Source organism: Streptomyces sp. NPDC026092 (assembly GCF_040638605.1).
Taxonomy (GTDB): domain Bacteria; phylum Actinomycetota; class Actinomycetes; order Streptomycetales; family Streptomycetaceae; genus Streptomyces.
This window is the reverse complement of sequence record NZ_JBEZYN010000016.1, coordinates 168,710-209,215: the sequence shown is the minus strand read 5'-3', so window position 1 is coordinate 209,215 and position 40,506 is coordinate 168,710. Positions and strand designations below refer to the sequence as shown.

At 70.8% G+C, this 40,506-nt stretch carries 36 protein-coding genes and 1 pseudogene (1 of these 37 running past the window's edge); 10 read left to right on the top strand and 27 right to left on the bottom strand.

The features are described 5' to 3' along the window. Positions 1–1,852, top strand: a pseudogene (locus AB0F56_RS25490) (AfsR family transcriptional regulator); the annotation flags it as partial. A 28-nt stretch (positions 1,853–1,880) separates the two neighbouring features. Here the strand turns inward: AB0F56_RS25490 and AB0F56_RS25485 are convergent. The 3 genes from AB0F56_RS25485 to panB all read right to left on the bottom strand — a co-directional run bounded on the left by AB0F56_RS25485 (position 1,881) and on the right by panB (position 4,686). Beyond that, positions 1,881–2,735, bottom strand: coding sequence for an ABC transporter permease (locus AB0F56_RS25485; RefSeq protein ID WP_362013605.1), 855 nt, complete (start codon positions 2,733–2,735; stop codon positions 1,881–1,883). Beyond that, positions 2,732–3,724 carry an ATP-binding cassette domain-containing protein gene (locus AB0F56_RS25480; protein ID WP_362013604.1) on the bottom strand — a complete coding sequence of 331 codons (993 nt, stop codon included), beginning with the start codon at positions 3,722–3,724 and terminating at the stop codon, positions 2,732–2,734. The genes AB0F56_RS25485 and AB0F56_RS25480 overlap by 4 nt, the downstream gene beginning before the upstream one ends. A 98-nt stretch (positions 3,725–3,822) precedes the next feature. Then, the gene (gene panB, locus AB0F56_RS25475; RefSeq protein ID WP_362013602.1) at positions 3,823–4,686 is read right to left on the bottom strand and encodes a 3-methyl-2-oxobutanoate hydroxymethyltransferase; all 864 of its coding nucleotides are present in this window, start codon (positions 4,684–4,686) and stop codon (positions 3,823–3,825) included. 311 nt (positions 4,687–4,997) lie between these two features. On the opposite strand from panB, the gene AB0F56_RS25470 reads away from it, so the two are divergent. Next, positions 4,998–6,020, top strand: a complete 1,023-nt coding sequence (locus tag AB0F56_RS25470; RefSeq protein WP_362013600.1) for an endonuclease/exonuclease/phosphatase family protein — start codon at positions 4,998–5,000, stop codon at positions 6,018–6,020. A gap of 147 nt (positions 6,021–6,167) precedes the next feature. Continuing rightward, positions 6,168–7,424, top strand: coding sequence for an MFS transporter (locus tag AB0F56_RS25465; RefSeq protein WP_362013598.1), 1,257 nt, complete (start codon positions 6,168–6,170; stop codon positions 7,422–7,424). Here AB0F56_RS25465 and AB0F56_RS25460 read toward each other — a convergent pair. Continuing rightward, positions 7,390–9,156 (bottom strand): NAD+ synthase, encoded by a 1,767-nt coding sequence (locus tag AB0F56_RS25460; protein WP_362013597.1) that lies wholly within the window; start codon positions 9,154–9,156, stop codon positions 7,390–7,392. The genes AB0F56_RS25465 and AB0F56_RS25460 overlap by 35 nt on opposite strands. A 74-nt stretch (positions 9,157–9,230) precedes the next feature. After that, positions 9,231–10,151: a DUF4190 domain-containing protein gene (locus AB0F56_RS25455; RefSeq protein ID WP_362013595.1), complete on the bottom strand. Its 921-nt coding sequence runs from the start codon at positions 10,149–10,151 to the stop codon at positions 9,231–9,233. A gap of 162 nt (positions 10,152–10,313) precedes the next feature. On the opposite strand from AB0F56_RS25455, the gene AB0F56_RS25450 reads away from it, so the two are divergent. The 3 genes from AB0F56_RS25450 to AB0F56_RS25440 are packed head-to-tail and all read left to right on the top strand — an operon-like array spanning position 10,314 to position 13,433. After that, positions 10,314–11,825, top strand: a complete 1,512-nt coding sequence (locus AB0F56_RS25450; RefSeq protein ID WP_362013593.1) for an APC family permease — start codon at positions 10,314–10,316, stop codon at positions 11,823–11,825. Between the two features lie 13 nt (positions 11,826–11,838). Beyond that, positions 11,839–12,567 carry a DUF998 domain-containing protein gene (locus AB0F56_RS25445; RefSeq protein WP_362013592.1) on the top strand — a complete coding sequence of 243 codons (729 nt, stop codon included), beginning with the start codon at positions 11,839–11,841 and terminating at the stop codon, positions 12,565–12,567. Continuing rightward, positions 12,564–13,433: an alpha/beta hydrolase gene (locus tag AB0F56_RS25440; RefSeq protein WP_362013591.1), complete on the top strand. Its 870-nt coding sequence runs from the start codon at positions 12,564–12,566 to the stop codon at positions 13,431–13,433. Before AB0F56_RS25445 ends, AB0F56_RS25440 begins: the two co-directional genes overlap by 4 nt. Here the strand turns inward: AB0F56_RS25440 and AB0F56_RS25435 are convergent. From AB0F56_RS25435 to AB0F56_RS25420, 4 genes are all read right to left on the bottom strand, one after another. Beyond that, positions 13,418–13,837 carry a CBS domain-containing protein gene (locus AB0F56_RS25435; protein WP_362013590.1) on the bottom strand — a complete coding sequence of 140 codons (420 nt, stop codon included), beginning with the start codon at positions 13,835–13,837 and terminating at the stop codon, positions 13,418–13,420. The two genes, AB0F56_RS25440 and AB0F56_RS25435, sit on opposite strands and share 16 nt — an antisense overlap. A 111-nt stretch (positions 13,838–13,948) precedes the next feature. Then, positions 13,949–14,587: a DUF305 domain-containing protein gene (locus AB0F56_RS25430; RefSeq protein WP_362013618.1), complete on the bottom strand. Its 639-nt coding sequence runs from the start codon at positions 14,585–14,587 to the stop codon at positions 13,949–13,951. A gap of 2 nt (positions 14,588–14,589) precedes the next feature. Next, positions 14,590–15,243, bottom strand: coding sequence for a DUF3105 domain-containing protein (locus AB0F56_RS25425; RefSeq protein WP_362013588.1), 654 nt, complete (start codon positions 15,241–15,243; stop codon positions 14,590–14,592). A gap of 82 nt (positions 15,244–15,325) precedes the next feature. Continuing rightward, positions 15,326–15,733, bottom strand: coding sequence for a hypothetical protein (locus AB0F56_RS25420; protein ID WP_362013587.1), 408 nt, complete (start codon positions 15,731–15,733; stop codon positions 15,326–15,328). Positions 15,734–15,958: 225 nt separating this feature from the next. On the opposite strand from AB0F56_RS25420, the gene AB0F56_RS25415 reads away from it, so the two are divergent. Then, the gene (locus AB0F56_RS25415; protein ID WP_362013585.1) at positions 15,959–17,320 is read left to right on the top strand and encodes a glutamine synthetase family protein; all 1,362 of its coding nucleotides are present in this window, start codon (positions 15,959–15,961) and stop codon (positions 17,318–17,320) included. Between the two features lie 75 nt (positions 17,321–17,395). On the opposite strand, the gene AB0F56_RS25410 is transcribed toward AB0F56_RS25415, so the two are convergent. The 12 genes from AB0F56_RS25410 to AB0F56_RS25355 all read right to left on the bottom strand — a co-directional run bounded on the left by AB0F56_RS25410 (position 17,396) and on the right by AB0F56_RS25355 (position 28,653). Then, positions 17,396–18,661, bottom strand: coding sequence for a site-specific integrase (locus tag AB0F56_RS25410; protein ID WP_362013583.1), 1,266 nt, complete (start codon positions 18,659–18,661; stop codon positions 17,396–17,398). A gap of 76 nt (positions 18,662–18,737) precedes the next feature. Next, the gene (locus AB0F56_RS25405; RefSeq protein ID WP_362013581.1) at positions 18,738–18,962 is read right to left on the bottom strand and encodes a helix-turn-helix domain-containing protein; all 225 of its coding nucleotides are present in this window, start codon (positions 18,960–18,962) and stop codon (positions 18,738–18,740) included. A 297-nt stretch (positions 18,963–19,259) separates the two neighbouring features. Then, positions 19,260–20,804 (bottom strand): YfjI family protein, encoded by a 1,545-nt coding sequence (locus tag AB0F56_RS25400; RefSeq protein ID WP_362013579.1) that lies wholly within the window; start codon positions 20,802–20,804, stop codon positions 19,260–19,262. 286 nt (positions 20,805–21,090) lie between these two features. Further along, entirely contained in the window at positions 21,091–21,996 is a 906-nt protein-coding gene (locus AB0F56_RS25395; RefSeq protein ID WP_362013577.1) for a bifunctional DNA primase/polymerase, read from the bottom strand. Positions 21,997–22,077: 81 nt separating this feature from the next. Further along, on the bottom strand, positions 22,078–22,575 hold the full coding sequence (locus AB0F56_RS25390) for a hypothetical protein (RefSeq protein ID WP_362013575.1): 498 nt from the start codon (positions 22,573–22,575) through the stop codon (positions 22,078–22,080). A gap of 220 nt (positions 22,576–22,795) precedes the next feature. Then, complete coding sequence (locus AB0F56_RS25385; RefSeq protein ID WP_362013573.1) at positions 22,796–24,868, bottom strand: hypothetical protein; 2,073 nt, start codon at positions 24,866–24,868, stop codon at positions 22,796–22,798. A 2-nt stretch (positions 24,869–24,870) separates the two neighbouring features. Further along, entirely contained in the window at positions 24,871–26,442 is a 1,572-nt protein-coding gene (locus AB0F56_RS25380; protein WP_362013571.1) for a hypothetical protein, read from the bottom strand. Positions 26,443–26,536: 94 nt separating this feature from the next. Then, positions 26,537–26,776: a hypothetical protein gene (locus tag AB0F56_RS25375; protein ID WP_362013569.1), complete on the bottom strand. Its 240-nt coding sequence runs from the start codon at positions 26,774–26,776 to the stop codon at positions 26,537–26,539. Between the two features lie 20 nt (positions 26,777–26,796). Further along, positions 26,797–27,117 (bottom strand): RRQRL motif-containing zinc-binding protein, encoded by a 321-nt coding sequence (locus AB0F56_RS25370; protein WP_362013567.1) that lies wholly within the window; start codon positions 27,115–27,117, stop codon positions 26,797–26,799. After that, positions 27,114–28,118: a DUF2637 domain-containing protein gene (locus AB0F56_RS25365; RefSeq protein WP_362013566.1), complete on the bottom strand. Its 1,005-nt coding sequence runs from the start codon at positions 28,116–28,118 to the stop codon at positions 27,114–27,116. The genes AB0F56_RS25370 and AB0F56_RS25365 overlap by 4 nt, the downstream gene beginning before the upstream one ends. After that, a complete protein-coding gene (locus AB0F56_RS25360) occupies positions 28,115–28,390 on the bottom strand; it encodes a DUF6303 family protein (protein WP_362013565.1) in 276 nt (91 codons plus the stop codon). The genes AB0F56_RS25365 and AB0F56_RS25360 overlap by 4 nt, the downstream gene beginning before the upstream one ends. Beyond that, positions 28,390–28,653 (bottom strand): DUF6284 family protein, encoded by a 264-nt coding sequence (locus AB0F56_RS25355; protein WP_362013563.1) that lies wholly within the window; start codon positions 28,651–28,653, stop codon positions 28,390–28,392. Before AB0F56_RS25355 ends, AB0F56_RS25360 begins: the two co-directional genes overlap by 1 nt. A 618-nt stretch (positions 28,654–29,271) precedes the next feature. On the opposite strand from AB0F56_RS25355, the gene AB0F56_RS25350 reads away from it, so the two are divergent. Then, on the top strand, positions 29,272–30,405 hold the full coding sequence (locus AB0F56_RS25350) for a helix-turn-helix transcriptional regulator (protein WP_362013562.1): 1,134 nt from the start codon (positions 29,272–29,274) through the stop codon (positions 30,403–30,405). On the opposite strand, the gene AB0F56_RS25345 is transcribed toward AB0F56_RS25350, so the two are convergent. The 3 genes from AB0F56_RS25345 to AB0F56_RS25335 form a co-directional block, all read right to left on the bottom strand. After that, positions 30,389–31,165: an NUDIX domain-containing protein gene (locus AB0F56_RS25345; RefSeq protein ID WP_362013561.1), complete on the bottom strand. Its 777-nt coding sequence runs from the start codon at positions 31,163–31,165 to the stop codon at positions 30,389–30,391. The two genes, AB0F56_RS25350 and AB0F56_RS25345, sit on opposite strands and share 17 nt — an antisense overlap. Before the next feature lie 136 nt (positions 31,166–31,301). Then, positions 31,302–32,594, bottom strand: coding sequence for a hypothetical protein (locus AB0F56_RS25340; RefSeq protein ID WP_362013560.1), 1,293 nt, complete (start codon positions 32,592–32,594; stop codon positions 31,302–31,304). A 495-nt stretch (positions 32,595–33,089) separates the two neighbouring features. After that, positions 33,090–33,362 (bottom strand): SH3 domain-containing protein, encoded by a 273-nt coding sequence (locus tag AB0F56_RS25335; RefSeq protein WP_362013558.1) that lies wholly within the window; start codon positions 33,360–33,362, stop codon positions 33,090–33,092. 199 nt (positions 33,363–33,561) lie between these two features. On the opposite strand from AB0F56_RS25335, the gene AB0F56_RS25330 reads away from it, so the two are divergent. Then, positions 33,562–34,062 carry a GNAT family N-acetyltransferase gene (locus AB0F56_RS25330; RefSeq protein ID WP_362013556.1) on the top strand — a complete coding sequence of 167 codons (501 nt, stop codon included), beginning with the start codon at positions 33,562–33,564 and terminating at the stop codon, positions 34,060–34,062. 23 nt (positions 34,063–34,085) lie between these two features. Here AB0F56_RS25330 and AB0F56_RS25325 read toward each other — a convergent pair whose 3' ends face one another. The 3 genes from AB0F56_RS25325 to AB0F56_RS25315 form a co-directional block, all read right to left on the bottom strand. Then, the gene (locus AB0F56_RS25325; RefSeq protein ID WP_362013554.1) at positions 34,086–34,517 is read right to left on the bottom strand and encodes a VOC family protein; all 432 of its coding nucleotides are present in this window, start codon (positions 34,515–34,517) and stop codon (positions 34,086–34,088) included. Positions 34,518–34,528: 11 nt separating this feature from the next. Further along, a complete protein-coding gene (locus AB0F56_RS25320) occupies positions 34,529–35,029 on the bottom strand; it encodes a pyridoxamine 5'-phosphate oxidase family protein (RefSeq protein WP_362013552.1) in 501 nt (166 codons plus the stop codon). Between the two features lie 79 nt (positions 35,030–35,108). Then, positions 35,109–37,568: a PIG-L family deacetylase gene (locus AB0F56_RS25315; RefSeq protein WP_362013551.1), complete on the bottom strand. Its 2,460-nt coding sequence runs from the start codon at positions 37,566–37,568 to the stop codon at positions 35,109–35,111. 374 nt (positions 37,569–37,942) lie between these two features. On the opposite strand from AB0F56_RS25315, the gene AB0F56_RS25310 reads away from it, so the two are divergent. Continuing rightward, on the top strand, positions 37,943–40,506 hold the 5' portion of the coding sequence (locus AB0F56_RS25310) for a bifunctional [glutamine synthetase] adenylyltransferase/[glutamine synthetase]-adenylyl-L-tyrosine phosphorylase (RefSeq protein WP_362013549.1). Its footprint extends 427 nt past the window's final position; 2,564 of the gene's 2,991 nt are visible here — the first part of the coding sequence; the start codon lies at positions 37,943–37,945; its stop codon lies beyond the right edge, outside the window.

Below are 40,506 nucleotides of genomic sequence, written 5' to 3'. Positions count from 1 at the left end.
CCGGCTCGACGACCGGTTCCGGTTGCTGACCTCGGGGGCGCGGACGGTTCTGCCGCGTCAGCAGACGTTGCGGGCGGTGGTCGACTGGTCGTGGGACCTGCTGTCCGAGCCCGAACGGGCGGTGCTGCGGCGGCTCTCGGTGTTCTCGGGCGGGTGTGACCTGGAGGCGGCGGAGGCGGTGTGTGTGCCGGGTTCCGGGGCGGACACCCTCGACGTTCTGGGTTCCCTTGTCGACAAGTCGCTGGTGGTCGCGGCGCCCGGTGACGACGGGGGCATGCGGTACCGGCTGTTGGAGACGGTCGCGGAGTACGCGGGGGAGCGGCTTGACGAGGCCGGGGACCGGGCGGAGGCCGAGCGCCGGCATCTGGTCCACTATCGCGAGCTCGCCCGGCACGCCGACCCCGCGCTCCGCGGCGACGGCCAGGTCCGGGCGATGGCCTGGTTCCGTACCGAGTACGAGAACCTGCGCACCGCCCTGCGCCGCGCCGTCGCCGCCCGGGACGAGCAGGAGGCGCTCCTGCTGGTCCACTGCCTCCTCTGGTACTGGCAGATGCGCGACCTGCGCGCCGACGCCCTGCACTGGTCCGAGGCCGCCGCCGCCCTCGGCCCCGACCCCTTCGAGCCGCCCAGCGCCCCCGTCGTTCCCCTCCACGAGCCGTGCACGGCCACGCCCCCGCCGCTGAGCGAGGAGCAGCTGTGGGAGGCCCGGCGCGGGGTGCGGCTGATCGGGCTCCTCAACATGGACCACATGACGGGCGACTGGACCAGGCCCGAGGGGATCGAACGGCTCAGGCGGATCACCGCCGTCTACCGGCCCGGACTCCCGCAGACCTGTCGACTGCCCGGCACCTTCGCCGTCTTCGCCGTCATCATCATCGGCGAGGCGGGCCGGATGCGGGAGCTGCTGGACGCCACCGTCGACGCCTGCCGCCGCTTCGGCTACGAGTGGGAGCTCGCCAACGCGCTCACGCTCCGCGCCAACATGCTGGCCAACCGCGTGGACTGGGCCGGCGACGCGTCCGACGACGCCGACGAGGGCCTGGAGATCTTCGTCCGCCTCGGCGACTCCTGGGGAGCGGCCGAGGCCCTCTCCGCGCGCGGGGAGGCCCGCGAGCGGCGGCTCCGCTTCGAGGGCGCGGCCGAGGACTTCGTCGCCGCGATGGGGTACGCCGAGCGGATCGGCGCCCAGTCCCAGATGGCGCTGTTGCGCGCCCGGTACGCCGACATGCTCTCGATGACCGGTCGCGCCGAGGAGGCGGAGGAGATCCTGCGCGAGGTCGTGGGCGCCGAGGAGAACCGCGGACACGAACCGACGCTGGCCGCCCGGCTGTTCCTGGCCATGCTGCTCGGCCGGACCGGGCGCACCGCCGAGGCCCGCGAGCACCTGACCGCGCTCCTGGACGACTTCAGCTCCGCGACGCTGTCGATCTTCGGCGGGTTCACCCTCGGCGGCCTCGGCTGGCTGGACAACCTCGACGGTCGGTACGCCTCCGGCCTCGCCTATGCCAAGGAGGCCCTCGAACGGTCCCTGGGCACCCTGTCGATGATCGTCGCCCCGCAGATGCCCGCCATCCACCTGGTCACCGCCGCCTGGGCCCTGGGCGGGCTCGGCGGCCCCGGCGCGGTGGTCGGCGCCCAGTTCCTCGGCGCGCACGAGGGCCTGCTCCCGGAGGCCCATCTCCTCACCCCGCCCGAGCACGACAACCTGGAGCGGGCCACCAAGCTGGTCCGCTCGGTCCTCGGCGACGAGGCCTTCGAGGCCGCTTACGCCGAGGGCGACGGCCTCTCCTTGGAGGAGGCCGCCGCCCTGCTCGAACGCGCCGACGCGATCCAGGGGCGCGTCGAGTCCTGATCCCCGTAGACCTGAATCCCTGTGCCGGTCAGGTCTTCTTGCGGAACTTGGCCACCGCGAGCGGCGCCGTGACGGCCGTGATCACCACGGCCCAGCCGAGCGTCATCCAGACCGAGTCGCCCACCGGTGTGCCGTTGATCATGGCGCGGGCGGCGTCGGCGAGGTTCGACAGCGGGTTGTAGTCCGTGAAGGTCTCCAGCCAGCCGGGCATCGACGAGGTCGGGGCGAAGATCGAGGAGCCGAACTGGAGCGGCATCAGGACGAGCATCGCCATGCCCTGGACGGCCTGGGCGGTCTTCATCGTCAGACCGAGCAGGATGAAGATCCACATCAGCGAGGCGCCGAAGACCATCGAGAGACCGATGGCACCGAAGAGGTCGAGGACCGAGGTCTTGATCTCCAGGCCGAGGATGAAGCCCATGCCGAGCAGGATCGCGGTGGCGATCAGCATCCGGCCGATCTCGACGACGATCTTCGCTATGAGGACCGAGGACCGGGCGATCGGCATCGTGCGGAACCGGTCCATCACCCCCTTCTTGAAGTCGTCGTTGACACCCGTGCCGACGGCCATGGCGATGTTCATGCCCATCATCGCCATCAGTCCGGGCACCACGTAGTTCACGTACGCGTCGTTGTTGCCCTTGCCGGAGATCGCGCCGCCGAAGACGTACACGAACAGCAGGACGAAGATGATCGGCATCAGGACCGCGTCGAACATCGACTCCGGGTCCTGCTTGATCTGCAGCGCGTTGCGCCGCACCAGGGCGCCGATGTGGCGGAGATTGGCCCGCAGGCCGATCCGGCCCTCGTCGACGGGCGTCCGCTGCACCGGGGAAGGGGCGTCGACGGGAGGCTTGGTGACCGTGGTCGTGGTCGTGCTCATGCGGCGACCTCCTCGGAAATCGTGTCGGAAGCGGACGACTTCTCGCCCGTGATGGCCAGGAACACCTCGTCCAGGCTGGGCAGGTGGGTGCCGATGTGCGCGATGCCGAAGCCGCGCGCGCCGAGCAGGCCCACGACGGCCGTCAGCTGCTCGTCGCTGAGGATCGGCACGTACAGCGCGTCCTCGTCGGGGACGATCGTCGAGCCGGCGATGCCGTCGAGACCGGACTCGCGCAGCGCGGCGGACATGGCGGGCAGCTCCGTCGGGTCCACGGGGCGGACCTTCAGGGTGCGGCCGCCGACCCGGGCCTTCAGCTCGTCGACCTTGCCGTTGGCGATGACCTTGCCCCGGTCGATGACCGTCAGCTCGCTCGCGAGCTGCTCGGCCTCCTCCATGTACTGGGTGGTGAGCAGGACGGTCACGCCGTCGGCGACCATGCTCTGCACCTCGTCCCAGACCTCGTTGCGGGTGCGCGGGTCGAGGCCGGTGGTGGGCTCGTCCAAGTACAGGACGGCCGGGCGGCCGATCATCGACGCCGCGAGGTCGAGCCGGCGGCGCATACCGCCGGAGTACTGCATGGCGGGCCGCTTGGCGGCCTCGGTGAGCGAGAACCGCTCCAGGAGCTCGTCGGCACGGCGCCGGGCGTCCGCGCGGGAGAGGTCGAGCAGCCGCCCGATCATGTACAGGTTCTCCCAGCCGGACAGCTTCTCGTCGACCGAGGCGTACTGGCCGGTCAGGCCTATGGTGCGGCGGAGCTGGCGGGGCTGCTTCACCACGTCGAACCCGGCGACCGTGGCGGTCCCGGAGTCCGGGACGATCAGGGTGGACAGGCAGCGGACGAGGGTGGTCTTGCCGGCGCCGTTCGGGCCGAGCACGCCGAGGACCGTGCCCTCCCGGACGTCGAGGTCGACCCCGTCGAGGGCCTTCGTCTCGCCGTAGTGCTTCACGAGGCCTCGTACCTCGACGGCGTTGTGTGTGGATCGCGTCATGGACCCCACTACATCAGGCACCACCGACAACGTACCGACAGACGACCGACAGCCCGCCGATGGGGGAAGTCGGCGGGCTGCGGTCCGTGCCACGGTGGCTAGTGGAAGGTGTGCTCCTCGGCGGGGAACGCCCCGCCGGTGACGTCCTCCGCGAAGGCCCTGGCGGCGTCGCCGAGGGTCGCGCGGAGGTTCGCGTACTGCTTGGTGAAGCGCGGCACCTTGCCGCCGGTGAGACCGGCCATGTCGGTCCAGACGAGGACCTGGGCGTCGGTGTCGGGTCCCGCGCCGATGCCGATGGTCGGGATGTGCAGGGAGCGGGTGACCTCGGCGGCCAGCTCGGCCGGGACGAGCTCCAGGACGACGGCGAAGGCGCCCGCGTCCTGCGCCGCCTTGGCGTCGCTCAGCAGCCGGTGCGCGGCCTCGTCGCTGCGGCCCTGCACGCGGTAGCCCATGGTGTTCACGGACTGCGGGGTCAGGCCCAGGTGGGACATGACCGGGATGCCGGCCTGGACCAGCAGCTCGGTCTGCGGCAGCGAACGCTCGCCGCCCTCCAGCTTGATCGCCCCGACGCCCGCGTCCTTGACGAGCCGGGTCGCGTTGCGCAGGGCCTGGACCGGCCCTTCCTGGTACGAGCCGAAGGGGAGGTCGCCGACGACGAGGGCGCGCTTGGTGCCCCGTACGACGGCGGCGGACAGAAGGGTCATCTCGTCCATCGTGACGGGCACGGTGGTGTCGTACCCGAGATGGCAGTTGCCCATGGAGTCGCCGACGAGCACGACGGGGATCCCGGCCTCGTCGAAGACGGACGCGGTCATCGCGTCGTAGGCGGTCAGCATGGGCCACTTCTCACCGCGGGCCTTGGCGGCGGCGATGTCGTGGACGGTGATACGTCGCGTGCCCTTGCCTCCGTACAGCGCCTTGCTGCTGTCGGGGGACTGCTTCTGGGCAGCCTGAAGCGTCATGGTGAACGGCTCCTTCGTCATCTCGAGGCGCCCTGACGGCGTCCCCGGACCACATCCATGGTGGCACTTCGCGCGGGGACGGGGGAAGTGGGGCGAGGTGGCGCTGTTCACACCGCCGACACGGAAGAATTTCGGGACGAACGTACGAATGTGCGCGTTCTGTCACAGCCACCCCACCGCACGGAGACCGCCGGAACCCGCCGCGCGGCCCCGTCGTCCCACGTGGCAGTACGACGGGCCCGGCATCACCTAGTGTCGACGTCGGGTCACGGGGCAAGGCAGCACGACGGCAAGGCAGTGAGGACTGAGTGATGGCGCGGGTGGACATGGCGGAGACCGAGAACGGCGGCGCCCGGAACGAGCGCTCCGGATCCCGGTTCCGAGCGGCGCTCGACCGTCTGCGCGGGGACCGGGGCATCTGGCGCCGCGGCATCCTGCTCGCCGTCTGCGCGGTCCTGCTCACCCTGCTCATGGTCTTCCACGCCGAGATCCCCAACCGGATCGGCAACCTGGGCAGCCTCACCGAGACCTTCCTGCCCTGGCTGGGCGTCCTCGTGCCGGTCCTGCTGGTCCTCGCCGTGCTGCGGCGCTCCGCGACCGCGCTGATCGCCCTGCTCCTGCCGGCCCTGGTCTGGCTGAACCTCTTCGGCGGCCTGATCACCGACAAGTCGGAGGCGGGCGGCGACCTCACCTTCGCCACCCACAACGTGAACGCCGACAACCCCGACCCCGAGGGCACCGCCCGGCAGATCGCCGGGTCCGGCGCGGACGTGGTGGCCCTGGAGGAGCTCAAGGGCGACATGGTCCCGGTCTACGAGAAGGGCCTGGCCGACACGTACAAGTACCACTCGGTGCAGGGCACGGTCGGCGTCTGGAGCAAGTACCCGCTGCACGGCGCGGCCCCCGTCGACATCGGCATGGGCTGGACCCGGGCGATGCGCGCCACCGTCTCCACCCCCAAGGCCGAGGTCGCGGTCTACGTCGCCCACCTCCCGTCCGTACGGGTCCGGATGGACGCGGGCTTCACCGCCAACCAGCGCGACAACAGCGCGAACCTGCTCGGCGAGGCGATCGCGGCCGAGTCGCACGAGCGGATCGTCCTGCTCGGCGACCTCAACGGCACGATGAACGACCGCGCGCTCAACGCCGTGACCGCGCAGATGCGCTCGACCCAGGGCGCCTCGGGCGACGGCTTCGGCTTCAGCTGGCCGGCCTCGTTCCCGATGGCGCGGATCGACCAGATCCTGGTGAAGGGCGTCGAGCCGGTGTCCTCGTGGGCGCTCCCGGCGACGAAGAGCGACCACCTGCCGATCGCGGCCCGCGTCACCCTCTGATCAGGGGCGCGCCGCTGTCACGGGCGCGCCGCCGTCACAGGCGCTCCGGCCCGAAACCTTCTCTTCACCGGGCCGAAGCCGAGGGGAACATTTCGCCTGAGAGTATTTGTTCAGTCGAAGAACTATTCGTCTGGAAAGGCTCTCCCCATGCCCCTGGCGCTGCTCGCGCTCGCCGTCTCCGCCTTCGGCATCGGCACCACCGAGTTCGTGATGATGGGCCTGCTGCCCAACGTCGCCGACGACCTCGGCACCTCCGTCCCCACCGCGGGACACCTCGTCTCGGCGTACGCGATAGGCGTCGTCGTCGGCGCCCCGCTGCTGACCGCCCTCGGCTCGCGCGTGCCGCGCAAGAAGATGCTGCTCCTGCTGATGGCGCTGTTCGTCGTCGGCAACCTGGCCTCCGCGCTCGCCCCCGGCTTCGGCTGGCTGGTCGCGGGCCGGGTGCTCGCCGGGCTGCCGCACGGCGCGTTCTTCGGCGTCGGGGCGGTCGTCGCCGCGCGCCTGGTGGTGGAGGGCCGGCAGGCGCGGGCGGTCGCCACGATGTTCCTCGGGCTCACGGTCGCCAACATCCTCGGCGTACCGGCGGCGACCCTGCTCGGCCAGCAACTCGGCTGGCGCTCCACCTTCCTCGTGGTCACCGTCATCGGCCTGCTGGCCATGGCCGCGCTCGCCCGGCTCGTGCCGGACGTCCCCGTCGACGAGCGGCAGAGCCTGGGCCGCGAGGTCCGTGCGCTCGGCAGGACGCAGGTGCTGCTCGGTCTGCTCACCGCCGTCTTCGGCTTCGCGGGCGTCTTCGCCGTCTACTCCTACCTCGCCTCGATGACCACCGAGGTGATGGGCTTCGGGGAGTCCTCCGTCACCCTGGTCCTCGCCCTCTTCGGCATAGGCATGACCGCCGGCGCCCTCGCCGCGGGCCCGCTCACCGACCGGGCGCTGCGCCCGACCCTCTACGGCTCCCTCGGCGCCCTGGCGCTCGTCCTGGTCGCCTTCCGCTTCACGATCCACGTGCCGTGGCTGGCCCTGGTGACGGTCGTCGTCCTCGGCGCCGTCGGCTTCATGACCACGACCCCGCTCCAGATGCTGGTCATGAACAAGGCCAAGGACGCCCCGACCCTGGCCTCCGCCTCCAACCACTCCGCCTTCAACCTGGCCAACGCGGGCGGCGCCTGGGCGGGCGGCGCGGCCGTCGCCACCGGCTGGGGCTGGACCTCCCCGACCCTGGTCGGCGCGGGCCTGGCGGTGGTCGGCCTGGCGATCGCCGTGGTGGCGGGCCTGCTGGACCGTACGCGTACGAGTGCGGGTACGACGGAGGGCGCCTCCCGCGTCGTCGCGGGAAGCGCCCCGGTCGCCGAGGAGCCGACGCACGCCGTCAGTGGCTCGGGGACTCCCGCCAGCGGTTCGTGATCGGGAGGCGGCGGTCCTTGCCGAAGCCCTTCGCCGAGATCTTGGTGCCCGGCGGGTACTGGCGCCGCTTGTACTCCGCCGTGTCCACCATCCGCAGCGTCCGCGTCACCAGCTCCTCGTCGAAGCCGGCCGCGACGATGGCGTCCCGGCCCTGGTCGCGGTCGACGTACAGGGCCAGGACCGCGTCCAGGACGTCGTAGTCCGGCAGCGAGTCCGTGTCGACCTGGTCCGGGCGCAGCTCGGCGCTCGGCGGCTTGGTGATCGAGCTCTCCGGGATCGGCGGGGTCATGCCGCGCTCCTCGGCCGCCCGGTTGCGCCAGCGCGCGAGCCGGAACACGGTCGACTTGTAGACGTCCTTGATGGGCCCGTACGCGCCCACCGAGTCGCCGTACAGCGTTGAATACCCCACCGCAAGCTCGGACTTGTTGCCCGGAGCGAGGACGAGATGGCCCTCCTGGTTGGAGATCGCCATCAGCATCGTGCCGCGCAGCCGGGACTGGAGGTTCTCCTCCGCGAGGCCCGTGAGACCGAGCGCGCCCATGTACGCGTCGAACATCGGCTCGATCGACACCGTACGGAAGTTGAGGCCGGTGCGCCGGGCCAGGTCGGCGGCGTCGCCGCGCGAGTGGTCCGAGGAGTACTTCGAGGGCATCGAGACGCCGTACACGTTCCGCGCGCCGACCGCGTCGCAGGCGATCGAGGCGACCAGCGCCGAGTCGATGCCGCCCGACAGGCCGATGAGCACCGAACGGAAGCCGTTCTTGGCGATGTACGCGCGCAGGCCCACGACCAGCGCCGAGTACACCTCCTCGTCGTCGTCGAGCCGGTCCGCGTAACCGCCCGTCAACTCCGGCTCGTACGCGGGCAGCGGGTCCTCGGAGAGGACCACCCGGTCGATCCGCAGCCCGTCGTCCACGACGCCCGTCGGCGCGTCGGAGAGGGGCGCGGCGGCCGGCAGGTCGAGGTCCACGATCACCGTGCCCTCGGAGAACTGCGGGGCGCGGGCCACGACCTCGCCGTGCGCGTCGACCACGATCGAGTCGCCGTCGAAGACCAGCTCGTCCTGACCGCCGATCATCGCGACGTACGCGGTGGTGCAGCCGGCCTCCTGGGCGCGCTTGCGGACCAGTTCGAGCCGGGTGTCGTCCTTCTCCCGCTCGTACGGCGAGGCGTTGATCGAGACGAGCAGCCCGGCACCGGCGCTGCGGGCGGCCGGCACCCGGCCGCCGTCCTGCCACAGGTCCTCGCAGATCGCGAGGGCAACGTCGACGCCGTGGACCCGGACGACGGGCATGGTGTCGCCCTGGACGAAGTAGCGGAACTCGTCGAAGACCCCGTAGTTGGGCAGGTGGTGCTTGGCGAACCGGAGCACCACCTCGCCCCGGTGCAGCACGGCTGCCGCGTTCTCCGGGGAACCGGCGGGCCGGCCGAGCCGGGGCTCGGCGCGGTCCGAACGGTCGAGGTAGCCGACGATCACGGGCAGCTCCCCGAGACCCTCGGCGTCGAGGCGCCGGGCGAGCGCCCGCAGGGCGGCCCGGGACGCCTCGACGAAGGACGAGCGCAGCGCGAGGTCCTCGACGGGGTAGCCGGTCAGGACCATCTCGGGGAACGCGGCCAGATGCGCGCCCTGCTCGGCGCAGTGCCGGGTCCAGCGGACGACCGCCTCGGTGTTGGCGGTGAGATCGCCGACGGTCGAGTCGATCTGATTCAGAGCGAGGCGTAGTTGAGGCACCCGCCCAGTGTAATCGTCAGACCGACGCTATGTCCTGCGTACGCCGACGCCAGGTCCTGCGTACGCCGACGTGACTACTTCGTCGGGCCGGTCCAGATCGCCTCGTCGTGCTCGAGGATCGTCGGGGCCAGCTCGATCTGCATCTCGCCGGCCGCGGCGGCGGGGAGCGAGAAGGCGAAGTCGCCCTTGGCCTGCTTGCCGGGGAGCACGTTGCCCCGGAACATCGTCGTCGCGTCGCTGCCGTCGAAGATCGCGTCGGCCTGCGCGCCCTCCGCGTCGCTGGCGTCCACCAGGGCGCCGGTGACGTCGAGGGTCTCCTTGCTGCCGTTGACGATCGTGACGGTCACCTGGAAGGCCTTGTTGCCCTTGGTGTGTCCGGCGGCGAACTGGTCGGGCTGGTACGCGCGCGGCTTGGAGACGGTCACCTTGATGCCGTCCTCGTACGTGAAGGTCTGACCGAACTTCAGCGCGGCGGGGGCGGTCTCGGTCGGCTCCGGCTCGGGCTCGCTCGTCGCGCCGGGCGTGGTGGGGGCCGAGGAGGCCTTGTCCTGCTTGGCGATCTCCTCGTCGATGTCGTTCTTGACGTCGTTCACCGCCACGACCACGACGAGCAGCCACGCGATCGAGGCGACGATCGCGACCGCGCCGAGGATGATCCCGGAGAGGGCCATGCCCTTGTTCGTGGCCTCGCCCCGACGGGCCTTGCCGTGGCCGATGATGCCGAAGATCAGGGCCATGATGCCCAGGATCGCGCCGAGCCAGAACGTGAACGGGAAGACCCCGAAGAGCAGACCGACGAGGCCCAGGACCAGGGCGGTCACCCCGAGCCCGTTCTTCGGCTCCTGGTACGGGGGCGGCATCCCCGGTATGCCGGTCGGGGGCATGCCGTACGGGGGCAGGCCCGGCAGCGTCGCACCGGCCGGAGGCGGGCCGGGCGGCGTCGAGGACGGAGGACCCCAGGGGTTCTTCTCGGGGTTCTGGTGGGGCGTGGTCATGCGGGCGTCCTCCGGGGATCGCTGAGATTGCAGGAGCCTGACGTTAGGCCAGCTGATTATGGAGGAGCGAGGGATTTTGTGATCGACCGGTGTCCGTGAAGGTGTCCTGAAGACGCTCGCCGTCGACATGCGGGGCCGCCGGGTCCCGTTGATCATGAGCCCATGACGACCACTGACGACCCCGCGGAGTCGGAGCGGAACGCCGCCGAAGTCATCGAGGCGGTCCCTCAGGACGACGGCACGAAACGCCAGGGGGCCCGGGGGCGTCCCCCGGGAATGAACAGCATCTCCTGGGTCACCCTCGCGCTGATGACCACGGCGTCCGTCGCCTCCCTGCGGCCCTCCCCGGCCATGGCCATCTACGGACTCGCCGCGATCTTCCTCTATCTCCTCCCCGCCGTCGTGTTCCTCCTCCCGACCGCCCTCGTCGGCGCCGAACTCGCCTCCGGCTGGACGGGCGGCATCTACCGCTGGGTCAGCGAGGCCCTCGGCAAGCCGCTCGGCTTCCTCGCCGTCTGGTGCCAGTTCGCCATGACGATCGCGTACTACCCGAGCCTGCTCGCGTACGTCGCCTCCACCTTCGCGTACGTCATCGACCCCTCCCTCGCCGAGAACGGCCTCTACGTCGCGATCGTCATCATCGTCGTCTACTGGACCGGCGTCTGGATCTCCTCGCGCGGTACGAAGACGGTCGCCGGGCTCTCCTCCTTCGGCCTGGTCATCGGCACGCTGATCCCGGGCGTCCTGCTCGTCGTCCTCGGCATCGTCTTCCTCGGCCAGGGCAACCCCTCCGCGCAGCCCATGAGCCCCGACCACTGGCTGCCGCCGTGGACGGGCCTCGCCAGCCTCGTCCTCATCGTCAACAACTTCCTGTCCTACGCGGGCATGGAGATGAACGGCGTCCACGTCTCCTCGCTGAAGCACCCCAAGCGCGAGTACCCGAAGTCGATGTTCCTGGCGACCGGCCTCGTCCTGTTGATCTTCATCCTTCCGGCCCTGGCCATCGCCTGGGTCATGCCGTCGAAGGAACTCAGCCTCACCGCCGGTCTCATGCAGGCGTTCCAGGCCTTCTTCGACCACTTCCACATCGGCTGGATGACCAAGGTCGTCGGCATCATGCTCGTCATGGCCGCCCTCGGCGGCATGCTCACCTGGCTCGCCGGACCCGCCAAGGGCCTCGTCCTGCTCTCCCGTCAGGAGGGGTATCTGCCGCCCGCGCTCCAGCGGTTCAACCGGTACGGCACCCCGCAGAACATCATGATCGCCCAGGGTGTGATCACCACCCTCATCGGCGTCCTCTACGCCTTCAGCGACGACGTCTCCAGCGCGTACTGGATGTTCTCCGTCATCACCGTGCAGATCTATCTCATCGCGTACCTGCTGATGTTCGTCGCCGTCGTCAAGCTGCGGAAGACCCAGCCGGAGGTCGAGCGCGGCTTCCGCGTGCCCGCCGTGGCGTGGGTGGCCGGGATCGGCTTCGTCGCCTCCGTGGTGGCGCTCGTCATCGGCTTCGTACCGCCCGACCAGTTCGGCAACCAGCCGCTCTGGCGCTATCTGCTGATCGTCGGCGGCGGGCTGCTGTTCCTGGGCCTCGCGATCCCGGCGGCGCTCCTGAAGTACCGCAAGCCCAGCTGGGTCCACCCCGACCACCGGGACACCGCCGTGCCCGAATAGCATCCGTACCACTATGTCCTTGCCCCGGCCCGCCTCGTCCGGGCCCGCCCCGGCCCGGCCCGACGGTGCCGCGCGAGCCACCGCCGTCCTGCTCGTCCTCGGCGCGCTCACCTACAGCGCGTGGATTCTCGAAGCCGTCGTCCGGACCGGGCTCGACCCGGTCCGGTCGTACGTCTCCGAGCTCATGGCCACCGACCAGCCGCACGGCGACTTCTTCCGCGCGAGCGACCTCACCTCCGGCCTCCTGATCCTCGCGGCGGCGCTGACGGCGCTGTGGAGCGGCCGACGGGCCCGCCCCGGCAGGCTCGTGCGCGCCGGCTGGGTCGCCCTCGCGCTGTTCGGGGCCGCCACCGTCGCCGACTCGCGGCTGCCGCTCAGCTGCACGCCCACCGCCGACCCGGCCTGCGCGGCCCGGGAGGACGCAGGCCTTGTCCCGTTCACCCATGCGGCCCACGCGGTCAGCTCCAGCCTCGCCATGGCGGCGGCCATCGCCGGCATGCTCCTGCTGACCTACGCCGCCCGCCGCCACGGCGTGTGGCGGCCGCTGGCCCGGTTCGGCCCCGCCCTCGTCGCCGTCGAACTGGCCGCCACCGTCTGGACGCTGGCCGCCGTCGCCGCCTTCGAGGCGGGCCACGACACCTGGGCGCTCGGGGCCGGACAGCGGCTCCAGGTCCTCCTCGTCGCGGTCTGGCTCGTCGTCCTCGCCGTCTCCGTGGCCAGGGAGCGAGGGGAGCGACCGTGAGCGAGTTCGTACGGGTCGGGGGAGTGGCCCACCACGTCGTCGTCGAGGGCACCGGACCCGTCTGCGTGCTCAGCGCCGGCCTCGGGATGAGCTGGTTCGACTGGGACCCGGTCGTCCCGCTGCTCGCCCCGCACCGCACGGTCGTCCGCTTCGACCGCCCCGGCCACGGCCTCTCCGCCCCCGCCGCCGTCCCGCCCTCGGCCACCGGCGAGGCCCACCGCATCGCCGGCCTCCTCGACGCGCTGCCCCTGCCCGCGGGGCCTGTCACCGTCGTCGGGCACTCCATCGCCGGGTTCCACGCGGAGGCCTTCGCCCGGCTGCACCCGGCCCGCACCGCCGGGCTCGTCCTCGTCGACGCGTCCGTCGAGGAGCAGGCCCGTACGCCCGCCGCCCCCGCCCTGCGCACCGCCGCCGCCCGCGGCCTCGGCACCCTGATTTCGGCCGCCGGAGCCCCGGCCGCCCTCGGCCCGGCCGTCCGCCGCGCCACCGTACGGCTCTCCCGGGCGTCGGGCGGCGACCCGGCGCCCACCGACCTCGTACGCCGCTGCTACCGCACCTCACGCGTGCTGCGGGGCACGCTCCTGGAGAACGCCCACTACCGCGCGGTCGCCGCCGAACTCCTCGCGCTGCGCGAGGAGCGGCCGCTGCCGCCCGGCGTCCCCGTCACCGTCCTCGCGGCCCCCGACGGCTCCGCCCGCTGGGCCCGCCGCCAACGCGAGCTGGCCCAACGGCTCGACGCCCGCTACGAGGCGGTCGAGCCGTCGGGCCACCTGATGATGCTGGACCGCCCGGACGTGGTCGCCGGGGCGGTACTGCACCCCGGCGGAACCCCCGTCCTGGGACTCGGGCCTCAGGAAGCGGCGTAGACGCTCTCGCAGAACGCCTTGATCTGTTCGTCCGTCAGATGCTGGGCCAGATCGGCCTCGCTGATCATGCCGACGAGCTTCTTGTTCTCGATGACGGGGAGGCGGCGGATCTGATGACTCTGCATCTCCTCCAGGACCGCGCCCACGTCCGAGCCGGCGTCGATCCAGCGGGGGGTGCCGTTGGCCATCTCGCCACAGGTGACCTTCGCCGGGTCGTGACCCATGGCCACACAGCCGACCACGATGTCGCGGTCCGTGATGATGCCGCACAGCCGCTCGTTCTCGTCGGCGATCGGCAGGGCGCCCACGTTGAGGTCGCGCATCAGCTGGGCCGCGCGGTCGAGCGTTTCGTGCCGGGGAATCCACTGGGCCCCGGGGTGCATGATGTCCTTCGCCGTGGTCATGGGGTGCGTACCTCCGTAGTCACGTCGTCGTACGTCCCCGAGCGTCAACCATTGTCCGCGTACGCGACGGCCCCCGCGACCGCTGGGGTCACGGGGGCCGGGGTGCGGGGCTCAGCCGCGAGGCTTGGCTCCACGCTGCTCCAGCAGCATGGTCATCAGCCCGATCTCGGACTCCTGGGCCTCGACCATGCCCTGCGCGAGGTTCTTCTCGACCTCCACGGAGCACTTGTCCACACAGCCCTGGGCCATGTGCACACCACCCTTGTGGTGGTCGATCATCAGCTGGAGGTAGAGGATCTCCGCCTCCTTGCCGCTCGCCTTCCGCAGGCGGTCCAGCTCGGTGTCGGTCGCCATCCCCGGCATCAGCGCCCCGTCGAGGGGACCGGTGTCACCGTGCCCGCCCATGCCCATCCAGGCCATCGGCTCGGTGCCCGACTCGACCTTCGGCAGCCCCCACATGTCCAGCCAGCCCAGCATCATGCCGCGCTGGTTGGCCTGCGTGTTGGCGATGTCGTACGCGAGCCGGCGCACGTCCGCGTCCTCGGTCCGGTCCCGGACGATGAACGACATCTCGACGGCCTGCTGGTGGTGGACGGACATGTCACGGGCGAAGCCCGCGTCCGCCGACACCGAGGCGGGGGAGGCCGCAGCCGCGCCCTCGTCCTCTCCGGAGGCGACCGTGACGGCACCCCCGGCGAAGAGCAGCGCGAGGACGACGGCGGCGATCGAGGCCCCGTGCGTACGGGTCAGCTTCACTGGGTGGCTCCGACACCACCGGTGCAGGCCGCGCCCGGCTCGGGGGTCTGCGGGCCCTGCACGTACTTGGTGAAGAAGGCGTCGACCCGCGGGTCGCTCGCGCTGTCCACGGTCACCTGCTTGCCCCAGGCGCTCAGCATGATCGCGCCGGCCTGGTCGTCGATCGGGCTCATCAGCGTGTACGGGGTCTTGCCGACCTTCTCGGCCAGCTTCTTCACCTCGGCCTCGGGGGCCTTCTTGCTGTACGTGACCCAGACCGCGCCGTGCTCCAGCGAGTGGACGGCGTTCACGTCGGCGATCTGCGTCGTGTAGACGTCGCCGTCGCAGTTCTGCCAGACCTGGTCGTGGTCACCGCCGACCGGCGGCTTCATCTCGTAGGAGACCGGGGTGGTCACGTGGTTGCGACCGAGCTTCTTGGCGTCCCAGGACTTCTCGTCCTTGATGGGCGCCTTGGCGGCGGCCTCCTGCTTCTCCTTCTTCTCGGACTGCTGGTTGAGCACGTAGCCGCCGAAGCCGACGAGGCTCAGGACGACCACGGCGGAGACGCCGATGGTGATGAAGCGGTTGCGGCGCTCGCGGGCCTGCTCGGCGCGGCGCATCTCCTCTATTCGGGCGCGGCGGTCGGCGTTGGCGGAGCGGTTGGCGGCCATGGTGGTCGTCCTTCTCGGATGTGGGGTGGCGTCAGGCGTCGGGCGTGAGCCGTGGGCGGGGCAAGGGGTGGTGGCCCGCCGGCTACGTCCGCAGGACTTGAAGGACGTGCAGGTCCGGCGCGCGCGGCTGCGCGGCCGAGCGGGGTGCCCGGGCGGTGTCGTACGCCGCCACGGGGCCCGGGAGCCGGCCCTCCGCCTGCGGCGGGGGGTCGAGCGGCGGCGCGGTGAGCACCGCCGGGCTGAGCGAGGGGAAGAGGGAGCAGCCGTCGCGGTCATAAGGACAGACGTACTCGCTGAAGACGGGGACGACGGGCGCGGCGCCGGTGGCTCCCGCGACCCGGTCCGCGGAGGTGTCGCGCCCGTGGTGCGCGGAACCGGACTCTCCGCTCCCCAGACAGACGAAGAGCGCGGCGAGGAGCGTCGCCACGGCACTCGCCAGTGCCATGGGACGCGCGCGCCGGGACCGGCGTACGGACAGAGGTCCCCCCATGGCCGGAGATCGTAGTGGCCGGAGGGCCTGGAGGGGACACTCGGGGGCAACCGCGGAGCGAACAGACGCCCGGATCCGGCCTGTCTTCCGTTACCTGAGTCACACGCGAGCGGGCACTATGGGTGTGCAACGTGCGCGAAACCATGTGGTGGGATGCTCAGGTGCCCTCCGATGTGCCCGAGGCGGTGGGAACAGGCGGCCTGACCAGCAAAGATGGGTGTGGAAATGGACAAGCAGCAGGAATTCGTGCTCCGGACGCTCGAAGAGCGCGACATCCGGTTCGTGCGGCTGTGGTTCACCGACGTCCTCGGCTTCCTGAAGTCGGTGGCCGTGGCGCCCGCCGAGCTTGAGCAGGCGTTCGACGAGGGCATCGGCTTCGACGGCTCCGCCATCGAGGGCTTCGCCCGCGTATACGAATCCGACATGATCGCGAAGCCGGACCCGGGCACCTTCCAGATCCTGCCCTGGCGCGCCGAGGCCCCGGGCACGGCCCGGATGTTCTGCGACATCCTGATGCCGGACGGCTCGCCGTCCTTCGCGGACCCGCGCTTCGTCCTCAAGCGCATTCTGGCCAAGACCTCGGACCTGGGCTTCACGTTCTACACCCATCCGGAGATCGAGTTCTTCCTCCTGAAGGACAAGCCGCTGGACGGCTCGAAGCCGACCCCCGCCGACAACTCCGGGTACTTCGACCACACGCCGCAGAACGTGGGCATGGACTTCCGGCGCCAGGCCATCACGATGCTGGAGTCGATGGGCATCTCGGTGGAGTTCTCCCACCACGAGGGCGCGCCGGGCCAGCAGGAGATCGACCTCCGCTACGCGGACGCGCTGTCGACGGCGGACAACATCATGACGTTCCGCCTGGTGATGAAGCAGGTGGCGCTGGAGCAGGGCGTCCAGGCGACCTTCATGCCGAAGCCCTTCTCGGAGTACCCGGGCTCGGGCATGCACACCCACCTCTCGCTCTTCGAGGGCGACCGGAACGCGTTCTACGAGTCGGGCGCGGAGTACCAGCTCTCCAAGGTGGGACGTTCCTTCATCGCGGGCCTGCTGAAGCACGCGGCGGAGATCTCGGCCGTCACCAACCAGTGGGTCAACTCCTACAAGCGCATCTGGGGCGGCTCCTCCCGCGCGGCCGGCGCGGGCGGCGAGGCCCCCTCGTACATCTGCTGGGGCCACAACAACCGCTCGGCCCTGATCCGCGTCCCGATGTACAAGCCGGGCAAGACGGGCTCGTCGCGGGTGGAGGTCCGCTCGATCGACTCGGGCGCCAACCCCTACCTGACCTACGCGGTCCTCCTGGCGGCGGGCCTCAAGGGCATCGAGGAGGGCTACGAACTCCCGGCCGGCGCCGACGACGACGTCTGGGCCCTCTCGGACGCGGAACGCCGCGCGATGGGCATCGAACCCCTCCCGCAGAACCTGGGCGAGGCGATCCACCTCATGGAACGCAGCGAACTGGTGGCGGAGACCCTGGGCGAGCACGTCTTCGACTTCTTCCTGCGCAACAAGAAGCAGGAGTGGGAGGAGTACCGCTCCGAGGTCACGGCCTTCGAGCTGCGGAAGAGCCTGCCGGTGCTGTAGGCGCAGGTCAGCGGGGGCGTCTCCCCGAAACGACGATCAGGGCCGGCGGCACTCAGCCGCTGGCCCTGAGTCGTCTCACTCGCCCTGGGCCGTCTGTGGGCCGTCTGGCGTCGAACCGGGGGTCCAGTACATGTCGTCCACGGCCCGGCGGGTGCGTCCCTCGCTGCTCGGCATGAGGTGCGTGTAGACCCGGAGCGTGAAGCCGGGGTCGCTGTGCCCGAGGTACGTACTCAGCGCCTTGATGTTCTCGCCGGCGTCCAGGAGGACCGAGGCGTAGAAGTGCCTCAGCGCGTGCATCCCGTGTTCGCGGGCGGCCTGGTGGCGTTCGCCCTCCTCGGGCTCCGGGATGACGCCGGCCTGGACGAGGGCGAACTTCCACACCCTCGTGTTGAAGTCGGTCCGCCGTACGGCCCCGCCGCCCGTGAGCGAGAAGAACAGCCGCTTCGTGATGAGCGGCCCGTCCGGCTTCAGCCACGGCAGGGAGACGTCGACGGGCGGGAATTCCTCGGCGTGCTCGCGGAGGACCCGGGCGACCTGGCGGGGGAGCGGGACGTCACGCTCTTTCCCGCGCTTCGGCGGGCCGAAGACGAGATGGCCGTTGACCACCTTCACCTGGTTGGCCACGTGAAGCCAACCGTCGTCGTACCTGACGTGTTCCTCGGCCAGACCGAAGATTTCCCCCTGACGGAGCCCGCACCCGCCGCCTACGTCGACCATTGTCCGGTAGCGCTTCGGGAGAGCGGACCGCACCGCGAACAGCCGCTCCGGGGTCCACGGCCTCACCCGGGGCGATACCGGCGCTGGCGGGCGGACCGAGCGGGACTTGCACGGATTCTTGGCGAGCAGCTCGTCGTCGACGGCTGCCGCGAGCACGGCCGACACGCTCGCGAAAATGACGCGTCGGTACGAGGACACAGGCAGCGCCGTCTCCAGCTCCTTCAGCCAGTCCCGGATGTGCTCGGGCCGGAACGAGTCGAGCGGCCGCGTTCCGATGTACGGGAACGCGTGGCGCCGAAGCTGCACGTTCACCGCCGTCCGCGTGGTCGGGTCCGTCGTCTGGGACGCGAGCCACCTCTCGCCGTACTCCCGGAACGTGGTCCGGCCCGCGGCGGGGTCGACGTACTGGCCCCGGGACATGTCGGCCTCGATGCTGGAGAGCCACTTGGCGGCGAGGCGCTTCTGCTTGTCGGGGAAGCTTTTGGACTTCTCGGTGCCGTCGGGGCCGATGTAGCGGGCGCGGTACCGGAGCCCGAGCCCGTGGCGGTCGGTCTTGACCTGTCGGGGCTTTCCGTCGGTGCCGGTCTCGGGCTTGTACCAGCGGTCTTGGATGTGGCCGGCCATTGTGGCTGCGGTCCTTTCGGGTACGGGAAGGCCCGTGGCGCTCCGGTGGGGAGCACCACGGGCCGAGGTGGGTGGATCAGGCGGCGGCGTCGAGGTCGCTCTGCTGGGTGACCCAGGCTTGGACGGCAGCGGGGTCGTAGCGGACGTGACGGCCGACGCGGAATCCGGGCGGGCCAGTGCGCTGCTTGCGCCAGTGGTACACGGTCTCGATGGGGATGGAGAACATTGCGGCGATGTCTTCCGGGGTGAGGTACCGGTCGGGGAGTTCGGTGACCGTCGGGGGCATCTTGGCGGTTGCCATTGGGATCCTTCAGCTCGGTCTGGGGTGACAGAACCCCGGGGTGTGCTGACAGAACTGACAGAACCGCGCCGTACGGCTTCTGAGCTGCGGGTTTGGCGGCATCGACTGTCGTGACAAAACCTCGAAGAACTCTGACAGAACCTCCGGGCGGGGTTCTGTCACAGCGGGCCGCTGGACGGTGCCGAGGTTCTGTCAGAGTTTCCGGGAGTTTTGTCAGCGCTCCGGGAGTGCCTGTTTCCGCAGGTCAGGTTCCGTGCTGGGAGGTTCTGTCAGTTCTGTCAGTGGGTTGGGGGGTTTTCAGGCGCCGGGGGTGGCGCGGGGGTGGGTCTCGTAGCGGGGGGAGGGCGGTCGGCCGCCGCGTCCGGTGCGGGGCGGCGGGGGCTGCTGGCGGACCCAGCCGTGTTCCTCCAGGAGGCTCAGGGCGGGGTCGAGGTCGCGCATGGCGGGGAACTCGCCCCGGGGCATGGCGCGGAAGAGGTCGCGTTTGGTGAAGGCGGTGGTGCGGGTCTCGCGCAGGTGGGTCAGCACGGTATGCGCGGCTGCCAGTGCGGGGTCGGCGCCCATGGCGTCGAAGACGTCGAGGGCGTGGGCGGTGAAGTAGTCCCCGAGGCGGGTGGCGGCGGCCATGGTCTCGGCGCCGATGGGCCGATCCCAGGCGTCCTCGGGGTGGGCGGCGAGGTGGAGGAGTCCAGCCATGCGGGCGACGGCGCCGTCGCGCTTGCTGGCCCAGTTGATGATGGTGGCGAGGGATCCGCCCTTGCCGAGCCGGGACTCGGTGACGCGCTGGTAGGCGAGCAGGACCGCGTCCGCCTCGGGCGCCAGGGTGAGAGTGGCGGTCTCCGTCCAGGCCGCGAGGGTCAGGGCGAGGCGGCCGAGGTTCTGGGCGTAGGTGGCTGCGGTGTCCGGGGAGAGCAGCTGCGGGGTGAGGTTGCGGCGGCCGACGAGGGATTCGGGCTTGGAGTAGAGGAACCGGGCGAGCAGGCCGCGTCCGTCGGCGCCCTTGATCTGGCCGATGGCGTCGAGGACGGCCGGCTGCACGGCCAGGCCCATGGTGATGGCGGGGTTCTCGATGTACTGGGCGTCTCTGGCCTGGCGGTTGACGCGGGCCATGTCCCCGGCGTGGCCCTTGAGGAAGATGCCCATGTTCGGGGTGCCGCCGGAGTAGCGGCCCGCGATGATCTCGAAGATCTCGCCCTCGGGCGACAGGATCGAGATCCGTCCGTCCTGCTGGGCGAGGAGCGTGGTCAGGCTCTCGGCGGTGATGTCGTCGGCGATGAGCTGCGGCTCGACCGGGACCACGGCCCGCTCCGCGGCATCCGACAGGGACACGGCCGAGGCGGTCAGATCAGCGACCTTGTCCGGCTCGGCGTTGGCGGCCAACTTCTCGGCCCGCTCGGCAGCCGCCTTCGCGATCCGCGCGGCAGCCGCGGCCTCGGCCCGCTGCGGCGCCGTCAGCTCGATGAGCGCCTGCTCGGCGGCGAGCAGGGGCTTGGTCATGAGCCCGAACACAGCGCTCTTGCGGTTGCCGGGCGGGAGGGCGACGGCGGTGTAGAGGTTGACCGGTTCGCTCCACTGGCCGCGCACGTTGACGGTGAGGCGTCCGCCGGCGGCGGTGCCGATGACGGCCAGCGCGAGGCATCCGGCGAGGTCGACGGGGGTCTGCGTCTCCTCGGCGACCTCGGCCGTCATGGCGCCGAGCCAGTCAGGCAGTGCGTCGATGGGGAAGGCGGGGAGCGGGCCGCGCGGGTTGATGGGTACCGGCTCGTCCCAGACGGGCCCGGCGACGTCCTCGGCGGACATCTCCTCGAACCCTGCCCACAGTTCGGGGTCGTGTGTGGTCATGCGGCGGTCCTCCCTTCCTGCAGGAGCGGGCACAGGTCCCGGTGGGCGGTGTGGTCGGCGATGAGGGCGAGTACCTGGGGCCGTCCGACGGCGCTGCGGTTGCGTCCGCATTCGCATGTCGAGGTGGCGGTGGGGATGGCGTAGCGGCTCGGCGGCGCGGTGATGTGGAGCATCCCGACGATGCGGGGGCCAGACGTCGGGTGCGGGTCAGGGCTCGAAAGGACGCCTTCGGCGACGCCCTTTAGGGCGCCTACGGCCTTCAGTCGCTGGGGCTGTTGGGCGGCGCTCATGCCGTGGCTCCCAGGGCGCTGTGGAAGCCGTTGGCGACGGCTCGCTGCGCGTAGGGGGCTGGGACGCCGACTGAGACGGCGGCGTCCGCGATCTGCTGGCCCAAGAGGCCGAGGCCGCATGGTCCGGGGCAGGCGTTGTGCTGATTGGCGAGGAACCGGGCGACCCCGTACGCGGCTGTCCCGGCACCGCTGTCGGGGTGGGCCTTGATACGCGCGAGACCGCGCTGCAGGCCGGTCTGGACGTAGGTACCGGTGTGGCGGCAGCCGGTGGCGACGCTGCGGTCCCACGTGCCGCGGGTGGGAGACGAAGAGTCCACCCCCTGGCGGGGCGGGGTGGTCTCTTCCCTCGCCACCAACGCGAGGATGATCGGCGGCAGCGGCGCCATGCTGCCGGTGCCGGTGCCGATCCAGCGGGCGTAGGCCATCAGGGACTTGATGTCCACGCCAGGCCGTACGTGGTTGGCTGAGCGCATCGCGCCCCTGTAGATCCAGTGCTCTCCACGCGTGGTCGGCACGGTACGGGTCGGGGGAAGGGATTCGCGGGCCCACGCGACCGCGTCGGCGTCGTCGAGGTCGACCACGGTCAAACCGGCGCCGCCGGGGTGGTAAGCGACCGTCTCAGCGTGCTGCCACGTGGCCGCCCAAGCCGTGGAGGACAGGACGGCGGTGTCGGTTGTGGCGGCGGCCCAGCCGTGGCAGACCAGCGGGCAGGTGCAGGGGCCGGGCGTCTTCATATTCGGTCGGCCGCCGCACGCGTTGCTTGTGCAGGAAGGGCAGTTGCCGAATGGCACCTTCCCTGCCCGGAGCGGCAGCACCGGCACTCCAGCCGCCGCCAGGAACAGCGCAGTGCCGAGGTGTAACGGCCGCTCGCCGTCTCGCCGGATGGGCGTCGGATGAGTCATGCTGGATGTCTCCAGTTCTTTGATCGGTGCTGGATGAGGGCGGCCCCGGACTTTGGCGAGACGGGGGCCGCTCTCGGCGTTTCAGCGGTGGTTGATGGTGCCGTTGGCGCGGCCGAACAGGCCGGTCGCGGTGAAGTTCTGCGTGATGTGCGTGGACCCCTCCCGCCCCGTGCCAGTGGCCCGGCGGGCTCCCTTGATGAGGAGGGGGACGGCGATGACGGCGGCGACGATGAGTGCGGCGGCGGACCAGAGGGCTTGGCTCATGGCGATGAGTCCCGGGGCTGCGTAGGAGAGTCCGATGCCGGCGGCTGCGATCCCGCCGCCGACGGTGGGGGCGAGCAGGGCAGTGGTCTTGGCCCACGCGGGCACCGGCTGAGCGACCGGGCCAGCGGCCGGGGGCGGGGCGGTGGGGTGGGTGTAGGCGAGGGTGCGGACGCCGTTGGGGAGGGTGACCCAGTCGACGCCGGGCGGGATCTCCTGGGGAAGGATCACCGGCTGCTGAACGACGGTGGGCCGCAGGATCGGGTCGCCGTACGGGGTGGTGGGGGTGGTGCTCTGGAGAGTGGGTCCATAGGGCATTGCAGCCTCCGGGACGAGGTACGGGCGGCCCCGTGATGGAGGGGCCGCCCGCTGAGGGTGGTTGCTCGGGTGAGGGATCTACTGCCTACTGGCTACTGCCCAGTGCCTACTGCCTACTGCCCAAAGCCCTGTTGAGACGCCCTGTGTGGGCAGTAGAGGGCCGTTCTCTGCCTACTGCCTCGTGGGCGGTAGGCAGTAGGCAGTAGCGGTGTGCGGCCGTTCAGGCGTGGTCGGGGTGGACGTAGACGGAGTGCGGACCCCGGTCGCGGTAGAGGAGTTCGCCGCGCTCGGCGGCGGCCTTGAGGGCCTTGCGGACCGACTCCCGCCCCCGGCCCACCATGTCCGCGACGGCCGCGGGCTTCATGCCCTCCGGCCCGGCCTCGCGGATCGCCGAGACCGCCGAAGCCAGCCAGTCCGGGCCGGTGCCCGCATCGTTGCGGAGTGCCGAGAGATTCAGCCCGGCCGGCCGCTCGCCCTCCGGCTCGGCGTCCGGCTCGGGCGTGGTGGCGAACTGGGCGTCGATCTGCTCGCGGAACGCCCGAGCCAGCGCGTCAGCCTCCGACTCGACCGCAGGCTGCTGCTGCTCGGACCTGAGGGCGGACAGGTCCAGGCCTGTCCGGGCAGCGGGAGCCGGCTCGCTGTCCGCAGAGGTGTGGATGTGGTCGCGCATCCACGCGGTGCGGGCGTGGTCCCAGCGCCGCGCGTAGTCGGGGCCCGCAGCCTTGGCCGAGATGGCGTCCAGGACGGGGTGCCGGTCGGACGTGGCGGCGACGATCTCGGCGATCTGGTTCGGGAGAATCCGCCACGACTTGAACAGGGCGGCCGGTGATTCAGGGGTGCCCATGAATCCGGAGCCCTTGTAGGGGGCCTGGTCCACGCGCAGCCCACGGGAGCCGGGGAACTGCTTGCCCAGATCCATGCCCTCCTTCTCACCGCCCGTGAGAGCGACGCGGACCTTCGCTTCACGGCGGATCATGATGTTCCCGAGGACGGCGCCGGTGGCGCCGAGGGCGGTCAGGACTGTCCGCAGGCCCATCGCGCGGGCGATCCGGATCACTTCCAGGATCTTCGCGGCGAGTTGCTTCATCTGGCGGTCGGTGCTGACCAGGATCTCGGCGCCCTCGTCGATCACGATCTCGATCTGCGGGATCTGAGCGGAGACGGGCAGCAGATCGGTGTTCGCCTTGGACATCAGGTCCTGGTAGGCCATCTTGCGGTGCTTGGCGATGCGGACGGCCGCGTCGAGCATGAGTATGGCCTCGTCGAAGTCCGCCGCGAGCCAGTCGACACCCGGCCTCATCGCCTCGCCCCCGGTTCCGTCTCCGGTGAGGGCGGGGCGGACCCAGGGCAGGCCGGCCGATCCGGCGTTGAGGTCGATCACCCAGGTCAGGACGTCGGTGGTGCGGGCGAATCCGGCGAGGATTGTGTGGACCATGTTCGTCTTGCCCGAACCGGTCGGCCCGACCACCAGCGCGCACTGCTCACGCAGGTAGACGCTGACCTCGTCCGCGTTCGTCCGCAGCCCCCACGGAATCCCCGTGAGCAGGGACAGCGGGCCGTAGTCGGTGGGGTACGTGATCTCCTCGGCGAGGACGTTCACGGTGGTCACGTCGATCAGGACGCGGCCCTGGTCGATGCCCTGCGACGCGGTGGCGGTGCAGCCGTGCGGCAGACGGGCATCGGCAGAGAGCTGCGCGGAGTGCTGGGCGATCCGGTCGTAGGTCGTACCGCCGGGCGGCAGTTCGGCATCGATCGTGAACCCGGTCCCAGTCGGCCACTGCTCCACGGCCAGGACCCGCACGGTGATGCCGCAGACCCGCTGGATCCGGTCCACCCACTCGGCCGCGATCGCGCGCCGTTCGGCGGACAGTTCGCGGGCGACCTGCCGTTCGGCCTGTGCGATCGCTTCCAGCTCCCGGGCCTCTTCGTAGAGGAGGGTGGAGCGGGCGGCGGCGCCGAGACCGACGCCGAGGGTGGCGAGGGAGCCGAGGGCGGCCCAGGTCAGGGGGCCGGTGGTGATGGCCCAGGTGGTCCATCCGGCGCCGACCAGCCACGCCGCGGCGCGCATGGAGACGGTGCGGGCGGAGAGGCGGTCTTTCAGGCTGGTGATGGTGTGGCCGATGGCGCCGGCGGCGCCGACGGCGAGGGCCCAGCCGGGCGGCATTCCGGTGGCGGCGCCGGTGGTGGCGATGGCGAGGGCTCCGGTGGTGGCGGACAGGGCGCCGGTCACGGGTCCGTGACCGGCGGTCCAGTCCCACACCGGCCCCGTGGTGGTGGCGGTGTTGTTGGCCATGGTCAGACGTTCCATCCCTTCTCGGCCTCGGTTCCGTTGCGCGGGTCCTCGTGGCGGGCGATGTCCTGCTCATGCGCGGTGCGGAACAGCGGCCCCATGTCCTCCGCGACCGCGACTGCCGACATGAGGGCGCCGTAGATGTCGCTGAAGCCGTCCGCGACTTCCTTCTCCAGCGGGAATTCGGAGTCGGACCGCTCGGCGAGGATCTTCATCACGTTCGCCACGCTGGTCAGCGCGGCGGGCAGCCCTTCGACCATGGCGAGGATCTCCATGGCGTCCTCGGGCTCGTAGCTGTTGGCCGCGGCTTCCATCTCCGCGGCGTACTCCTCGAACCGGAAACCCGACACGATCTCTCCCTCGGTGGTGTCACTGCTGGTGGGTGCTGCGGGAACCAGGCCGGCGGGACGCTCCGCCGTGTCCCTGACCTGCTCGGATCCCTCGTCGGCGGCCTCGGCGTCGATGGCGGCCTCGTCGTCCTGTAGCGCGGCCCGGATCTCCTCATCCCGCCCTGCGCGCTGCTCGGCGGCAGTACGCATGAGGCGGGCGTAGAGGCGCCGTCCGGGGTGGATCAGCCACGGCAGACGGAGCTTCCGCCCGATCGGCGACGTCACGAATCCGACGATGCCCAGCGCCCCGGCGAGCAGCGCTGCCAGGAGGCGGCGCCGCTGGAACCGGGCCGCCGACCTACGCAGAGCCTTCCGGGCTTCCTTCCGGGCCGGGGCCTTGCGAACCTGGTCACGCTGGCCGTCGACCTGCCCGGCCGCCCGCCGGTCCCGCGCCGCGCGGGCCCGCTCTATCGCCGCCCCACGGGCCTTGCCGATGCGACCCGCGGCCTTGCCCACGGCCCGGCCCAGCGGCCCCTTCTTCGCCAGGGACGCGGACCGCTGGTCGGCCTTGGCCTGACGGCGGGCGTCCGCCACCGAACGGCGCGCGCCCTTGGTGTCATTGCGGCGAGCGGCCCGGGACGGCGAGGTCTGCCGGGCGGCATCCCGCAGCGCCTTGACCTGCCCCGCGCGACCCGCAGGCTTGCGAGCCGTGGACGAACCGGCATGGGATGCACCGGTCTTGGGCGTCTTGCGACTGCTGCTGTTCAGCCCGGCGGGCTTCTTCCCGGTCGGGGAAGAGGCGGTGCTCCGGGATCCGGTACCGCGACCAGCGGTCTTGGTGGCGCCGGAGTTCCCGTTACGGGTCTGCGTCGGCACACGCCCGGCGCGCCGGCCGGTGGACGCTGCTCCAGCCTTGGTGCCCTTGTGTGCCGCACGGCCGTTCGTGGCCTTGGAGTTGGGCTTGGTCTTGCGGTCGTGGCGGTGGCGAGTGGCCGCAGCAGCGGTGCCGAGCACGACCGCACTGGTAGCGGCGACGGCGAGCGCGGCCGGACCCCCGACCAGCGCGGCGGCGGCCAGGAGGGAGGCGGTGGTGTTCGTGCTGGTGATCGCGAGCGGGACGACCGGCCACCCGCCGGGAGTGTGCTCCACGACGGCGGCCTGGGAGGTCTTCGGTTCGGGAGTCGGGGTCGGTGTGGTGTCCGGAGGGGCGTCGGTGCCTGCTACCGGAGCGAGGGTGGTGTCCGTCATGCTGGTGTGCACTCCTTCGCGGAGAACAGCAGGGCCCGCACGCGATGCTTCCTACGGCGCGGCGTGCGGGCTCTGCTGGGCGAGGTGTTGCAGGTCAGAGCTGGTTCGGCTCCAGGGAGAAGAAGACGACGTTGGCCCTGGCGAACTCGGGGCTGGACTCGCTGATGTGCTCCCGCAGCATCACGAAAACGTCCTGCCGGGTGTCACCGGAACCCGGGGTGACCGTGCCCTGCCAGCTACCGGCAATCCGGCCGGGCAGGTCGAGCGTGAGCACGTAGTGGTGCGTGCCCTGCTGCTCGGCCTCGGTGTTGCTCTGCTCGGTGGTGCTGCTCATGCTCGGTTTCTCCTGTCATGTCAGGCGTCGGCGCAAGGGGTGCACATGCCGAGCGACGGCGGGATGCGATACCCGGCGTCGCGGCGGCAGTTCGGGCACATCCGACGGGCAGCGTTCGCCCGCTCCAGTGCCGCCCAGCGGGCGGGCGTCATGGGGCGGACGGGCTTGGCCCGGTCGATGCGGTAGAGGTAGGCGACCAGCGGCCCCCGCCGGCGGCGGGGACGTTCGAGCTGGGCCGCGACGTCCTGTCCGCCGGGACGGAGCCCGAGGGCGCGCAGCTGGCGGTAGGTCGCGTAGCCGTCGGGGGCAAGGCGCCACCGGTAGACCGGCAGGCCGTTCACGACGTGGCACCTTCGAGCATCCGGCCGGTCGTGGTGTCGCGCAGTTCCTGGTAGCGAGTGGAGACCCAGCCGATCGACCAGCCGCACAGGTCCGCCGCCGCCCGCACCGACATGCCCTCCGTGAACGCGGCGGCGACGATCTGGCGCGCGTGGTCCTCGGGCAGCTTGGCGTTCACCGGACCGTCGGCGAGCAGCGCGGCCCGTTCACGAGCCGCCCGCGCCTCCCGGTCCGTCGCCTCGCGGCGGGCTGCGGCCTCGTGCGCCAGACGCTCGGCCTCGCGGCGCTGTTCAGCCTCCCGCTCCAGGCGTTCACGCTCCCGCTGCTGCTGTTCACGCTCGGCCTCACGGCGTTCACGGGCCTCCCGCTCCGCCGCCTCCCGCGCCTCGGACTGCTCACGCTCGGCACGCCGTGCGGCTTCCTCCCGCTCGGCCTGTTCACGGCCGAGGCGGGCCTCGTGCTCGCGCTGTTCACGAGCCAGTCTCTCGGCGTGCTCGCGCTCCTCGCGGACCCGCCGCTCCTGCGCCTCGCGCCGCTCCCGGGCCTCCCGGTCGCGCTCTGCCTGCTCGGCCTTCCGCTCCAGCTCCAGCGCCGCGAGAGCGGCGCTGATGGCCCGCCGGTAGGCGAGTCCGGTCTCCGCCGTGACGATGAGAAGAAGCGGTGCGACCGCGTGGACGGCCACGCCGACCAGGTCTTTCCTCAGCGCGGAGTCGGCCACGTTCAGGGCCAGGGTCATGCAGCCGGTCATCCACCGCAGCGCGATGGGCCATCGGCCACCGTGCCCGCCCAGACGGGCCAGGACCGCGTCCAGGCGGACCACGATGACGACTGCGGCGTCCACCACCAGGGGCAGGATCGGCGCTGTCCAGTCCCACTCGTCCGGCGTGTGAGCCGCCATCAGGGGGGTGACGGTGAGGATCGAGTAGAGCATCGCCCCGGCCACGATCAGCCACGTCCCGACCGAGAGCGCGCGTTCGGCTGAACGGATCTGAACACTGTTCATTCTCGGGCCTCCCGCACCTCGATCGAGGCGATGAGGCGTACCGCGGAGGCCGGGTCATCCGGCCACACGCTCGACTCGGTCCACCGCCAGTCCGGGTCGCCGGTGAACGTGTAGCCGAGCGCGTTCAGCGCCCGTGAACGCTCCCGAACGGTCGGCACCTCGCCCGGCCCGAGGTCGTACTCGGGCCACTGCGACACCGGGCCCGGCAGCACCACATACATCCGCCAGCGGTCCTGCCGGTTGGACATGTGCGCGGTGATCGTGGTGGCCATCACGCCACCTCCGGGCAACCCGTGGCGGCCTTGTTGGTGAGGGCGGTGCGGGCGGCGAGGACGCGGCGGCGGGCCCGGCGGATCCGGCGGGAGTCGAGCACCGTCGGGGTGTGGTCGAGGGTCGCGATCTGCGCGTCGAGCAGGTCGACCTCCGCCAGGATCAGCGGCATCTCCTGCTCGATCGCGTCCAGTTCAGCCGCCGACGGCTCGCCGTCGAACGGAGTGGCCGTAACAACGGCCTGAAGTGCAGCGATGGACTTCATTGGGTGTGTTCCTCTCAGTCAGGAACGGCCCGGAACGAGGCCCCGGAGTTGCACCTCCGGGGCCTCTCGCCGTTGGAACCAGGAATCCGGCTCCCCTCGACCCCGTCCGTACGACCCGAGGGCGGCCGGACGGGCGGAGGAGGCAACCGGCCGCAGCTAGAGGCTGCGGAAGGGGTGGGTGGAGCAGTTCAGACCTCCTACTCGCGTGGTGCCGCTGACTCCGGGGAGGTCTGGTTCCCGGAGCCGTTGCGGCGTCAATGTGGCCACGCGGTTCTTTAGAGCCGACTGTGGGTCCCCCTGCGGGCGTGGGGCCCGGTTGTGACACGGGCCCGTTCTCCATCGGCTGGTCTCCACTCACCTCGGCCGGCGTCCTCACGGTCGTATTGCTGCGGTGGATCACTCTGTTGAGTTGTGGGCACACCAGCCCCGGACCATTCCGGCCCATCTGGTGCGCACCAATAGCTTGGCATCTGGTGCGCACCAGATGCAACCCTCGGTGTCGGGTGCGTGTTGGTGTGCGTCTCCAGAGAACGGCCTGAGTTGGGTGCTGCGGTAGCCAACTGGGGTTAACCTCGAGGGTGTTAACCGGCTCTCACCTGGGGCTTTGTAGGAGGCGGCGTGACTAAGGGGTTAAGGGCACTCAGGACCGCGCGAGGGTGGTCGCAGGATCGATTGATCTACGAGATGCGGAGGTTCGCGGAGCAACGGCTGCTCGACATTGCCTCGGCGGCGAGCCTCAAGACCTACATCTCGGAGTGGGAGAACGGCCGACGCACCATCACGGATCGGTACGCCGTGATCCTCCGGCCGCTCCTGGGCGTCACGGACGACGAACTGCGAGGCGAGCCCGATGTACCTGAGCAACTGGTGGACGGCTACGCGGACTTGCTGAGCCGGATCGATGCGGCGGGCAGCCTCAGTGAGTCCATGGTCCCGTCATTCCTCGCACAGACAGAGCTGCTCCGCACCATGGACCGCCAGATGGGCGCGACCGGCTTGGTCGACCAGATGAACGGTCACCTGGCGGCCATGGAAGAGGCGCTGACCTTCGCCGTGCTGCCAGGGATGCGGAAGCCCATCGCGACTGCGCTGGCAGGAGCGTCCACCCTCGCCGCATGGCAGGCGCTGGACGCCGGCGCGGTGGACAGGGCATGGCGGAGGTACGAACTCGCCAAGAGAGCCGCCCAGGACGCCGAGTCCCCGCTCTACCTTGCGCACGCCATGGGTGAGCAGGCGTACGTACTCGCGGACGCCGGTCGACCCCAGCTCGCGATCGAACTGGTGCGAGATGCGCAGAGCACCTACCCCGAGCGTCAGTCGCCGCGGCTGCGTGCGTGGCTCGCTGCCGCCGAGGCCGAGCTGTGCGCAGCGGCTGGGGAAGGTTGGGAGTCAGAGGCACGGGCGGCGCTTGAGCGAGCAACGTCGCTTCTCCCCGATGACGGGGAAGTGCGTGATGCCGACATGCTGAGCATCTTCCTCAATACGGACCACCTGGCGAGGTGGCGCGGGAACGTCCTTGCCAAGCTCGGGGATGCCTCAGCAATGGAAGAGCTGTACGCCTCCCTGGCCAGCGCGGACGTCTCCTTCGTACGCGCGAACTCCGGCCTGCATTGCGATCTCACTCAGGCGCACCTGGCCCGGGGGGAGCTGGAAGACGCGCGGTCCCACCTTCAACAAGCCAGGTTGCTGGCGAACCGCACGGGATCCGTGCGGTATCGCCGCCGCGTGGAGCTGCTTACCGGTCGCCTCTAGTGCGGGACGCCAGGATGTGGAGCAGCGCCACGAGTGTGCCCGAACCCATGAGCTTGCCCTCAGACATCAGTCGGGGAATGTCGTCGAGGGAGATCCAGGCGACTTCCCCCGCCTCTTCCGCGTCCGTAGGCTCGCCGACTTTCTCGGCTCCACGAGCCACAAAGATCTCGTGCGGTGAGTCGACCATGCCGATCATCGGCTGGTAGCTCACGACGTGCTCGACAGGGCCGGGCCGCCAGCCAGTCTCTTCCTCGGTCTCGCGCGCGGCCGTGGCGGCGGCGTCCTCGCCCGGATCCACGATCCCTCCGGGCAGCTCCCAGCCCCACTGCTGAGGAACGAAGCGGTACCTCCACAGCATGAGCACGCGGTCCTGGTCGTCGATCACGGCGGTGACGGCTACACGGAAGAGGCGCACCACGTGATGCTCGAAGCGCTCCACGCCCGGAGGCTCCACGTCGACCAGATCCAGATTGACCCAACGGTTCTCGTAGACGTGGCGGGAGCCGTGGATCTTCCACGGCTCCCGCTCGGCCGGCGCCGGGGTGCTCCCGCCGCCGAGGATCCGGTACGAGCTGCGGTCATGGGCTCTGATGAAGTGCTCGCTCACGAGACGCGCGAGTACCTGACGCAGCGCAGTGCGACCGATCGCAAGCTCGGCGCTCAGCGCCCGCTCGGACGGAAGCTTGTCGCCGGGCCCGTATCGGCCCGTCTCGATCCAGGTCCGAATCGTCTCGTAGACCCTCTGGGTTTTGGGACCCATCCCTGATGCACACTCCCGATCCGTGACGTCCTGATGATCAGCGTAGCGATGCTGGCGACTTCGAGGCCTGGTGCCTCAAGTGACGACTGCTCTCCGCCCCGGCGATGTCGGTCTCATCGATATCTTCGAGCGGTCGCTAAATCTCCTCCCGTGCCTCATGCGAAATTGGCTTGGCTGAGGTATTGACGATGAATTTCCTCACCTGTTCGTACAGGGGATCGACCGCGATCTCGAATGCTGTGAGTTTCCCCATTTCCAGCAGCTTTCGAATTTCTGTCACAGCCGCCTCGGTTTCATTCAGGAGGACATGCTTATAGTGTGAGAGCTCGGGAGCGAGGCCGGTTACATCCCACGTCTCCACCTCTGGGCGAATCTGATCGACACCGAATAGAGCCTTCCGGGCGACCCATGATGAAACCTGCGCGCCAATCTTTTTGTTGCGCGGCAGACTGTGCCGCAGTGTGTATTCTGAGGTGTGTATGGCTGCTTTCCAGTGGCCCGACCTGACACTTCTATAGGTGTCGCCCTGTAGGCTGGACAGGAATGCCTGCTCGTCGCGCTTACGCATCCTGATTCCGATTCCAACGGAGAGAATTCTTCCGAGCGCCATGAGCTCCTGCAGGAAGTCGGAAAGGTAGTCGCCATCAGCGCTTAGCTTCTCGTTGAGCTTGACCCCCCAGTTGCGATTGCTGTCCAGGTTTCTCAGAGCTCCTAGGTATATCTGATTTGCCACTCCGTCAGCATGGACGATTAGGTTCCTCCTGGCGAATCCTTCGCGGACTGTCATCCACTCGACTGGGAGATCGGACATGGTGAGTCCCCCGCTGGCTCGCTTGAGCCACTTGTCCCATCCGTCTACGCTCTCGTAGAGGAGTTTGGTGACTTGGCGTTCGATTAGGAACTCGCGGGCGTCGTCCAGTGATCCAAACTCGGATAGCTGCTGGAGGGTGAAGCCGTGGTCGGAGTCCATGAATGCGGCGCGGTTGATGTCGAGGATGGCGCGGGCAATTCGACCAAAGAGAACCTCGAAGCCGGAAACCGCTGAGACAAGGAGAGAATTCCGCAAGAGTTGATGTTGTGGATCGGCGTTTATGAACCTCGCCCCGTAGCTGACCATGTGTGAGAGTGCGGCGCCGGCTGAACCGTGCAGTTTGACGCTAAAGGGATCACCTGTTTCCCCTCGCTTGGCTCTCTCGGTGACTTCAAGTATGCCGTTAGCGAGTTCTCTGGCCCCTTTGGCGAAAACGAGCTTTTCGTCTGGAGAAAGGTACTGGCCGATTTCATCAAGAGGGCCGAAGGGGCTCTTGATGTGCCTCTCCTCCATTTCGGGGATTACTGTCCTATTGATTTCCTCGATAGATGCGACCTGGGCGACGAACTGATCGCAGGCGCGTACAACTCCGATGCTCCAGGCGCTGGCGTCATCCATTGGGGTAGCGCTAATTTTGGGCCCCCTCTCGCTGATTTTCACTATCCTTCGAGGAGGCTAGCGTTGACGAAGCACGGGCGACGGCTGTTTCCGAACTTGGTCCCCCGCGGGGTGCGTTGAGTTCACACTGGGGGGACTCGTTGGCGTATGGGGTGATCGCGTGAGCCACGGACCAGCAAGCCCGCCGCGCTGAGTCCGGCGGCTGGCCCGGGCCGTCCTCGGGCCGTCCGAAGGCGCCCTAGGGCCACTGCTGGCCACCTAGAACCACTCCTTGCGAGCCCTGCCCACCTGGGAAATCAGGGATCACACGAGGACAGAGGTCCGGCTCGCCACTTCCTGCGCAACAAGAAGCAGGAGTGGGAGGAGTACCGCTCCGAGGTCACGGCCTTCGAGCTGCGGAAGAACCTGCCGGTGCTGTAGCCGGGACCGGGGCCGGCGGCGGTGGGTCGCCGGCCCCGGGTCGCTCGGGGCGAGCCCCGAAGGGGCTGGGCGCTGTCAGCCCTGGGGGGCGGCCGGTTCGACGTCCTTGGAGAGCGGGACGTTTCCTGTGTTGTCCACGTGCCGGGCGGCGACCCAGACGGCCTGGTCGCGCAGCAGGTACCAGATGCTGTTGCCGTCGATGGTCTGGGCGTGGACCTTGCTGCGCAGACCGATCTCGGCGCCGTGGTTCAGGTTGCCGACGATGGTCGAGTCGGTGCTCGGGTACTTCCGCAGATTGACGCCGATGGTGCTGACGACGGTGCCGAACGGCTGGGGCGGACTGGGCATCATGACCTCCAGGGGAACGCCGGAGTGGCGGGACGTTGTCCGGTATCCGGACGGGTTGCTCGCACGGTACGACCGATTCCCGTCCCGGAGCCGGAGGCGTGCGCGGCACACCCCGACCGGCGCCCCGACGTCATTCCGACAGCCCCTCCCTCCTGAAAACCTGATGTGACGTGGGGCGGTCGGGTGGTAGTCAGGCGGGATGGACGAGTTGTTGAGTGAGCGGCTGGTGTTGCGGCGGCTCAGTGCCGACGATGCGGCGCGGATCGTCGGCCTTGTGCCCGCGTTCCCGGGGCAGTGGGCGGAGGGGTACCCCTCCGACGTGGATGTCGCCGTGGCGCGGCGGTTCCTGGACGCGCGGGACGAGCACGGGGACCCCGGGGTGTTCGGGCCGTACGAGATACGGCGCCGGGAGGACCGGGTCGCCGTCGGGGGGATCGGGTTCCACGGGCCGCCCGACGAGGGGCGGTTCGTGACCGTGGGGTACGGGCTCGTGCCCGGGGTACGGGGGCGGGGGTACGCCACCGAGGCCCTGCGCGCGCTGCTCGACCTGGCCCGCGCGCAGGGGGTCGCCGGGGCGAAGGGCGACGCCGATCTGGGGAACGTCGCCTCGCAGAAGGTCATGGAGGGCGCCGGAATGCGGTACGTGGGCGAGGACGAGCGGGTGCGGTACTACCGGGTGGAGTTCGGCGTGGGGGAGTGAGACCGTCTCTCTCCCGCCCCCGCTCAGCGTTCCGACAGCTCCGACGGGGCCTCCTGGACCACCCAGCCGTTGCCGTCCGGGTCCGCGAAGGTGAGGAACGAGTTCCACGTCTCGCCCTTGCCCTCCTCCCAGCCCGACGCGCCCACGCGGCGGACCGGGGAGACGTCCACGCCCCGGCCGAGCAGCTCCTCGCGGGCCGCCTCGATGTCGGTGACGCACAGCTGGAGGCCCTGCAGGCTGCCCGGGGTCATCGGCTTCGTGCCCGGCATCGGCGGCATGCCGCTCTCCATCGAGATCGAGCAGCGCGAGCCCGGCGGCGTCGCCTGGATGATCCGGATGCCCGGCGCGACCTCGGTGTCGAGGTCGATCGTGAAGCCGCACCTCTCGCCGTAGAACTCCTTCGCCCGGTCCAGGTCGGTCACGGGGACGAGGACGACTTCGAGCGTCCAGTTCATGGAAGGTCTCCTCAGAAGCGCCAGCGGGTCTGACCGAACTGCTCGCCCTTGGCGAAGCCGAAGACCGTGCGCGGTGCGACGGCGAACACCAGGGCGGTCCCACCGTCGCCCACGAACGCCCCGTCGCGCACGTCGAATCGCCAGTCCTCGCCGTACTTCTCGACGTACGCGTCGGCCAGCGCCCGCAGCCGCGCCTCGTCCGTCACCCGGACGGCCTTGCCCTCCACCACGAGGTCGAAGCCGTCCTCCAGCGTCGGCGTCCCGGTGGTCAGGACGACCTCGCCGTTCTCCGCCAGATTGCGCGCCTTGCGCTCGTCCGGACCGGTGCAGAAGTGCAGCGCGTCCGCCGACCAGACCGCGATCAGCGGAGTCACGTGCGGGCGGCCCTCCGGGCGGACGGTGGTCAGCCAGAAGACCTCGGCCCCGGCCAGCCGGGCGGAGACCGCCGCCCATTCCGCCGGCCGGGCCTTCGGGTCGCTGTAGCGGGGGTCAAGGGTCGGTTCCGGGGTCATCGGCGTTCCTCTTTCGGGAGCGGGGCGAGAGGGGTCATACGTACGTCCACAGATGTATGACCCCGCGTCCCGCCCGAACTCATCGCACCGCGGGCGTCCAGTGCAGTTCGCCGTCCAGACCCATCACCGCTACGCCGTCCACGACCCCGCCCGGGGCGCCCGAGAAGAGGAAGTTCTGCAGCGTCCACAGCGGCTGCGCTCCCGTGCCGCCGTTGCCGGGCGACGTCGCCAGGAATCCCGTACGGGAGCGGACCGCGAGCATGCCGGTCCCGCTGCCGCCGAGCGGGCCGGGGCCGAGGACCCCGCCCGCCAGCTCGACGGCCGGTCCGACGAAGCGGCCGCCCGAGCCCGGGAAGTCGGCCGTGCGGACGTCGCCCGAGTACGGCTTGCGGAACCAGAGCCGTACGCCGTCGCCGGTCGGCGAGGGGCTCGCGTTCAGGGCCAGCGTCGTCGCCGGCAGACCGGTCGCCCGGGCCATGCTCAGCGGGGCGCCGGGGCTCGGCTGCGACCAGGTGAGGACGGACTTCGCCGTGCCGGCGAAGACGTGGATCCGGCCCGCCGCGTCCGTCGTCGCCACCGGGTCGCTGTACAGGAGGGCGGCGAGACCGGTGGCGGTCAGGGTGCTGTTGGAGCCGCTCGCGGCGCTGCCGCCGCTCGCGCCGCGGTAGGTCACGCCCGTGGCGGCAGCCGCGCTCGCGGTGGCCCTGCCCTCTGCCGTCTGGCCGGGGGTGGCCTCGTGGCTGGGATGGGCGTCGAGGCCGGGAGTGGGCTCCTGGCCCGGGGTGGCCGCCACGCCCGCCGCGGCGGCGGGAGCGGTCGACTGGCCGGTGGCCGCCTTGGCGGGCGGGGCCCCCGCTGCCGTCGGCGTGTTCGCCGACAGGTTGCGCCACGGGCCCCAGGCGCCGTTCGCCTGCTGCTCGCGGGCCTTCAGCCGGTGGGCGCTGTCGCGCAGGACCACCGTGATCCGGCCCGTCCCGTCCACCGCCGCCGCCGGGGAGCTGATGTTCGACATGCCCAGGGAGTCGTTCTGCTCGGGCGTGCCGAGCGAACGCCACGCGCCGAAGGCGCCGCCGAGCGTCGTCTGCTCGGTCGTCACGACCTCACGGCGGTAGTTCCCCGCCGTCGTGCCGATGGTCGTCCGGACGCCGAATACGGCGATCCGCCCGTCCCGGAGCCGTACCGACGTCACGCCGCTGTCCAGACCCGTGCCCTCGAGGAGCACCGGCCCCTGCCAGTCGCCGGTCGCGGCCGAGGCCTTCGTCCACACCGCGAGGCGCCCGTCGAGCACCGAGAACGCGTACAGACTGCCGTCGGGGCCGCGCTGCACCCAGGAGGTGGAGTTGCCACGGGCGTACCGGACGGTCTTCGTCCAGCCGGAGCCGGCCGGACGCGCGGCCACGTTGAGGTCACCGCAGCCGGCCGGGTCGCCGCAGTCGTTGACCCCGTCCGACCAGGCGTACGTCTTCATCGTGCTCAGCTTGTTCCCGGCCGTCTCCGGGTCGAGGGTGGACGGCAGTCCGCTCGTGGGGTAGCCGAGGTAGTTCTGTACGGCGAAGTGCGGGCGGCCCGAGTCGGTGCCCTTGGCGGCGTACCGCTCCAGGGCGGCCTGCGCGAACCGGGCGCCGAAGAGGTGGTCCTGGTGGTCGGTGAGCGCCCCGGTCTTCAGGTTCCGGCCCGGCGTCGGGTCCATGATCCGGACGAACGTCGGCCGGAGGCGCTCCAGGACCACGGTGATCGCGTCGATCACCTGGTCCTTGCTGTACGTGAAGTCCGTGGTGACCGGGGTGCCGGTGGCGCGCTGGGAGGCGAGGGTCTGGACCCGGCCGTTCCACAGGCCGTTCAGGCTGTTCGGCCGGTCGGCGTTGATCGCGCCGGCCTCGCGTATCTGCATCCAGATCAGGCTGACGTGGGGCGCGGCGCGCAGCACGTCCATCTGCGCGGCCCCGCCGCCGACGGTGGGTATGGAGACGCGGTCCCAGGGGCTGGTGCGGCTGCCGGTGGCCATCTCGGCGTACGCGGCACGTATGCCGTTCTGCCGGGCGGCCGCGTAGTTGGCCTTGTTGGCGACACTGCCGGGGCCGTTGACGCCGTTCGCCTCGCCGGCCGTCAGGTACACCGTGGTCAGCGACTTGCCGGAGCGTATGGACTGCACGACGTCCGGGTTCATGAAGTACAGGTCGTCGTCCGGGTGGGCCACGATCTGCGCCACGGCGATGTCGGCGGTACGGACCGGCGCCACGGCCGTCCGCGCGTTCGGCGTCGCGGCGGTCGCGAACCGGCCGACGGTCCCGGCGTCGGACGAGGCGTTCGCGCCGCCGTCGGCCGTCCCGGTCCGGCCGTCGGTCTTGACGGCCCTGTTGGCGGTGGCCGTCTCGGCGGTCTTCGTGGCCTTGTCGGCCGTGCCGGCGGGGGCGTCGTCGGCCGGCGGCAGGTCTGCCGCGGAAAGGCTGGCGGACGTGTCGGCTCCGATGGGGGAGCCGGAGGTCAGCTGCAGGAGTCCCACGAAGGAACCGGCTGCGACGGCTGTCTTCGTCAGCACGGAGACAGAACGGAGGCGGTGGCGGCCAGGCATCGAGTGTGTGTGCTTTCAGACAGGGGGTGACCCGGTGACGGAGGCGAGGGGTGTGGAGCGAGGAGCGAGGAGCTGCGAGTGGCGCAACTATCTGTGGTGGATCTGTGGTGAAGGTGTGCGCGACGAACAGTACTTGTGTCTGGAGATGGAGTTACAAGCAATACGGTTCATCGGCTGCAAACGGTAAGGAATGTGCGAGATATCACGTGTGATCTCTTACGAAACAAAGGTCCGATCTGTGAGGGTTGCGGCCCGCGCCCCGAGGCGACCCGGCCCCGCCCTCCGGATAGGCTCGATCGCGGGGCTCGAAGGAGCCCCGACGGTGTGGAGGGAGCGGCGGAATGGCGGCGGTGCCGGGACGCAGGAGCAGTACCTTCAGCCGCCTGCTGCGGCACGGCTTCACCGACCCGTCCGGCGCCGAACGGCTCCTCGACCTCCCCGAGCTGGCCGCCCTGCGCGACGACCCCGTCCTGTTCGACGCGCTCGGCGCGACCGCCGACCCCGACCTCGCCCTGCGCGGCCTGGTCCGGCTCGTCGAGGCCCAGCCCGACGAGGAGCGCCAGACGCTCACCGCCACCCTGCTCTCCGCCAAGCCGTTCCGGGACCGGCTGCTCGGCGTCCTCGGTGCCTCGGAGGCGCTCGCCGACCACCTGGCCCGGCACCCCAAGGACTGGCAGGCCCTCGTCACCTACGAGGCCGCCGACCTGAACCCCGGGGTCGCCGAGTTCGAGCACGGCCTCGCCGAGGCCACCGACCCCGTCTCCCTGCGGGTCGCCTACCGCCGCTGCCTCCTCGCCATCGCCGCCCGGGACGTCTGCGGCTCCGCCGAGGTCGCCCAGACCGCCGCCGAGCTGGCCGACCTCGCCACCGCGACGCTGCGCGCCGCCCTCGCCATCGCCCGTACCGCCGCCCCCGCCGACGCGGCCCACTGCCGGCTCGCCGTCATCGCGATGGGCAAGTGCGGCGGCCACGAGCTGAACTACGTCTCCGACGTCGACGTGATCTTCGTGGCCGAGGCCGTCGAGGGGGCCGACGAGGGCAAGGCGATGCAGGCCGCGACCCGGCTCGCCTCCCACCTCATGCGGATCTGCTCGGAGACGACCGTCGAGGGCACCATCTGGCCCGTCGACGCCAACCTCCGCCCCGAGGGCCGCAACGGCCCCCTGGTCCGCACCCTCTCCTCCCACCTCGCCTACTACCAGCGCTGGGCCAAGACCTGGGAGTTCCAGGCCCTGCTCAAGGCCCGGGCGGTGGCGGGCGACCCGGAGCTGGGCGCCGAGTACATCGAGGCCGTCTCCCCGCTCGTCTGGCAGGCCGCCGAGCGCGAGAACTTCGTCCCCGACGTGCAGAAGATGCGCCGCCGGGTCGTCGACAACATCCCGGCCGCCCAGGTGGAGCGCGAGCTGAAGCTCGGCCCCGGCGGCCTGCGCGACGTCGAATTCGCCGTCCAGCTCCTGCAGTTGGTCCACGGCAGGGGCGACGCGACCCTGCACAGCGGCACCACCCTGGACGCCCTGAAGGCGCTCGCCGCCGGCGGCTACGTCGGCCGCGCCGACGCCGCCCAGCTGGACGAGGCGTACCGCTTCCTGCGCGCCATGGAGCACCGCATCCAGCTCTACCGGCTCCGCCGCACCCACCTCGTCCCCGAGGACGAGAGCGACCTGCGCCGCCTCGGCCGCTCGCTGGGCCTGCGCACCGACCCGGTCGTCGAGCTGAACAAGGAGTGGAAGCGGCACGCCTCGGTGGTCCGCCGGCTGCACGAGAAGATCTTCTACCGGCCGCTGCTCGACGCCGTCGCCCAGCTCACCCCCGGCGAGACCCGGCTCAGCCCGCAGGCCGCCGGCGAGCGGCTCGTCGCGCTCGGGTACGCAGACCCCGCCGCCGCCCTGCGCCACCTGGAGGCGCTCGCCTCCGGCGTCACCCGCAAGGCCGCGATCCAGCGGACGCTGCTTCCGGTGCTCCTCGGCTGGTTCGCCGACTCCGCCGACCCGGACGCCGGACTGCTCGGCTTCCGCCGGGTCTCCGACGCGCTCGGCAAGACCCCCTGGTACCTGCGGCTGCTGCGCGACGAGGGCGCGGCGGCGGAGAACCTCGCCCGCGTGCTCTCGGCCGGCCGGCTCGCCCCCGACCTGCTGCTGCGCGCCCCGGAGGCCGTCGCGATCCTCGGCGACCCGGAGGGTCTGAAGCCGCGCGGCCGGGACCATCTGGAGCAGGAGATCCTCGCGGCGGTCGGCCGCGCCGACGGCGCCGAGCAGGCGGTCGCGGCGGCCCGCGGCGTACGGCGCCGCGAGCTGTTCCGTACCTCCGCGGCCGACCTCATCGGCTCGTACGGTACGGAGGACAGCCCCCGGGAACTCGACCCGGGCGCGCTCGTCGACCGGGTCGGCCGGGCGCTCACCGACCTGAACGCGGCGACGATCTCGGGCGCGCTGCGCGCCGCCGTCCGGGAGGGCTGGGGAGACACCCTGCCGACCCGGTTCGCCGTCATCGGGATGGGCCGCTTCGGCGGCCACGAGCTCGGCTACGGCTCCGACGCCGACGTCCTGTTCGTGCACGAGCCGCGCGAGGGCGTCGACGAGCAGGAGGCCGCCCAGGCGGCGAACCGGGTCGTCTCCGAGATCCGCCGGCTCCTCCAGGTCCCCACCGCCGACCCGCCGTTGCTGATCGACGCGGACCTGCGCCCGGAGGGCAAGAGCGGCCCGATGGTCCGTACGCTGAAGTCGTACGAGGCCTACTACCGCCGCTGGTCCCTCGTCTGGGAGAGCCAGGCGCTGCTGCGGGCCGCGCCGATGGCGGGCGACGCGGAGCTCGCGGGGCGGTTCATCGAGCTGATCGAGCCGCTGCGCTACCCGGCCGAGGGCCTCGGCGAGGAGCCGGTCCGCGAGATCCGGCGGCTGAAGGCCCG

Bases quoted from the DNA above. Each gene is read 5' to 3' on its own strand.
- AB0F56_RS25485 (WP_362013605.1), bottom strand. From the start codon at position 2,735: ATGAGCACGACCACGACCACGGTCACCAAGCCTCCCGTCGACGCCCCT.
- AB0F56_RS25480 (WP_362013604.1), bottom strand. From the start codon at position 3,724: ATGACGCGATCCACACACAACGCCGTCGAGGTACGAGGCCTCGTGAAG.
- panB (WP_362013602.1), bottom strand. From the start codon at position 4,686: ATGACGCTTCAGGCTGCCCAGAAGCAGTCCCCCGACAGCAGCAAGGCG.
- AB0F56_RS25470 (WP_362013600.1), top strand. From the start codon at position 4,998: ATGGCGCGGGTGGACATGGCGGAGACCGAGAACGGCGGCGCCCGGAAC.
- AB0F56_RS25465 (WP_362013598.1), top strand. From the start codon at position 6,168: ATGCCCCTGGCGCTGCTCGCGCTCGCCGTCTCCGCCTTCGGCATCGGC.
- AB0F56_RS25455 (WP_362013595.1), bottom strand. From the start codon at position 10,151: ATGACCACGCCCCACCAGAACCCCGAGAAGAACCCCTGGGGTCCTCCG.
- AB0F56_RS25450 (WP_362013593.1), top strand. From the start codon at position 10,314: ATGACGACCACTGACGACCCCGCGGAGTCGGAGCGGAACGCCGCCGAA.
- AB0F56_RS25445 (WP_362013592.1), top strand. From the start codon at position 11,839: ATGTCCTTGCCCCGGCCCGCCTCGTCCGGGCCCGCCCCGGCCCGGCCC.
- AB0F56_RS25435 (WP_362013590.1), bottom strand. From the start codon at position 13,837: ATGACCACGGCGAAGGACATCATGCACCCCGGGGCCCAGTGGATTCCC.
- AB0F56_RS25425 (WP_362013588.1), bottom strand. From the start codon at position 15,243: ATGGCCGCCAACCGCTCCGCCAACGCCGACCGCCGCGCCCGAATAGAG.
- AB0F56_RS25420 (WP_362013587.1), bottom strand. From the start codon at position 15,733: ATGGGGGGACCTCTGTCCGTACGCCGGTCCCGGCGCGCGCGTCCCATG.
- AB0F56_RS25415 (WP_362013585.1), top strand. From the start codon at position 15,959: ATGGACAAGCAGCAGGAATTCGTGCTCCGGACGCTCGAAGAGCGCGAC.
- AB0F56_RS25410 (WP_362013583.1), bottom strand. From the start codon at position 18,661: ATGGCCGGCCACATCCAAGACCGCTGGTACAAGCCCGAGACCGGCACC.
- AB0F56_RS25405 (WP_362013581.1), bottom strand. From the start codon at position 18,962: ATGGCAACCGCCAAGATGCCCCCGACGGTCACCGAACTCCCCGACCGG.
- AB0F56_RS25400 (WP_362013579.1), bottom strand. From the start codon at position 20,804: ATGACCACACACGACCCCGAACTGTGGGCAGGGTTCGAGGAGATGTCC.
- AB0F56_RS25395 (WP_362013577.1), bottom strand. From the start codon at position 21,996: ATGACTCATCCGACGCCCATCCGGCGAGACGGCGAGCGGCCGTTACAC.
- AB0F56_RS25390 (WP_362013575.1), bottom strand. From the start codon at position 22,575: ATGCCCTATGGACCCACTCTCCAGAGCACCACCCCCACCACCCCGTAC.
- AB0F56_RS25385 (WP_362013573.1), bottom strand. From the start codon at position 24,868: ATGGCCAACAACACCGCCACCACCACGGGGCCGGTGTGGGACTGGACC.
- AB0F56_RS25380 (WP_362013571.1), bottom strand. From the start codon at position 26,442: ATGACGGACACCACCCTCGCTCCGGTAGCAGGCACCGACGCCCCTCCG.
- AB0F56_RS25375 (WP_362013569.1), bottom strand. From the start codon at position 26,776: ATGAGCAGCACCACCGAGCAGAGCAACACCGAGGCCGAGCAGCAGGGC.
- AB0F56_RS25365 (WP_362013566.1), bottom strand. From the start codon at position 28,118: ATGAACAGTGTTCAGATCCGTTCAGCCGAACGCGCGCTCTCGGTCGGG.
- AB0F56_RS25360 (WP_362013565.1), bottom strand. From the start codon at position 28,390: ATGGCCACCACGATCACCGCGCACATGTCCAACCGGCAGGACCGCTGG.
- AB0F56_RS25355 (WP_362013563.1), bottom strand. From the start codon at position 28,653: ATGAAGTCCATCGCTGCACTTCAGGCCGTTGTTACGGCCACTCCGTTC.
- AB0F56_RS25345 (WP_362013561.1), bottom strand. From the start codon at position 31,165: ATGGGTCCCAAAACCCAGAGGGTCTACGAGACGATTCGGACCTGGATC.
- AB0F56_RS25340 (WP_362013560.1), bottom strand. From the start codon at position 32,594: ATGGATGACGCCAGCGCCTGGAGCATCGGAGTTGTACGCGCCTGCGAT.
- AB0F56_RS25335 (WP_362013558.1), bottom strand. From the start codon at position 33,362: ATGCCCAGTCCGCCCCAGCCGTTCGGCACCGTCGTCAGCACCATCGGC.
- AB0F56_RS25330 (WP_362013556.1), top strand. From the start codon at position 33,562: ATGGACGAGTTGTTGAGTGAGCGGCTGGTGTTGCGGCGGCTCAGTGCC.
- AB0F56_RS25325 (WP_362013554.1), bottom strand. From the start codon at position 34,517: ATGAACTGGACGCTCGAAGTCGTCCTCGTCCCCGTGACCGACCTGGAC.
- AB0F56_RS25320 (WP_362013552.1), bottom strand. From the start codon at position 35,029: ATGACCCCGGAACCGACCCTTGACCCCCGCTACAGCGACCCGAAGGCC.